The organism is Paraburkholderia elongata (genome assembly GCF_013177735.1).
GTDB classification, from domain to species: Bacteria; Pseudomonadota; Gammaproteobacteria; order Burkholderiales; family Burkholderiaceae; genus Paraburkholderia; species Paraburkholderia elongata.
The window spans coordinates 1-57,055 of the sequence record NZ_WOEZ01000211.1; the positions used below are offsets into that span (position 1 = coordinate 1).

The 57,055-nt window shown below is 62.6% G+C and carries 41 protein-coding genes and 2 pseudogenes; 21 read left to right on the plus strand and 22 right to left on the minus strand.

Going from position 1 to position 57,055, the window contains the following annotated elements; translation table 11 throughout:
* Window positions 1-234: pseudogene (locus GNZ13_RS38115) on the plus strand (Hsp70 family protein); the annotation flags it as partial.
* Window positions 231-3,010 (plus strand): annotated as a pseudogene (locus GNZ13_RS38120) (Hsp70 family protein). The pseudogenes GNZ13_RS38115 and GNZ13_RS38120, both read left to right, overlap by 4 nt.
* 108 nt (window positions 3,011-3,118) lie before the next feature.
* Here GNZ13_RS38120 and GNZ13_RS38125 read toward each other — a convergent pair.
* Together GNZ13_RS38125 and GNZ13_RS38130 are read right to left on the minus strand one after the other, a co-directional pair.
* Window positions 3,119-4,060: a DMT family transporter gene (locus GNZ13_RS38125; RefSeq protein ID WP_172174685.1), complete on the minus strand. Its 942-nt coding sequence runs from the start codon at window positions 4,058-4,060 to the stop codon at window positions 3,119-3,121.
* A gap of 247 nt (window positions 4,061-4,307) precedes the next feature.
* Entirely contained in the window at window positions 4,308-5,537 is a 1,230-nt protein-coding gene (locus tag GNZ13_RS38130) for a 2-aminoethylphosphonate--pyruvate transaminase (protein ID WP_172174688.1), read from the minus strand.
* 119 nt (window positions 5,538-5,656) lie between these two features.
* On the opposite strand from GNZ13_RS38130, the gene GNZ13_RS38135 reads away from it, so the two are divergent.
* Complete coding sequence (locus GNZ13_RS38135; protein ID WP_172174691.1) at window positions 5,657-6,535, plus strand: LysR substrate-binding domain-containing protein; 879 nt, start codon at window positions 5,657-5,659, stop codon at window positions 6,533-6,535.
* 151 nt (window positions 6,536-6,686) lie between these two features.
* On the opposite strand, the gene GNZ13_RS38140 is transcribed toward GNZ13_RS38135, so the two are convergent.
* The 3 genes from GNZ13_RS38140 to GNZ13_RS38150 all read right to left on the minus strand — a co-directional run bounded on the left by GNZ13_RS38140 (window position 6,687) and on the right by GNZ13_RS38150 (window position 9,758).
* On the minus strand, window positions 6,687-7,433 hold the full coding sequence (locus GNZ13_RS38140; RefSeq protein ID WP_172174694.1) for a glucose 1-dehydrogenase: 747 nt from the start codon (window positions 7,431-7,433) through the stop codon (window positions 6,687-6,689).
* A gap of 309 nt (window positions 7,434-7,742) precedes the next feature.
* Window positions 7,743-8,765: a histone deacetylase family protein gene (locus GNZ13_RS38145; protein ID WP_172174697.1), complete on the minus strand. Its 1,023-nt coding sequence runs from the start codon at window positions 8,763-8,765 to the stop codon at window positions 7,743-7,745.
* A gap of 60 nt (window positions 8,766-8,825) precedes the next feature.
* Window positions 8,826-9,758 carry a LysR substrate-binding domain-containing protein gene (locus tag GNZ13_RS38150; RefSeq protein WP_172174700.1) on the minus strand — a complete coding sequence of 311 codons (933 nt, stop codon included), beginning with the start codon at window positions 9,756-9,758 and terminating at the stop codon, window positions 8,826-8,828.
* A gap of 356 nt (window positions 9,759-10,114) precedes the next feature.
* Between GNZ13_RS38150 and GNZ13_RS38155 the strand changes: the two genes are divergently transcribed.
* The 3 genes from GNZ13_RS38155 to GNZ13_RS38165 all read left to right on the plus strand — a co-directional run bounded on the left by GNZ13_RS38155 (window position 10,115) and on the right by GNZ13_RS38165 (window position 14,272).
* Entirely contained in the window at window positions 10,115-11,428 is a 1,314-nt protein-coding gene (locus GNZ13_RS38155; protein ID WP_172174703.1) for an MFS transporter, read from the plus strand.
* 45 nt (window positions 11,429-11,473) lie between these two features.
* Window positions 11,474-12,937 carry an amidase gene (locus GNZ13_RS38160; protein WP_172174706.1) on the plus strand — a complete coding sequence of 488 codons (1,464 nt, stop codon included), beginning with the start codon at window positions 11,474-11,476 and terminating at the stop codon, window positions 12,935-12,937.
* A 132-nt stretch (window positions 12,938-13,069) separates the two neighbouring features.
* Complete coding sequence (locus GNZ13_RS38165) at window positions 13,070-14,272, plus strand: porin (protein WP_172174709.1); 1,203 nt, start codon at window positions 13,070-13,072, stop codon at window positions 14,270-14,272.
* 787 nt (window positions 14,273-15,059) lie between these two features.
* Here the strand turns inward: GNZ13_RS38165 and GNZ13_RS38170 are convergent.
* From GNZ13_RS38170 to GNZ13_RS38180, 3 genes are all read right to left on the minus strand, one after another.
* The gene (locus GNZ13_RS38170; RefSeq protein ID WP_172174712.1) at window positions 15,060-15,440 is read right to left on the minus strand and encodes a copper resistance CopC family protein; all 381 of its coding nucleotides are present in this window, start codon (window positions 15,438-15,440) and stop codon (window positions 15,060-15,062) included.
* 30 nt (window positions 15,441-15,470) lie between these two features.
* A complete protein-coding gene (locus tag GNZ13_RS38175; RefSeq protein ID WP_172174715.1) occupies window positions 15,471-16,367 on the minus strand; it encodes a hypothetical protein in 897 nt (298 codons plus the stop codon).
* Between the two features lie 105 nt (window positions 16,368-16,472).
* Window positions 16,473-16,907, minus strand: coding sequence for a DUF2946 domain-containing protein (locus tag GNZ13_RS38180; protein ID WP_172174718.1), 435 nt, complete (start codon window positions 16,905-16,907; stop codon window positions 16,473-16,475).
* A gap of 266 nt (window positions 16,908-17,173) precedes the next feature.
* Between GNZ13_RS38180 and GNZ13_RS38185 the strand changes: the two genes are divergently transcribed.
* Window positions 17,174-18,517 carry a TAXI family TRAP transporter solute-binding subunit gene (locus GNZ13_RS38185; RefSeq protein WP_172174721.1) on the plus strand — a complete coding sequence of 448 codons (1,344 nt, stop codon included), beginning with the start codon at window positions 17,174-17,176 and terminating at the stop codon, window positions 18,515-18,517.
* A 20-nt stretch (window positions 18,518-18,537) separates the two neighbouring features.
* On the opposite strand, the gene GNZ13_RS38190 is transcribed toward GNZ13_RS38185, so the two are convergent.
* From GNZ13_RS38190 to GNZ13_RS38200, 3 genes are all read right to left on the minus strand, one after another.
* Entirely contained in the window at window positions 18,538-19,281 is a 744-nt protein-coding gene (locus GNZ13_RS38190; RefSeq protein WP_172174724.1) for a ProQ/FinO family protein, read from the minus strand.
* Between the two features lie 96 nt (window positions 19,282-19,377).
* Entirely contained in the window at window positions 19,378-20,742 is a 1,365-nt protein-coding gene (locus tag GNZ13_RS38195) for an ATP-binding protein (protein ID WP_172174727.1), read from the minus strand.
* Complete coding sequence (locus tag GNZ13_RS38200) at window positions 20,742-21,401, minus strand: response regulator (protein WP_172174730.1); 660 nt, start codon at window positions 21,399-21,401, stop codon at window positions 20,742-20,744. Before GNZ13_RS38200 ends, GNZ13_RS38195 begins: the two co-directional genes overlap by 1 nt.
* 215 nt (window positions 21,402-21,616) lie before the next feature.
* On the opposite strand from GNZ13_RS38200, the gene GNZ13_RS38205 reads away from it, so the two are divergent.
* The 3 genes from GNZ13_RS38205 to GNZ13_RS38215 are packed head-to-tail and all read left to right on the plus strand — an operon-like array spanning window position 21,617 to window position 27,289.
* Window positions 21,617-23,116, plus strand: a complete 1,500-nt coding sequence (locus GNZ13_RS38205; protein ID WP_407945686.1) for a TolC family protein — start codon at window positions 21,617-21,619, stop codon at window positions 23,114-23,116.
* Window positions 23,106-24,242 (plus strand): efflux RND transporter periplasmic adaptor subunit, encoded by a 1,137-nt coding sequence (locus tag GNZ13_RS38210; RefSeq protein WP_172174733.1) that lies wholly within the window; start codon window positions 23,106-23,108, stop codon window positions 24,240-24,242. Before GNZ13_RS38205 ends, GNZ13_RS38210 begins: the two co-directional genes overlap by 11 nt.
* Window positions 24,239-27,289 carry an efflux RND transporter permease subunit gene (locus GNZ13_RS38215; RefSeq protein WP_172174736.1) on the plus strand — a complete coding sequence of 1,017 codons (3,051 nt, stop codon included), beginning with the start codon at window positions 24,239-24,241 and terminating at the stop codon, window positions 27,287-27,289. The genes GNZ13_RS38210 and GNZ13_RS38215 overlap by 4 nt, the downstream gene beginning before the upstream one ends.
* A 787-nt stretch (window positions 27,290-28,076) precedes the next feature.
* Here GNZ13_RS38215 and GNZ13_RS38220 read toward each other — a convergent pair.
* From GNZ13_RS38220 to GNZ13_RS38240, 5 genes are all read right to left on the minus strand, one after another.
* A complete protein-coding gene (locus tag GNZ13_RS38220; protein ID WP_172161399.1) occupies window positions 28,077-29,150 on the minus strand; it encodes a purine-nucleoside phosphorylase in 1,074 nt (357 codons plus the stop codon).
* A gap of 243 nt (window positions 29,151-29,393) precedes the next feature.
* Window positions 29,394-30,299, minus strand: a complete 906-nt coding sequence (locus GNZ13_RS38225; RefSeq protein WP_172161401.1) for a cation diffusion facilitator family transporter — start codon at window positions 30,297-30,299, stop codon at window positions 29,394-29,396.
* A 156-nt stretch (window positions 30,300-30,455) separates the two neighbouring features.
* Window positions 30,456-35,297, minus strand: a complete 4,842-nt coding sequence (locus GNZ13_RS38230; protein ID WP_172161403.1) for an NAD-glutamate dehydrogenase — start codon at window positions 35,295-35,297, stop codon at window positions 30,456-30,458.
* Window positions 35,298-35,442: 145 nt separating this feature from the next.
* The gene (locus GNZ13_RS38235) at window positions 35,443-36,219 is read right to left on the minus strand and encodes an alpha/beta fold hydrolase (protein ID WP_172161405.1); all 777 of its coding nucleotides are present in this window, start codon (window positions 36,217-36,219) and stop codon (window positions 35,443-35,445) included.
* Complete coding sequence (locus GNZ13_RS38240) at window positions 36,216-37,250, minus strand: M14 family zinc carboxypeptidase (protein ID WP_172161407.1); 1,035 nt, start codon at window positions 37,248-37,250, stop codon at window positions 36,216-36,218. The genes GNZ13_RS38235 and GNZ13_RS38240 overlap by 4 nt, the downstream gene beginning before the upstream one ends.
* Window positions 37,251-37,541: 291 nt before the next feature.
* Here GNZ13_RS38240 and phnC point away from each other — a divergent pair, with 291 nt between their 5' ends.
* From phnC to GNZ13_RS38260, 4 genes are all read left to right on the plus strand, one after another.
* Window positions 37,542-38,471 (plus strand): phosphonate ABC transporter ATP-binding protein, encoded by a 930-nt coding sequence (gene phnC / locus GNZ13_RS38245; protein WP_236001823.1) that lies wholly within the window; start codon window positions 37,542-37,544, stop codon window positions 38,469-38,471.
* 42 nt (window positions 38,472-38,513) lie between these two features.
* Window positions 38,514-39,491, plus strand: coding sequence for a phosphonate ABC transporter substrate-binding protein (gene phnD / locus GNZ13_RS38250; protein WP_172161409.1), 978 nt, complete (start codon window positions 38,514-38,516; stop codon window positions 39,489-39,491).
* The gene (gene phnE, locus GNZ13_RS38255; protein ID WP_236001824.1) at window positions 39,488-40,330 is read left to right on the plus strand and encodes a phosphonate ABC transporter, permease protein PhnE; all 843 of its coding nucleotides are present in this window, start codon (window positions 39,488-39,490) and stop codon (window positions 40,328-40,330) included. Before phnD ends, phnE begins: the two co-directional genes overlap by 4 nt.
* Window positions 40,331-40,613: 283 nt before the next feature.
* Window positions 40,614-41,450: a DMT family transporter gene (locus GNZ13_RS38260; RefSeq protein WP_172161411.1), complete on the plus strand. Its 837-nt coding sequence runs from the start codon at window positions 40,614-40,616 to the stop codon at window positions 41,448-41,450.
* A gap of 103 nt (window positions 41,451-41,553) precedes the next feature.
* Here the strand turns inward: GNZ13_RS38260 and pdxR are convergent, their stop codons facing one another.
* The gene (pdxR, locus tag GNZ13_RS38265) at window positions 41,554-43,071 is read right to left on the minus strand and encodes a MocR-like pyridoxine biosynthesis transcription factor PdxR (protein WP_172161413.1); all 1,518 of its coding nucleotides are present in this window, start codon (window positions 43,069-43,071) and stop codon (window positions 41,554-41,556) included.
* Between the two features lie 122 nt (window positions 43,072-43,193).
* On the opposite strand from pdxR, the gene GNZ13_RS38270 reads away from it, so the two are divergent.
* A complete protein-coding gene (locus tag GNZ13_RS38270) occupies window positions 43,194-44,477 on the plus strand; it encodes a 4-aminobutyrate--2-oxoglutarate transaminase (RefSeq protein WP_172161415.1) in 1,284 nt (427 codons plus the stop codon).
* Between the two features lie 801 nt (window positions 44,478-45,278).
* On the opposite strand, the gene hpnI (GNZ13_RS38275) is transcribed toward GNZ13_RS38270, so the two are convergent.
* Window positions 45,279-46,541: a bacteriohopanetetrol glucosamine biosynthesis glycosyltransferase HpnI gene (hpnI, locus tag GNZ13_RS38275; protein WP_172174739.1), complete on the minus strand. Its 1,263-nt coding sequence runs from the start codon at window positions 46,539-46,541 to the stop codon at window positions 45,279-45,281.
* Window positions 46,542-47,004: 463 nt separating this feature from the next.
* Here hpnI (GNZ13_RS38275) and GNZ13_RS38280 point away from each other — a divergent pair, with 463 nt between their 5' ends.
* A complete protein-coding gene (locus GNZ13_RS38280; protein ID WP_172174742.1) occupies window positions 47,005-47,664 on the plus strand; it encodes a response regulator in 660 nt (219 codons plus the stop codon).
* A complete protein-coding gene (locus GNZ13_RS38285) occupies window positions 47,664-49,064 on the plus strand; it encodes an ATP-binding protein (protein WP_172174745.1) in 1,401 nt (466 codons plus the stop codon). The genes GNZ13_RS38280 and GNZ13_RS38285 overlap by 1 nt, the downstream gene beginning before the upstream one ends.
* A gap of 129 nt (window positions 49,065-49,193) precedes the next feature.
* Here the strand turns inward: GNZ13_RS38285 and GNZ13_RS38290 are convergent, their stop codons facing one another.
* The 3 genes from GNZ13_RS38290 to hpnJ all read right to left on the minus strand — a co-directional run bounded on the left by GNZ13_RS38290 (window position 49,194) and on the right by hpnJ (window position 52,908).
* Window positions 49,194-50,225, minus strand: a complete 1,032-nt coding sequence (locus GNZ13_RS38290; protein WP_172174769.1) for a flippase-like domain-containing protein — start codon at window positions 50,223-50,225, stop codon at window positions 49,194-49,196.
* Between the two features lie 80 nt (window positions 50,226-50,305).
* Window positions 50,306-51,490, minus strand: a complete 1,185-nt coding sequence (hpnI, locus tag GNZ13_RS38295; RefSeq protein WP_172174748.1) for a bacteriohopanetetrol glucosamine biosynthesis glycosyltransferase HpnI — start codon at window positions 51,488-51,490, stop codon at window positions 50,306-50,308.
* Window positions 51,487-52,908 (minus strand): hopanoid biosynthesis associated radical SAM protein HpnJ, encoded by a 1,422-nt coding sequence (gene hpnJ / locus GNZ13_RS38300; RefSeq protein ID WP_172174751.1) that lies wholly within the window; start codon window positions 52,906-52,908, stop codon window positions 51,487-51,489. The genes hpnI (GNZ13_RS38295) and hpnJ overlap by 4 nt, the downstream gene beginning before the upstream one ends.
* A 415-nt stretch (window positions 52,909-53,323) precedes the next feature.
* On the opposite strand from hpnJ, the gene GNZ13_RS38305 reads away from it, so the two are divergent.
* From GNZ13_RS38305 to GNZ13_RS38315, 3 genes are read left to right on the plus strand one after another with little or no spacing between them, the layout of a single operon-like run.
* A complete protein-coding gene (locus GNZ13_RS38305; protein WP_172174754.1) occupies window positions 53,324-54,397 on the plus strand; it encodes an aliphatic sulfonate ABC transporter substrate-binding protein in 1,074 nt (357 codons plus the stop codon).
* Between the two features lie 50 nt (window positions 54,398-54,447).
* Complete coding sequence (locus tag GNZ13_RS38310) at window positions 54,448-55,350, plus strand: ABC transporter permease (RefSeq protein ID WP_172174757.1); 903 nt, start codon at window positions 54,448-54,450, stop codon at window positions 55,348-55,350.
* Window positions 55,347-56,123: an ABC transporter ATP-binding protein gene (locus tag GNZ13_RS38315; RefSeq protein WP_236002375.1), complete on the plus strand. Its 777-nt coding sequence runs from the start codon at window positions 55,347-55,349 to the stop codon at window positions 56,121-56,123. Before GNZ13_RS38310 ends, GNZ13_RS38315 begins: the two co-directional genes overlap by 4 nt.
* A gap of 110 nt (window positions 56,124-56,233) precedes the next feature.
* Here the strand turns inward: GNZ13_RS38315 and GNZ13_RS38320 are convergent, their stop codons facing one another.
* Complete coding sequence (locus GNZ13_RS38320; protein ID WP_007181784.1) at window positions 56,234-56,437, minus strand: cold-shock protein; 204 nt, start codon at window positions 56,435-56,437, stop codon at window positions 56,234-56,236.
* A 386-nt stretch (window positions 56,438-56,823) separates the two neighbouring features.
* Between GNZ13_RS38320 and GNZ13_RS38325 the strand changes: the two genes are divergently transcribed.
* A partial coding sequence (locus GNZ13_RS38325; protein WP_172174763.1) for an aldehyde dehydrogenase family protein occupies window positions 56,824-57,055 on the plus strand: 232 nt, incomplete at its 3' end.

Here is a 57,055-nt window from a genome sequence, read left to right on the forward strand (position 1 = left end):
CGTCAGGATCAGGTCGGCACGCTGCTCGACTTCTGGGGCCCCGAGGAATTGCAGGAGCTTGAAGAAATCCAGGCGACGCTGCCGTCCGCCGGCCGCACTGCCGGTGAAGTGGTGCCGGTGAAACTGCATGCACGCGTGACGGAAGCCGGCACGCTCGAACTCGAAGCCATGCCGCGCGGCACCGACGAGCGCTGGAAGGTTGAGTTCGACGTGCGCGGCAGCGCCAATGCATGACCGAGATGAAGCGCTACAGCGTCGGCATTGATCTCGGCACCAGTAACACGGTGCTGGCCTACGCCGCGGCGGGCTCGCAGGACATTCGCGTCTTCGAGATCGATCAGCTGGTGAGTCTCGGCGAAGTCGCCGCGCGGCCGCTCCTGCCTTCGGTGCGGTATCACGCGGCGCCGGGCGAGTTGAGTGCGGGCGATTTGCAGTTGCCTTGGCGCGCGGCGGATGGTTCAACCGATGGCGCGCCGGGCCAGCTGAACCAGGCGGATCAACCTGTCGTGATCGGGCGGCTCGCGCGTGCGCTCGGCGGCCAGGTGCCGGGACGGCTGGTAGCGAGCGCGAAGAGCTGGCTGTCGCACGCGTCGGTGGATCGGGTCGCGCCGATTCTGCCGTGGGGCGCCGCGGACGACGTCCGCAAAGTCTCGCCGGTCGAAGCCAGCGCGAGCTATCTGGCGCACGTCCGGGCGGCCTGGAATCAGCGTTTTCCGGACGCGCCACTCGAAGCGCAGGACATTGTGCTGACGGTGCCCGCTTCTTTCGACGAAGGCGCGCGAGCGCTGACGGTGGAAGCGGCGCGTATGGCGGGCCTGCCCACCTTAAGGCTGCTGGAAGAGCCGCAGGCCGCGTTCTACGACTGGCTGTTTCATCACCGCGAGAGCCTTGCAACTGAACTGTCAGACACGCGGCTCGTGCTGATCTGCGACGTGGGCGGCGGCACCACCGACCTCACGCTGATCGAAGTCCGCATGCGCGACGGCGAGCCGGAGCTCACGCGCATCGGCGTGGGCAACCATCTGATGCTCGGCGGCGACAACATGGATCTCGCGCTCGCGCATCGGGTCGAAGCGCGCTTGCCTCAAGCAGGCAACGAGCGCACGCGTTTGTCGGCGGCGAGCCTGTCGCAACTGGTCGAGCGTTGCCGCGGCGCGAAGGAACAACTGCTCGGCCCGCACGCGCCGGAGTCCGCTTCGATCACGCTGCTCGGCGCGGGCTCGAAGCTGATCGGCGGCGCGCGCACGGCGCAGGTCACGCGCGAGGAGGTCGAGCAGATCATCGTCGACGGATTCTTTCCGGCGGTGGCGTCGACCGAACGGCCCGGCAGGCCGCGCGGCGCGATCGTCGAGTTCGGCCTGCCCTATGCGACCGATGCAGCCGTCACGCGTCATATCGCGGCGTTTCTGGGCCGCTTCGCGGCGCAGTCGCGCAAGGCGCTGGGTTCTTCTCCCGGATCCTCTCCCGGTTCCTCTCCCGGTTCCTCCGATGCTTGCGAAGGTCCGGACGAGCCTTTGCCGATACCCGACACGCTGCTGCTGAACGGCGGCGTGTTTCGCGCTGAGGCGCTCACGCAGCGCCTGTCCAGCACCTTGAGCACATGGCGCGGCGAGCCGCTCAACGTTCTGCACAACAACAATCCTGACGTCGCCGTGGCGCGCGGCGCGGTCGCTTATGCCCTCGCCCGCGCGGCACCGAAGAAGGCCACGAGATCCGGATCGAAGACCGCACGTTCGCGCTGCGCCTCGGGCACCCCGTGCGCTTTCACCTGGCCTCTTCAAGCGCGGACACCGTCTATCAACCAGGCGAACTGACCGACCTTGCGCAAGGCGACTTCGTTCGGCTGCCACCCATCGCGACGATCGTGGAACCGCGCGGCGCGAGCACGGCGCGCGGCGAAACCGCGGTACAGATCGCAACATCCCTCACGGAAGTCGGCACGCTCGACGTGCACTGCATCGAGCTCGACAATCCGGCGCAGCGCTGGCTGCTCGAATTCCAGTTGCGCCGCGAAGACGCTCAGGTGGACCTGTCCAAGGATCCGGCACAAGCCCGGCACCCCGCGCTCGACGAAGCGATCGACCATATCGACCGATGCTTCGGCTCACGCGCGCAAAAGGTCGACCCGAAAGAAGTCAAACGCCTGCGCTCGCAACTCGAACAACTGCTCGGCCCGCGCGAGGGTTGGAACAGCGCGCTGCTGCGCGAACTGTTCGGTGCGCTGTGGGACCGCGCGCGCCGTCGGCGGCGCACGGCGGACCACGAACGCGTGTGGTTGAATCTGGCCGGCTATTGCGTACGGCCGGGCTTCGGCTATCCGCTCGACGAATGGCGCGTCGAACAACTCTGGTCGCTCTTCGACGACGGCATCCAGTACATCAACGAAAGCCAGGTCTGGTCGGAATGGTGGACGCTATGGCGCCGCGCGGCGGGCGGCCTCGACGAAAGCGCGCAACTGCGCGTGCTCGACGCAATGGCCTATCTGCAAACAGCCGCGCAATCACGCCATAAGCTGCCGTTCGACGTGTCGAAAACCGGCTTCACCGACATGGTCCGGTTAAGCGCATCGCTCGAACGCATTCCGGTCGAACGCAAGATCGAGCTAGGCGAGTCGGTGCTCACGCGGCTGAAGAAACCCGCGGAAAATCATCAGAGCTGGTGGGCGGTCGGCCGCATCGGTGCGCGGCGGCCGTTCTATGGCAGCGCGCATAGCGTCGTGCAGCCGGACATCGCAGCACTTTGGCTCAACGCAATCCTCGCGCTCGACTGGAAGAAGGTCGACCCCGCGGCATTCGCCGCCGTGCAGATCGCGCGCATGACCGGCGACCGCTCGCGCGACCTGCCCGAAGCGTTGCGCCATGCGGTGGTGCGCAGGCTCGAAGCGGCCAATGCGCCGCGCGCGTGGATCACGATGGTCAGCGAGACGGTGGAACTCGATGACGCCGACGAAGGCCGGGTGTTCGGCGAATCGCTGCCTGCGGGGCTGAAGCTGATAGCGGCAGCGCTATGATCGCGCGGCTACGATTAGACGGGAATCGCATCGTCGTCGGTGGGTTTCCGCACTGCTTACGTGGGCGTATTTAGGTGGGTACACTCATTTGGGTAAACTTAAGCAGCCCTACTCGACCCGTTCCCATTTCTGTTCGGAAGACTGAGGCCGCGGCGCAGATCGCGGCAAATTGTCCATTTGTGCCCGCCGTCTATCCAAACGCTGCGAACGCTGCCCCGCCATCGCATCGAGAATCAGACCGCCCAGTACGATCGCCGCGCCCAGACCTTGCCACGCCGTCAAATGCCTGCCGAGCCAGACGATATCGACAGCGAGTCCCACCATGGGCACCAGTAGTAACAGCATCGAAGTCCTTTGCACGCCGAGCTGCTCGATACCGCGAAACCACAAACCATATGCGACGATCGTCGCTGCCAGCACAAGATAACCGAGGGCAAAACCGTTACGTAATCCGAAATGCGCAGGTAAAGGCTCGAAACGCAACGTAGCGGCAGCGAGAAACAGACCGCCCGCCAGCAGCTGCCAGCCGGTGAACACAAGTAGCGTATCCGGTCGGTTCCACTTCTTGAACAGGACGATTCCGCATCCCATCGAGGCCGACGCGCCCAGTCCCGCCAGCACACCAATAGGATTGAGTGCAGCCGGCGACGCGCGGACCAGCAACGCCACGCCCAACACACAGAACGCGATCAACAACAAACGTTCAGCACGCACCGGCTGGCCAAGAAGCGGCCAACTCAGCAACGCCGCCCAGAACGGCGCGAGGGCCATGAAGATGGTGATCATGCCGCCGGGCAGATGCGAAGCCGAGACGAAGAACAGCCCGAACGTCAGCGAAATATTGACCGTGCCGAGGATGACAATTCGCCCGAGCCAGGCGCGCGGCGGCAGTCTGCGGAACAGCGCCAGAATCACGAGACCGGCGCCGAGACTGCGCACAGTCGCGATGAAAAGTGGATGACCGGGCGCGGTTGCTTCGCTTGCCGTCAACGGCATCGTGCCCCACAGCACAGGCGCCAGCGCCGTGATGAACCACTTGATCCTACCCATACCGCATACTCCGCTTCGCCACTGGAAGCGAATTTAGCCACGACGAGCGCGATTCGAAGCGCACGCTGCGGTATGGCGAGAATCACGGCATCAGGTTCGTAAAACGTGTTAGCGGGTCACACCTCGATGACCATGACCCGCGATTGGTCCGCGTTACGCTTTCACGCAAGCGGCAACGGTCCCTCGAACCTCCCGATATAACCCGGATCAGATCAAGGCCGCTCGCCTCGCGCCCAGGCCGCCCTGTTCACGCCGCTTCGGCCAGAATCTTGCGCTCCTCGATCGCCACCGCCGGCGGCGCGGCGTGGTCGACGCCCATCGCCTGCAACGACTGCGCACAGGCCTGCACCACGCGGCGCATCACCCGCTCATCCACCTGACCGATGCAGCCGATGCGGAAGCTGTCCACCACCGTCAGCTTGCCAGGATAGATGATGAATCCCTGCTCCTTCATCAATTCATAAAAGCGCTCGAATTTGAACGACGGATGTGCCGGCGCGAAAAACGTCACGATGATCGGTGAGCGCCAACGCGCATTCAGCAGCGGCTCGAAACCGAGTTCATGCATGCCCGCGACCAGCACGTCGCGATTGTTCGCATACCGCGCGAGACGCCCGGCCTGGCCGCCTTCCAGCTTGTGCAGACGGAGTGCCTCGATAAACGCGGCCACCGTGTGCGTCGGCGGCGTGAAGCGCCATTGACCCGTGCGGTTCATCACGTCCCACTGGTCGTACACGTCGAGGGAGAGCGAATGGCTGCGGCCCTTGGCCTCCTGCAAGGCAGTCTTGCGGGCAATCACGAACCCAAAGCCGGGCACGCCCTCGATGCATTTGTTCGCCGACGACACGAAGGCCTCGCACGAAATCTGATTCACATCGAGCGGCACCGCGCCGAATGCGCTCATCGAGTCGATCAGCAGCTTGCGGCCTTTTTTCGCGGTGGCGGCGGCGATTTCTTCGATCGGATTGAGAATCCCGGAGCTCGTTTCACAATGTACCGCGACCACGTGCGTAATGCGCGGATCGGCGTCCAGCATGCTTTCGACTTCGGCGCCGCGCGGCGGCAGATAGTCGCCCTTGTCGAGCACCGTGCAGGCGCGGCCGAGATAACCGAGCGTGGTCGCAATGCGCTTGCCGTAGGCGCCATTAGCCAGCACCAGGGCGTGGCCGTCGCGCGGAATCAGGCTGCCGAGCATCGCTTCGACGCAATAACTGCCGCTGCCCTGAAGCGGTACGCAGTCGTACTCGCCCGCGGTATCGCCGGCAATGTCCAGCAGGCTGCGGCGCACTTGGGCAGTCATCGCGCGGAAGTCGCCGTCCCACGAGCCCCAGTCGCGCAGCATCGCTTCCTTGGTCGAGAACGCCGTGGTCAGCGGTCCCGGGGTCAACAGGTACGGTTCGCCCTTGGCCGGCGCGGCACACGTTACGGTTGAAGGCATTGCGGACGCTGCTGGGGAGCTGTCGATCGCGCTTTCCATGTTTGGAATCTCCGGTATCGCTGTTTCGGTGCCTTACACAGTACAGAAAGGCTGTCCATCGGTAAAATCGATATAATCGATGCAGGTATCGCAAAAACTTATCTCTCGACGAGGCAGACGTGCAATACGCGCAATTGCGGGCGTTTCATGCGGTCGCGGAACACGGCGGGTTTTCCAAAGCGGCGCAGGCGCTGTCGCTCACGCAGCCGGCGGTGTCGGATCACGTGAAGCGGCTCGAACAGGACTACGGCGTCAAATTGTTCGAGCGCGGCCCGCGCGGCGTCGAAACCACCGAACTCGGTCTGCGCCTTTTCAGCGTGACGCGGCAGATGCTCAGTTGCGAGCGCGACGCGCGGCAACTGCTCGAATCGGCGGGTGGGCTCGAGTCCGGCTCGCTCTCGCTGGTGGCGGACGCGCCCGATCTGGCGGTCGCGTTGATCGGCGCGTTTCGCAAGCTGCATCCGGGGATCGTCGTGACGCTCTCGATCGCCAATGCCGCGGACTGCATGCAGCGCGTGCTGTCGAGCGCGGTCGATGCCGCCATTACCGCCGCCCCGCAGGTGCACAGCCGGCTCGAGTCGCGTGTGCTGCGGCGCGATCCACTGGTGGCGATGGTGCCGGCAAGCTATCCGTTGGCGAAGAAACGCAAGCTGAGCTATGCGGAACTCGTGCAACAGCCGATGCTTTTTCGCGAGCCGCAATCGGTCACGCAGCAGTTGCTGGAGATCGAACTGGTGCGCGAGTCGTTGCAGGTCGAACCGGTGATGTATGTGGACGGGCGTGAAGCCCTGGAGGAAGCGGTCGCGCAGGGTATGGGTGTGGGCGTGATCGCGCGTGCCGAATTCAACGAGTCGCGGCGGATCAGGATGATTCCGCTGCAGGATTGCCAGGTGCAGATGATCGAATCGCTCACGCGGCTCGCTGAGCGACCGGGGTCGAATCTGCTGGATGCGTTGTTTGCGGTGGAGTTGACGGGCGACGCCGCCGTGACGGGTTAATAAAACGATAAGCCGCCGGGCAAGCACTGCCCGGCGGCGCTTTCATGCGGTCTTGATGCGGTGAGCGTGTGTCGAGGCGGTGCATAGCTTCACTACGAGCCTCACCGCGCGAACGCACGGCCACACGACCACACGCTTCGCACCAATCCCGTTACCGCGAACCGCCGCTGGCGATCAGGCTCTCGCCGGTCATCCAGCGTGAGTCGTCGGAGGCGAGGAACACGGCGACGTCGGCGATATCGTCAGGCTGACCAATGCGGCCGAGCGGCGTTGTGCTGACCGCCCAGGTCTCGAAGTCCGAGCCGATGAAGCCGGCACTATGCGTGCCTTCAGTTTCTACCATGCCGGGATTCACGGAGTTGACGCGAATCTTGCGCGGGCCGAGTTCACGTGCGAGCACGCCGGTGATGGCGTCCACCGCGCCCTTGGTGGCTGTATAGACCGTGCTGCCCGGCGGCGTGATGCGGCTGACGACCGAACTGACGTTCACGATGCTGCCGCCTTCGCCCAGATGCTTCACCGCCGCTTGCGTGACCAATAGCAGACCCAGCACGTTCACATTGAAGTGCTTATGGAAGTGCGCTTCGGTGATCTCTTCAATCGGTGCCATCTCATACACGCCGGAATTGTTGACGAGAATGTCGAGGCGACCATACGTTTCGACTGCCGCATCGATGATGCCTTGCGCGTCGGCGGCCTTGGACACATCGCCTGCAACAGCCACGGCCTTACCGCCCGCCGTCGTGATTGCGGCGACCACATCGTCCGCGCCCGCCTTGCTGGACGCGTAGTTCACCACCACCGACGCGCCCTGGGCCGCCAATGCCTTCGCAATCGCGGCGCCGATGCCTTTCGATGCGCCCGTTACAACCGCAACCTTACCTGTGAGCTTGCTCATGATCGTTTCCTTTGGATGGAGTTCGCGCTGACGCGCTGCCGCGAAGATTCGCGGGGCCGACGTCGATGAAGCTGGAACTGCAGTGGCGCTGTCATGTCACTGGACACAATGTAGGCACACACGCCGCAGGGATAAAGCGGCTGAAAACGAATAGATACGTCGGGTGAGCCGAACAATCGGCAAGGCGCGGGGCGCGGAACGCACAAGCGAAGGTCGGGCGAGCGCTCGGCGCGTCGCGGCGTGCTTTTAACGCTTACGATAACTTTCCCGAACCGCGCTCTTAACTCAGAGGGGACCACTCCGCTCACTTCATCGCTTCGATGCAAATCCGCGGAAAAACGATTGCGCGTTCGCATCGAGCGTCTCGATGTGATACCCCCCTTCCTGCACGATCAGAGTCGGCAGTTTCAGCGCGCCGAGTTGGCCGCCGAGTTGGCCGAAGCCCTCCGTCGTCACCGCCACCATCGATTGCGGATCGTCCTTGTAGATGTCGAAGCCCAGTGCAACGATCAGCACATCGGGTTGAAAACGTGCGAGAACGCGCAACGCCGCGTCCAGTTGCTCGAAGAACACCGCTTCCGACGAGCCGTGCGGCATCGGCAGATTGACGTTATAGCCCTCGCCTTTCTGCGCGCCGCGCTCGTCTTCGAAACCGGCTACGACAGGATAGAAATTCGTGGGATCGCCGTGAATCGACACGTACAACACGTCGTTACGGTCGTAGAAAATCTCCTGGATGCCTTGGCCGTGATGCATGTCCGTATCGAGAATCGCCACGCGCCCATACTGTTGCCGCAGCGCTTGCGCCGCGACCGCCACGTTGTTCAGATAGCAGAAACCACCTGCTGCTTCGGCACGCGCGTGATGGCCCGGCGGCCGGCATAACGCGTACGCTTCACCGGCACCGTCGAGAATCGCATGCGCGCCGGCCAGCGCGCTTTGCGCGGACCAGTAGGCAGATTCGTAAGTATCCGCGCCGACCGGGCAACTGCCGTCGGCAAGATAACGTGCCGCTTGCGCAAGCACACCGCGCAACGGATTATTCTCGCGGATGTACACGTTCGACATCACTTCCTCGCCCCATTCCGCAGACATCTTCTTCCACTCGCGGTGCGCTTCTTCGAGGAAGCGCAGATAGTTCATGCCATGCACTTCGGCGAGCGGCGCGGCGCCGAAATCCGCCGGTTCGCGCACGTCGAAGCCGAGTTTCCTGGCGGCTTCAACGAGCCGCAACGCACGCTCGGGCACTTCTTGCGGCGTGCGCATCTGACCACGCGACAGATAGCTGCGAGGATGGTGCTTCAACTGTGCCGGATGAAAAAACGTCTGCATGATCCAGTTCCTTTGCTCCAGTCGTAGATAGGCCTGCCGGCTCACCGATTTCCGCTCCGCTTAAACCACGCCCGCGCTATCCCTATCGAACTGAAACTGCGGCACAGCCGCGACGGCCTCGACAAAGCAGTCGATCAAATAGTCGCAGGCCGACGTATTCAATGCGTCACGCCGCGAGATGATGCCGACCGACACGCGCGGCAATACCTCTCGCACCGGTACCGAAACGAGCCGCTCGCGAATCCAGTCGGTTTCCAGAAAACTCTTCGGACAACATGACAGCAAATTGCTATTCACCGACAGCGAAAAACTCGCACTGAACGAGCTGCACTCCACCACCACATGCGGCGCACTCGCCCCATGCTGCACGAAAAAGTCCTGAAGCGACTGACCGATACTTTCGGGCGTGGTATTGAGCATCCACTCCGCGCCTGCCAGTTCCGTGATCGATTCGGCATTCGCCAACGGATGCCCTTTGCGAGCGGAAATGATCAACTCGCCTTCGAGCAACGAGCGGAACACGAATTCCGCCGCCAGCTTTTTTTCATCGACGATAGCGATCACGAAGTCGAGCGAGCCATCGCGCAGCCGCGCCAACGCCGCCGTCAGAAAACCCTCCTGAACCGAGAGCCGCGTTTTCGGCATACGCTGCCGGAACGAGTGAATGGCGCGCGACAGAAACTTCAGCGACACCAGCGGCGTGACCGCACACGACACCGTACCGCCCGCCTGGCCGGATAGCTGGATCACGTCCTCTTTCGCGTGCTGCATCTCGGCCAAGATGAGCCTCGCGCGCGCACACACGGCCTGGCCGAACTGCGTGAGTTGCGCGCCACGCGCGCTGCGCGACACCAGCGGCACGCCCAATTCCTGTTCAAGCTCGCGAATCGCCTTGGTCAATGCGGGCTGGGACAAACACACCGTTTTGGCCGCGGCGCGAATGCTGCCGTGCTGGGCAATCGCCACTAAAGCGCGCAACTGGTTGTATTTCACGGGTGAGCGGTCGGATAAGCGGTTAGAGAAAGAGGCACCACGGTTGGCGTCAACCATGCGGCTGAAGCCAGCGGTTGATGGCTTGAATCGATGGTACACCGCGGGAAAAACCCCGGCCATGCTCCCAAATACCCATTGCCGTGCTGCTCGCGGCAGCCCCAACGCCCGCCTAGCCGGGCGCGATAACCCAGCGTTATCACAATAAGAAAAAGCAAATCGAGAATGCTTTTTTGACTCCCTAGACTTTTCCTGTCGTCGTCATTGAAGGCGCTCCGCTCGATCAAAGCGCTCTCGAATCGATATTGAAGCGATATCAAAGCATCACGGATTGATTCACCTCCAGAGGGATCCCGTACATGAAGTCACCTTCACTCCGTTCTTCGCTTCACGATGTCAGTCAAAGCGCGAGGCATGGCGCATCGACCCGCGGGCTGATCGTCGCAACGACGATCGGCAACGCATTCGAATTCTTCGATCTCACCGTCTACAGCTTCTTTGCCGTGCTGCTCGGCAAGCTGTTCTTCCCCCTCGCTTCATCGCAACAGCAACTCTTACTCTCGGTCGGCACGTTCGGCATCGGCTTCATCGCGCGCCCCCTTGGCGGTGTGCTGTTCGGTGTGCTGGCGGACCGCTTCGGCCGCATCGTGGCGATGAATCTCACGCTCGTGACGATGGCGGTCGGCACTGGCCTGATCGGCGTGATGCCCACCTACGCGCAAATCGGCATCGCAGCGCCGCTCGCGATCGTCGCCGCGCGTTTGCTGCAAGGCTTTTCCGCTGGCGGCGAAGTGGGCGTCGCGACCACCCTGCTCGCGGAACGCGCCTCAACGGCGCGACGCGGCTACATCACGAGCTGGCAGTTCGCGAGCCAGGGTGCAGCGGCACTCGCCGGTTCGCTGGTGGGTTTCCTGCTGTCGCACTACCTCGACAAAGCTTCGCTCGAAGCTTGGGGATGGCGCATTCCGTTTCTTGCGGGTGTACTGATCGCGCCGCTCGGCCTTTATCTGCGTTCGCGGCTAGGCGGCGAAGCTGATGCGCCTGCCGACGCCGCGCGCGATTCCGCCGGCGTCCTGAAGACTGTTCTGCAACGCGACTGGCGCCTCGTCCTGGTGGCCCTTTTTCTGGTGGTCGGCGGCACGTCGGCGCATTTCATCGTGATCTATTACATGTCGACGTATGCGATCAAGGTGCTGCATCTGCCGATGGATGCTGCGCTCTGGTGCGGGATTCTCGCGGGCGCAGTGATGCTGGTGATGTCGCCAGTGGGCGGCATCTGGTCCGACACGCTCGGCCGCAAACGCGTCGCTTTCATCTCGCGCGTGCTTCTGACCGTGCTCATTCTGCCGGGCTTCTATCTGATCCAGCATTCGCCTTCGGTCAGCACGTTATATCTGGTGGTCTGCGCACTCGCAGCGCTGCACTCCATCAACGCAGGCGCGACCGGTTCGATGCTGCCTGAGATGTTCCCGCGCAGCACGCGCGCAACGGGGCTTTCGATTGCGTACGCCGCGGGCGTGTCGATCTTCGGTGGCTTTGCGCAATTCATCGTGACGTGGATGATTCAGGCGACCGGGAATCCTGCCGCGCCCGCCTGGTACGTGATCGTCTGCGGGATGCTCTCGCTGATCGCACTGCTGTTTGTGGTCGACCGCACGCGTCAAGACATCTAGGCCGCCACGCACGCGTCATTCACTCTTCAACACCACGAAATTCTTATGTCAGACACTCTTCATGCCGATGCACCGCTCGCTGCGAACAGCGAACTCTGCGACCTGTCCGCGCGCACCCTGCTCGATCTGCAGCGAAAGAAGGAAGTGAGCGCCGTCGACATTCTGAATGCACACCTCTTACGCATCGAGGCCGTCAACCCGCAGGTCAACGCACTGGTGACGATCGCCGACGAATCCGCCTTGAAGAGCCGCGCCGCGGAAATCGACGCGCAATGGGCGCGCGGCGTCTGGCAAGGTCCGCTGCACGGCCTGCCGGTTTCGCAAAAGGACCTGACCGCGACGCGCGGCGTGCGCACCACATTCGGCTCGAAGGTCTTCGAGCATCACGTACCGCAGCACAGCGCATTGATCGGGCGCCGCTGCGATGCCGCAGGTGCGCTAATGATCGGCAAATCGAACACGCCTGAGTTCGGCGCCGGTTCGCACACCTTCAACGAAGTGTTCGGCGTGACACGTAATCCGTGGGACCTGAGCAAATCCGCCGGCGGCAGCAGCGGCGGCGCGGCGGCATCCGTTGCGTGCGGGATGAATCCACTCGCTTGCGGCAGCGACATGGGGGGCTCGCTGCGCAATCCGGCCGCGTGGAATGCGGTGGTCGGTTTGCGTCCGTCGCCCGGACGCGTGCCGCGCGCGCCGGATTCGAACGGCTGGGCGACGCTCGGCGTAGATGGCCCGATGGCGCGTGATGTCGCCGATACCGCCTTGCTGTTAAGCGCGATCTCCGGGCCCTCTGGCGAAACCGCGACCGAAATCAGCGAACCTGGATCGCGCTTCGCACAACCGTTACAACGCGACTTTCGCGGCACACGCGTCGCCATGTCGGTCCAGCTTGCCGGTCTTGCCGTCGATCCCGAGATTCAGCGGGCCGTGCGTGCCCAGGCAGCAGTGTTCGAGTCGATGGGCTGCGAAGTGGAATTCGCCGACCCCGATCTCGGCGATGCCGAAGACGTGTTCCGCATCGAGCGTGCGTGGATGATCGGCAGCTTGGTCGATCAGCTCGATGCCGATGCACGTGCACAACTGAAGCCGGAAATCGAAGCAGAGTGCCGCTTGCATCGCTCGCTATCCGCAGCGGATCTGGGCGATATGTTCGTGCGCAAGACGGCGTTGTTCGAGCGCATGCGCCGCTTCATGGACAACCACGCGTATTACGTACTGCCCGCCACGCAGATGCTGCCCTTCGATGCCGATCTGCGCTGGCCCGCTGAATTCATGGGCACGCAGTACGACTCGTACATCGACTGGATGCGCATCTGTTGGTATCTGTCCTCCACCGAATCGCCGGTGCTCGCTTTGCCGTGCGGCTTTAGCGCGTCCGGCTTGCCGATCGGCCTGCAGATCGCCGGACGTTTTCGCGACGACTGGGGGCTGCTGCAATTCGGCCACGCCTATGAGACCGCCGCGGCGCACGGCACGATGCGGCCGCCGCTTATCGCCGGGCGCCGTTAAACACCGCTAAATCCGGGGTTCTTCCGGTAGCCGGTTTCGCCGCCGGCTGCTTGCAGGCAAGCAACGCGTGGCTCGCGGGAGCGAACACGTCCGTCACTTTTCGCACTTTCTCTAACTTGCGCGTCAGACAACATGAAAAAAACGCTACTGGCAGTATGCCTTGCCTCTACCTTTCCGGCAGTGGTGCATGCACAGAGTGCCGTCACGCTATACGGCATCGTCGATGAAGGTTTGAGTTATACGAGCAATGCGGCGACGGCCAACGCCAACGGCAGCGTCTCGGGTCATAGCGCGGTTCGTCTGCTGAGCGGTGTGATGCAGCAAAGCCGCTGGGGCATGCGCGGCGCGGAAGACCTTGGCGGTGGCTTGAAAGCGATCTTCATGCTGGAGAACGGTTTCGACGCCAGCACCGGCAAGCTCGGCCAGGGCGGTTTGTTATTTGGCAAGAAGGCGTGGGTGGGTTTGTCAGGCTCGTTCGGCACGGTGACGCTCGGCCGTCAGTACGACACGAACGTTGATATCCTCGGCCCGTTCGAGGTCGGCGATCAATGGGGTGGCTATATGACGGCGCATCCTGGCGATCTCGACAACATCAACAATACTAACTCGACGAACAACGCGATCAAGTTCACCAGCAACACATACGGTGGTTTGACGGTGGAAGGTATGTATAGCCTGGGCGGCGTCGCGGGTAATTTTTCGCGCAATCGGATCTGGTCGGTGTCGGCTGGGTATGTGAATGGACCGTTGGCGCTTGGTGTGGGTTATCTCGATGTTGCCAATCCGAACACGTCGTTCTTCGGCAGTACTGGGAGTCCTGCCGCTACTGTGAATGGTGTGCCGGGCAGCAATATGGCGTCGCCGGTGTATTCCGGGTATGCGTCGGCGAAGTCACTGCATGTGATTGGTGCTGGGGCGTCTTATCTTTTCGGTGCGGCGACGTTCGGCGCGACGTATTCGAATACGAGTTTTCGTGATCTTGGGGATCTTTCTTCGGGGCCGAATCTGGCTGGCCTGAGCGGCAATGCTACGTTGAATAATGCGGAGGTGAGCTTCAAGTATCAGATTGCGCCTGATTTGCTGTGTGGCGTGGCGTATGACTATATGAAGGGAAGTTCGGTTAAGGGCATGACGGGGGCGACTTATCAGCAGGTTGCTTCGGGGATCGATTACTTCGTGTCGAAACGTACTGATGTGTATCTGATTGGGGTTTATCAGAAAGCCTCCGGGACGGATTCGACTGGCAAGCAGGCCGTAGCTGCTATTAATGGGCCTTCTGCGTCGGCCGATGATAAGCAGGCTGTTGTCAGGATTGGGATGCGGCATAAGTTTTGAAATTTTTTTTGCCTGCGGGGCGCTTGTTGTCTGTATGCCTGCGGCGTTGGCCTTTCCTTGTGTTCTTATTGGTTTATTAGCGTTGCCCCTGTGCGGGGCGGCACCTACTTCTCTTTGCTGCTGCAAAGAGAAGTAGGCAAGAGAAAGCAGCTCAAACCGCTAATTCTTAAGCGGGTCTCCTGGCTTGGAGGGGATAGTGGTGCATCTGGAATCTGTGTTTTCGCGCACTCCGCGCTTGTGACAAAGGCATCATTCTTCCGGCGGCGCTGCGCGCGCCGAAGGGTCATTCATAAAACCGCCCGCTACGCTTTCGCTCCTGCGGTATGCCCAGTTCCCTGACTCGTCATTGCATCGCCGCCGCGGGCGCAACTGCGGCTGCCTCGCTGCGAATGCGACGCATCGACATTTGATTCGAAGTGGGGTTCGCCAATGAGAGCGGGAGCGCCTCGCCGAGGCGAAGCCGATGGCCCCGCCACGCACAAAACGAAACCTTAGGTTTCCCAGGCATACCCATCCGCGACGCACGCAGTGCGGAGTGGGAGCTGATGAGCCCTTTGTCACTGGCGCTGAGTGCGCGAGGGCGCGGATTCCAGATGCACCACTGCCACCTCCAAGCCAGGGGACCCGCTTAAGAATTAGCGGTTTGAGCTGCTTTCTCTTGCCTACTTCTCTTTGCAGCAAAGAGAAGTAGGTGCCGCCCCGCACAGGGGCGACGCTAATAAACCAATAAGAAAACAAGGAAAGGCCAACGCCGCAGGCATAGAGACAACAAGCGCCGAGCAGGCAACTACTTCACATCAAACCCATAATCGCCATGCGTGCGATGCCCATCAGATGCCACAGCCACCCAGTGCACGGTGTAATGCCCAGCCGCAAGCGCCGGCAACGGCACCACCATCACCGCCGTCTGACGAGCATCGACTGCAGACTTCTCCGTATTGACCTGCTTGCCGCTTGCGTCGGTCACGGTCAGCGAACTGAACGACGGCTCAAGCGGCCCGTCGAACATCACCCGGACCTGCGCAGGCGAGGCCACCGTCGCGCCCGCACCCGGCTCCTGCTTCCGCGGAAATACATGCGCGAAAGCAGCACTCGCGAACGCGAGCCCGGCAATCACCAACGACACCTTCGCTGCGGCGTGCAGCAGGTCATGTCGATCGTTTTTCATCGCTTGCTCCTGCGTTACGGTATGACTGCGTTACTGGAAGAGAGGTTTGCCAATCGTGGTCGGCGCGACATCGTCGAAGAAAACATGGGCCTGGACCAGAATACCCACGTGCGAGCCGCTTGCATGGTTGATCGGGATTTGCGCTTCAACACCGAACTGGCCATAGCGGTTGATCCAGATGAAGCCCGGATTGACCGTGCCGGTTGTCTGCCCCTGGCTTCTCGAGAGCGGAACCTCCACCAGCGGAATGACATTCGCCAACGGTTGCGGCAGGCCGACGTCGTGCACGTGCTGCTGCAGATACGGCAAGCTGTATTGCACCGTGAAACCGTAGTTGAACGCGTTCGGCTGCCCCGCTCCCGTTGTCAGCGCCGGGCCGGCTACACCCGTGATCGCGATCGGCCGCAGATATGCCAGGGATGCGGGAAGATCGCCCATGCCCTTACCAGCATAGATCGTCGGCGAGATCGTCGAAAAGTTGGCCGCGATCGCGCGGCTTCCCGTGCCGCCAAGTTGAGCGGTCACACCGACGGAGGTCATGAACTCATGTTCATCGTTGACGTACAGCAGGTACTTCAAACCGACGCCGAAATTGTCGAAGCCGCGTGCCTTCGGATTGTTTTGCATCACGTAGGCGCCGTTTACCGACACCGCCAGCCGGGACGTGATCAGCTTGTCGTACTCGAAATTGAAGGTATTGATGCTTTGATCGCCGGTATCGCCCGGCACGCGCTGGTGCCCGTACTCGAGATTGGCTTCGTCGCCGACACCGGGATCGTCGACAGCCATCGTCGACGGAAAGACGCGGTTGCCCGCAATCGCGTGAGCACTAGCGAGCGAAGGAGCGAGGAAAAAAACGCTGGCGGCAGCCGCAACGAGCGACGCCGCGCGCAGCGGTATCGCGCTGCGCGTTGCTTGGGTTTGCATGGTTCATCCTGTTCATGGATCGTGACAATGCCAGCGCGCGCGTCTGCAGACGAACGTGTGACGGCATCGCGATGCGCTCATGGCATCGCGCCGGTGTGACTCGAATCAGGATGCGAACGGAGGGGCGCGAGGCTGCGCGAAGGTAAGCGGTTCGACGCGGCGAACGCTCTCGAAGCGGGTAGCGACGGTGTGCTGAAGCGCGCGGACGGTGACGAAGAACAGCGCCTCGACGCTGGGCACCACGGGCATGTGGGCGAGCAGACTGCAATAGCCGCAGGCATCGCCGTCGGACGTGGCAGCGTGTTGAGCGTGTTTGCTGCCGGGATTGTCCGGTGCCTGAGCCGCCATCGAGGGCATCGAGGACATGGCGTCCATCTCCGGCATGGAAGCCATCGACGGCATCGAGCAATGCTCGGCTTCCATTCCCATTTCACCGCCGTTGCGTGCGGCGAGCGAATGCGAGATCGTTGGCGCGAGCGTAGCCATCAGGATCGCAAACAATCCCAGCCAACTGCCGATCTTCCGATGGAAACGACTCAAGAGGCGCCCGGCGATACGATGAGAAGCTGTCGTGGATTATGCCATGGCGTATCGCGCATCCTGGCCGGCAAGGCGCTGCTTATGCCGGACATTTTACCTGCACGCCGCGCGCGCATCCGCTGCTGCGCTACGACACTGCAATGGCAGAACTTCACTCGCCGCTCGATGGTCCGGCGGCACCCGCGGTCAACAGAGCAAACTTCCAACGGCAAACCCGCTCCGGACAGTAGACAATGCCTTATCCCGGCTATCGGCACGGAGTGCCCATGAAAGCGCATCGCCCGCGTCCCCCGCACTTTCCCGGAGATCACTCGCATGCGGAGTGGCGCGATCACACCGTGCCTTACGTCATCGTGGCCGCGCTTTTCGTGCTGGCGATCACGCTGATCGTTTGGGTGGTCGATCCGGCGCCGCCGAAGACCATCACGATGAGCGCGGGCCCTCACGACAGTTCGTTTCTCGTCGCCGCCGATCAGTACAAGAAGATCCTCGCCCACAACGGCATCACACTGAAGGTGCTGGAATCGGATGGCTCGGTGCAGAATCTGCAGCGTCTGCTGGATCCGAAACAGCATGTCGATCTCGCACTCGTGCAAGGCGGTGTGGCCGACGGGCTCGATACGTCATCGCTGATGTCGCTCGGCAGCGTTTTCTATATTCCGGTGGTGGTGTTCTATCGCGGCACGGGTATCAGCGAGCTTTCAGAACTGGAAGGCAAACGGATTGCAATCGGCCGCGAAGGCAGCGGCACGCGCCTGCTGGCGCTCAAACTGCTGGAAGCAAACGGTATCGAACCGGGCGGCGATACGGTGCTGGTGCCGAGCGACGGCTTGCAGGCCGCCACGCAACTCGTGGCGGGCGACGTCGACGCGGCGATCCTGAACGGCGACTCGGCCACGCGCGGCCTGATGCTGCGGCTCCTGAGAGTGCCCGGCATCTCCGTGATGAATTTCGACGAAGCCAGCGCCTATACGCGCCTCTTTCCGTATCTCGACGAAATCGACCTGCCGCCCGGCGTGCTGGATCTCAAGCACAGAATTCCGCCAGACACCATCCATCTGATCAGCCCGACGGTCGAATTGGTGGCTCGGACCGGTCTGCATCCGGCCATTTCCGACTTATTGATCGAGGCCGCGCAGGAGGTGCACGGTATGCCAGGGCTGTTGCAGCACGCGGGGGAATTCCCGAGTCCGATCGCCCATGAATATCAGATCAGCGAAGACGCGCAGCGCTACTACAAGACCGGTAAGAGTTTTCTATACCGCACGCTGCCGTTCTGGCTCGCGAGCATCGGCGACCGCACGCTCGTTCTGCTGCTGCCGGTGGCGGTGCTGCTGTTTCCGGCGATGCGGCTGATCCCGGCACTGTACCGGTGGCGCGTACGCTCGCGCATCTATCGCTATTACGGTGCGCTGATTGCGATCGAACGCGGCGCACTCGCCGACTCGACCGAGGAGGAGCGCAAGCAGCTTTTCGCGGAACTCGATCATATCGAGGCCTCGCTTAGCCACTTGCGTATGCCGCTCGCATACGCCGACGCGTTCTATGTGCTGCGCGAGCACGTCGGCTTTGTGCGCGTCCGGCTGGCGGCGCAAGGCAGCCCGCCCTAGACGGAGCGGCGGACCTCTTTTTACGCTTCGGCGGTGGCCGACGGTGCTGCCGGCGGCGTAGTCGATTCAGCTGCCGGAGTGTCCGTCGAAGTAGTCTGCGGCTGGTTCTGCGCGTCAGCTTGCGAGGTCGCCTCAGCTTGCGCTGCTGCATCGGCCGAAGGGACCGCATCGGCCGCAGCGCCAGAATCAACCGAAGCGCCCGAAGCATTGGCGGACGCGTCAGCCGACGGAGCCGCTGCTTTCGCCGCGCCCCTGCCCGCACGATGCGCCTGCAGACGCTGCGCGCCGGCCGCTTCCTGCGCCGTCACCTTGCCTGCTTCGCCGCCCGTCAGATCGACGCGCGCGGCGCCTTCAACCAGGCACTTCCAGTAGCGGCTGCCACGGCACCAAGTTTTGATCGCGTCGCGCAACTCGGCTTCGCTCAGCGACAGTTCCTTCGCGTGAACCACGAGGTCCTCGAAGATGCCGACCTTCAGCGGGAGCTTGGGCGCCGGATTCTTCGGAAATACATTCGGGAAGCGCTTTTGCAATCTCCCGATCGATTTCACCACCGGATCCACCGGCCTTGCGTCGGCCGCAGGTTTGGCGTCAGCGGCTGGCTTGGCGTCGGCCGTCGGCTTGTGAGCGGGCGCGGCACGGCGCGGCGGCGACGGCTTGCGCGCGGGCTTCGCACCGGGCTTGGCGACAGGCTTGGCCGCAGGCGCAGCTTCGGCGCGTGCCGCAGCCAGTTGCTTCTTCAATTCAGCGAGTTGTTCGAAACCCATAGCGCACAATCAATCGAGAAAGACAGGATTGTAGCAGCGTGTTGAAGCACGTTCCTGACAGGCGGCGATGCACTGCGCGCGAGCTGCCGCCAACGTTCAGCTTTTAGCCGCAACAGGCACCCCAACCTCATACGCCGTCAGGCCAAAAACCGACACACACAACCCAGCCCGCCCAACATTATTCCGCAAGGAAAGTGCAAGCTGATGCCGCGTGGCAATCCGCGACACGATCGCCAACCCAAGCCCACTGCCCTCGCCCTGCGCCTCTTCCCCTCGATAAAACCGATCAAACACGCGCTCGATTTCAGCCTCCGGTATCCCGGACCCGCTATCCACCACATCAAACCCGACCCTCTCGCCAGAGCGCTTCAGAATCACATCCACGCGCCCACCCCGCGGCGTATGCCGGATCGCGTTGTTGATCAGATTCCCCAGCAACACACTCATCCCATGTGGCTCAGCCAATACCGTATAAGCATCGTAGGCCGCGCGAGCGTCTTCACACTCAAGCCCGAGATCGATCTCTTTGGTCTCCGCGAGCAGCGAAAGATCCCCCACCGCCTGCTCGCCGATGCGGCGCAAACTCACCGGCACCATCGACGTCACGGGATGCGCATCTTCACGCGCCAGCGTCAACAACTGCTGCACCAGGTGAATGATCCGGTTGACCCGCCCCTCGACGCGCTCCAGCGTTTGCCCCTCACCCTTTAACGAGCCGTCGCGGGAAGCCGCCTGCAATTGCAGCTTCAGCGCGGCAAGCGGCGAGCGCAACTCATGCGCGGCATCGGCAATAAAGATACGCTGCGCCTGCGAAGCGACGTTCAGGCGTTGCAGCAGATCGTTGAGCGCTTCCACCAGCGGCTTGATTTCGACAGGCACGGTGCCATCCAGATGCAACGGCTCCAGCGAATCGAGCGACCGGGTGGTCAGCGCGCGCGTCAGCCCGCCGATCGGCGCCAGTCCCCTCGCCACCACCAGCAGCACCAGCACGATCGTCACCGGCACCAGCACGCCGAGCGGCCACAGCGTATGCAGCGCCAGTTGCAGCGCGAGGTCTTCGCGCACGGAGATCGGCTGCGCAACCTGGATATAACGGTCGTGCTGTTCCAACCCGAACGCGCGCCAGTGATTCTCGCCGCGCTCGACCGTGCTGAAGCCCGCAGGCAAACGCGAGAATACCGGCTCCCGCATCGAGTGATAGATGAGATTGCCGGACCGGTCCCAGATCTCGATCAGGACCCGGTCGTCGGCCAGGTCGCCCAGGTCAGGATTGTGATGCTCGCCGTCGCTCGCGCCGACCAGATTCGACGGCAACGACAGCGCCACCGTGTGCAGCTCGTAGTCGAATAGTTCGCTCGCTTCTTCGCGCGCGGTGTGAAAGATGCCGAAGGCGGCCACGCCCGAGGCCGCGGCCAGACCAAAAATCAGCCAGCCCAGCAGCCAGCGGCGAATCGACGTCATCAGCACCTCTTCAGACGGTAGCCCACGCCGCGCACGGTCACCACCTGCTCCGCGCCGATCTTGCGCCGCAAACTGTGCACATGCACTTCAATGGTGTTGCTGCCCACCTCCTCGCCCCAGCCGTATAGCTTTTCTTCCAGCTCGGCCTTGGTGAACACGCGCGTGGGCTCTTCGATCAGCGCCTGCAGCAACGCGAACTCGCGCGGCACGAGCGGCAGCACTTCGCCGCCCTTGGTGACTTCGTGTGCCGCGGGGTCGAGTGTGAGCTCGCCGTGCGCATAGACGGGCTGCTTCTGGCCGGTGCGCCGGCGCAATAGCGCGCGCACCCGTGCGGCCAGCTCGTCGAGGTCGAACGGTTTGATCAGGTAATCATCGGCGCCCGCATCGAGACCGCGAATCCGATCGTCGACCGCATCGCGCGCGGTCAGGATGATCACCGGCGCAGCGCCGCCGCTCTTGCGGTAGGCATTGAGCACGTCGATGCCGTCCTTCTTCGGCAAGCCGAGATCGAGCAGCACGAGGTCGTACACGCCGTTACCCAGCGACAGTTCCGCCGCGCGGCCGTCCTCGGCCCAGTCGATCGCGTAGCCCGAGCGGCGCATCGCGCCCAATACCGTCTCCGCAATCATGTCGTCGTCTTCGACCAGTAGCAGACGCATGGCCTCTCCTCTTTTCAGTTTGCCCGCATTGTCCGGCCCGTTAGCTTAACGCTTCCTTATGCCTCCCTTAAGGGAAGCTTAGGCGACGCTGAAGGGAGGCTTATGGCATGCTTAACTTTCGGTTAAGCGTTACTTAAGCTCTTCATCAGCAGAATCGGCACCTGTTCTGCGACCTCCGCTCGCGACTGTCCCACCTTTTGTTCAGGAGCCGGATTTTGCCCGTTTTCAACGCCGCCGCAGCGGCCTTTTCCGCGGCTAGCTCAGCAGCGAGGCGACCAGCCGGCCTGGCTGCCGCGCTCGCGGCCAAATCAGCGGCCGCTCCCGCAGCACGGTTGCGCGTGCTCGTGCCCCTTTGCGCGATGCTGCTCGGCGGATGCACGTGGTATCACCGCGAACCGCTCGCGCCGCAGGATACGTCGACCTCCGCCCGCTCGCTGGAACGCATCCAGATCGATCCGTCGACCATGCCGCTGCCCGAACTGGCCGCGCATCGCTTCGATCCGTCCGACGGGTTCGACATCGACGAAGTCGCGATGCTCGCCGTCGCCAACAATCCCGATCTCAAGCTCGCCCGCGACGATCTCGGCATCGCCCGCGCGCAGGCTTATTCGGCCGGACTTCTGCCCGACCCGCAACTGAGCGTGTCGAGCGATTATCCGGGCGCCGAAGGCTTCACGCGTGCATTCAATTATGGTCTGAGCATCGACGTGATGGCGATCGTGCTGCGCAGCGCGAACAAGCAATCCGCCGATGCGACGGTGGCCAAGACCGATCTCGGCCTGCTGTGGCAGGAATGGCAGATCGTCGCCCAGGCGCGGCAATTGTTCATCAAGACGCGTTTCCAGCAGGACACGCTACCGCTGCTGCAACAGCAGCGCGACCTCGCGCGCACGCGCTACGAGCGCATGGCCGAAGCACACCGCGACGGCAATCTGACCGACGATACGCTGACCGCCGCGCTCACCGCATACAGCGACGCACGCAAGCAATACACCGACGCCGAAACGGCCGCGGAACAGACCCACCACGATCTGAACGCGCTGCTCGGTCTCTCCCCCGAGGTGCAGTTGCAACTCACCGGCAGCGAAGACACGACCGAACTGCCCGACGCGACGCTCGACGCAGCGCTCGCGAAACTCGCACAGCGCCGCCCGGACCTGATCGCGCTGCAAGCGGGCTATGAGGCGCAGGAGCAAAAATATCGCGCGGCGATTCTCAGCCAGTTCCCAAGCCTTTCCGTAGGTTTCGTGCGCGCACGAGACACCTCGAACATCTACACCAGCGGCTTCCAGATCAATCTGAGCCTGCCGATCTTCAACCGCAATCAAGGCAACGTCGCGATCGAAAAAGCGACGCGTCAGCGCCTGCGTGACGAATATCAGTCTCGCCTGAACCAGGCTTATGCCGATGTCGCCCATATGCGCGCGGACAGTGTGATTCTCACGCGGCAGTTGCAGCAGACCGAGGCCGCGCTGCCCGATGTCGACCTCGCCGCGCAACATGCGGCCGCGGCCTACGCGCAGCACAATCTCGTGCTCGGCACCTACACGGATGCGCAAAGCGCCGCGCTCACCAAACGTGTCGACGTCGCCACGCTGCGCGAATCGCTCGCCGAACAACGCGTCGGCTTGCAAGCGCTGCTCGGCAGCGCGATCCCCGACGCCTATTCCTTCGCCCCCTCCGCTCAGACCTTCACCGAAACTCATGCGAAATAGCCCACTGTCGGCGCGGCGGCCGCGCATCGCCTCTTACGCGATTTCCCTTGCCTGCGTCGCACTCATGAGCGCCGCGTTCCTCGCGGCCGGTGCGGCCGGCGCAGCCAGTGCGTCCGCTGGCGACGATGCGGCCGACCAAGCCGTCGTATCCGTGCAAACCGTACGGGTGCAGCGTGACGTCATTGCACAACCGGTACGCGCATATGGCATCGTCGCGGCGTCCGCGTCGAGCTTGACCACGGTCAATCTGCCGTACCTCGCGCGTATCGTGCAGATGCGCGTGCAGGCCGGCCAGAGCGTGACGCGCGGCACGCCGCTTTTCGTCGTGCAAGCCGACCCTGCCGCGGTGCTCGCCGCCACCCAGGCGAAAAGCGCCGTGACGCTGGCGCAAGGCGAACTCGCGCGCACGCAATCGCTGTACGACAAAGGACTCGCCACGCAATCGCAACTCGCCACCGCCCGCAAGGCCGCCGAGGACGCGCAGCAGGCGCTCGCCGCGCAGAACCAGACGGGGGTTGCGAGCGGCAACAAGGTCATCGCAGCACCGATCGACGGCGTGGTCTTGCAGCTATCGGCGGCACAGGGCGATCAGGTGCAGCCCGGCGCCGCGATCCTGCAACTGGCCGGCGGTAACGCCAAGGATGTGCGTGCGAACGTGATGCTTGGCGTCGAGCCGTCGGACGTCCCCGCTATCCATGCCGGCGACACGGTCACCTTGCACGGCCTGTCCACCTCGCTCGCGAAGGCCGCCGCGGACGGCCATGTGGTGCTGGTCGGGGCATCGGTCGATCAGCAAAGCCAGCTCGTCAACGTCGGCGCGAACGTGCCGCTCGGACAGAGCGCATTCATTCCAGGCACGCGTGTCCGCGCCGATATCGCGACTCGCAGCGGCACGCATTGGGTCGTGCCGCGTTCCGCAGTGCTGAAAGACGACAAAGGCGCGTACGTGTTCCAGATCACGCCGCAAAACAAGGCGCGCCGCGTCGCGGTGGTCATGCAGGTCGAAAACGGCGACCGCTACGGCGTGGACGGCCCGATCGACGGCGCAGAAGGCCTTGTCGTCAGCGGTAACTATGAGTTGAAGGACGGCATGGCGGTGCGGGCCGGCGGAGGCGCGCCGCGATGAATTTTGGTCAATGGATGCAGAAGCACCGGCGCTCGCTGCTGTTCGTGATCGCGTTGCTGGCGATCGCGGGCGCACTGACCGCGTTTCGCCTGCCGATCTCGCTGTTCCCGAACGTCGCCTTTCCGCGCGCCGTCGTCGCGCTCGACGCGGGCGACCGCCCCGCCGAACAGATGGCCACGCTTGTCACGATGCCGGTCGAAGAGGCGCTGCGTCGCGTGCCAAACGTACGCGATGTCGAATCGACCACGAGCCGTGGATCGGCGGAAATCTCGATCAATTTCGACTGGGGCACCGACATGGCGCAAGCCACGCTGCAGGCGCAGTCGGCGATCAGCGAGATCCTCGCGACATTGCCGCAAGGCACCTCGATGCAGGTGCGGCGCATGGACCCGACCGTGTTCCCGGTGCTCGCGTATAGCCTGACGTCGAACCAGCAGTCATTGTCGGCGCTGCGCGATCTTGCGCAGTTCCAGATGCGGCCGTTGCTGTCGTCGGTGGAAGGCGTGGCGCGCGTCGAAGTGACCGGTGGCGCGCAGGACGAATTCGAAGTCGCGATCGATCCAGCGCGCCTCGCCGCCTACAAGGTCTCCCTCTCGGATGTGTCGAAAGCGATCGGTGCGAGCAACGTGCTGATGGCCACCGGCCGCATCGAGGATCACGACAAGTTGTACCTCGTGATTGCCAACACGACGATCACGCAACTCGACGAACTGCGCAACGTGGTGGTGTCGGCCAACGGTGCGACGCAAATCCGCCTCGGCGACATCGCGACAGTCCGTCAGGGTGTCGTGCCGCAATGGATGCGCGTCACGGCCGACGGCCACGACGCCGTGTTGCTAAACGTCTTCCAGCAGCCAGGCGCGAACAGCGTGGCGATGGCCAAGACGATCCGTGCGAAGCTCGCTGACTTCCAGCATCAGATGCCGGCGGGCGTGCATCTCTCGAACTGGTACGACCAGAGCGAACTGGTGATCGCCTCGGCGACCAGCGTGCGCGACGCGATCATGATCGGCGTGGTGCTTGCCGCGTTCACGCTGTTTGCCTTCCTGCGCAACTGGAAGATCACCGCGATTGCGGTCGCGCTGGTGCCGGTCGTGATGGCCGCGACGATCCTGCTGCTCGACGTGTTCGGCATGGGTTTCAACATCATGACGCTCGGCGGGATGGCCGCCGCGGTCGGCCTCGTGATCGACGACGCCATCGTGATGATCGAACACATCGTGCGACGCATGCGCGAAGCCGGTGCGCACAAATTTCATGGCCGCGTGATGACGGCGGCGCTCGAATTCACGCGGCCGCTTGCCGGGTCGTCGGCGGCGACGCTGATTATTTTCGTGCCGCTCGCGTTTCTGTCGGGCGTGACGGGCGCGTTCTTCAAGGCGCTCTCGGTGACGATGGCAAGCGCCCTGTTCATTTCGTTTCTCGTCACGTGGCTCGCGGTGCCGATTCTGTGCGACCGCTGGCTGAAACCCAAAGACGCCGAAGAGCACAAGGAAACCCGCTTCGCTTCGTGGATGAACCGGCGCTACGGCTTTCTGATCGAACACGTGACGGCACGCCCGGTTCTCGTGCTGCTCGGCCTGCTGCCGCTAATCGTGGTGGCCGCGTTCGCGTTCACACGGGTGGGCAGCGGTTTCATGCCGAGCATGGATGAAGGCGGCTTCGTGCTCGACTATCACACCGATCCGGGCACGTCCGTGACCGAAACCGACCGGTTGATGAAGCAGATCGAGGGCATCATCCGCGCGAATCCGAACGTCGCGACTTACTCGCGCCGCACGGGCGCCGGTCTCGGCGGCGACCTGAACGAACCTAACAAGGGCGACTTCTTCGTGCGGCTGAAGTCGAGCGGCCGTGAGCCGATCGGAACGGTGATGGAAGAGATCCGTTCGAAGGTCGAGACGCAGGTGCCCGGCGTGAGCATCGAGCTCGCGCAACTGATGGAAGACCTGATCGGCGACTTGACCGCGGTGCCACAGCCGGTCCAGATCAAGATCTACTCCGACGATCAGAACACGCTCGACACCACCGCACGCAAGGTAGCGGCGCAAATCGGCAAGATTCAGGGCGTGGTGGACGTCAACGACGGCATCAACCCGGCGGGCGACGCACTCGAATTGCACATCCGGCCGGAGGCCGCGGCGGCTGAGGGCATGGACCCGCAGTCGATTGCGCAGGCCGTGTCCGACATGGTGGAAGGCAACGTTGCGACGCAATTCCAGACCGGACCAAAAACGGTCGGCGTGCGGGTGCGCGTGGCCGGCGCCCTGAAGCTAACCGATACGCAACTGGGGCAATTGCAGATTCGCGCACCGGACGGCCATCTGTTCGCGCTGAATCGCGTTGCCGATCAGGTGACGGTGACTGGCCAGCCGGAAATCAGCCGCGACAACCTCAAGCGGATGGTGGCCGTGACGGCACGAATCGATGGCCGCGATCTGGGCTCGACGATCGCGGACGTACAGAAGACGTTGAGCGACAAGAGTTTGTTGCCCACTGGCGTGTATTACGAGTTGGGTGGTTTGTACCAGCAGCAGCAGATTGCCTTCAAGGGTTTGTTGACCGTGTTCGGTGCCGCGATTGCGTTGGTGTTTGGCTTGCTGCTGTTTTTGTATGAGCGCTTCCGCGTTGCGCTGGCGGTGATGGCGATGCCGTTGCTGGCTGCGGGGGCGGTGTTTATCGGGTTGTGGCTCACCGGTATTGAGTTGAACATCTCCGCGATGATGGGGATGACGATGATTATCGGTATCGTGACCGAGGTGGCGATTTTTTATGTATCGGAGTTGCAGGGGCTGATTCGGGATGAAGGTGTCGGGTTTGAGGAGGCGCTGATCGCGGCTGGGAGGAATCGGTTGCGGCCGATTGCCATGACGACTATTGCGGCTATTTTGGCGTTGCTGCCGCTTGCGTTTGCCCTCGGGCAAGGGTCGGCTATGCAGCAGCCTTTGGCAGTTGCCATTATTTCCGGGTTGATTGTGCAGTTGCCGTTGGTGTTGTTGCTTTTGCCTGTGGTGTTGAAGTTGTTGATGAAGAAGCAGGCTATTTAAATAGGGGTTTTTGCCTGTGCGGCGCTGAGTGTCTGTGCTTTTATGGTTTTGGCCATTTCTTGATCTGGATTTCTTGGCCTTTCCTTGAATTGATATTGGATTATTAGCGTCGCCCCTGTGCGGGGCAGGCACTTACTTTCTTTGCCGCCGCAAAGAAAGTAAGCAAAGAAAGCGGCTCCAACCGCTAATTCTTAAGCGGGTCCCCTGGCTTGGAGGGGATCGTGGTGCATCTGGAATCTGTGTTCTCGCACATTCGGCGTGAGTGACAAGGCCGTCATACTTCCGGCAGCGCTGCGCGTGCCGAAAGGCACTTCATGAAACCGCCGGAGTTTTTTTGCGCTGGCGGTTTGGCTACAGCGCAGTGGTTCCTGCTAGCGCGCAGTCGCGCGCGATGTCAGCGCTGGAGCAGGGTCACATCCGAACCACGAGCGCATTGCAGCGCCTCGCCGAGGCGAGGCCGATGGCCCCCACCGAACACGAACGAAGCCTGTGTTTTCTCATGGCCCCTTCCGGCGAGCACGTAGTGCGAGGCGGGAAGCATGACTGCCTTGTCACTCATGCCGAATGTGCGAGGACACGGATTCCAGATGCACCACTACCGCAACTGTGCGAGGGACCCGCTTAGCAGGGGGTTCGAGCCGCTTTCTTTTGCCTACTTTTCTTTGCGGCGGCAAAGAAAAGTAGGTGCCTGCCCCGCACAGGGGCGACGCTAATAATCCAATATCAAATCAAGGAAAGGCCAACGCCGTAGGCACACAGAAAAGAAGCGCCGAGCAGGCAAAAAGCACTACCTTTTTGGCACCCCCTCCCGCCACTCCCCCCAATGCGCAGCAATATCCTGCACAAGCGGATTCCCCGACCGATACAGGTTCTCAATAGCAATCGTAAAACCCCCTTGCGCAGCATAGTTAAGCAAATTATCCGCACTAGTCTGCCCATCGTATGGCCGATCAAAATCCGACCCAGCCCGCAGCACCGCAACGCGATTCAAATCAACCTTATGCACAGAGGCCGCGCGCTTAAGCGCCTCATACGTAGCGTTATCCTCCTGCTGCGTTGTGCAATAGACACCGTTGCCATCCGTCAGAATCTTGGTCCAATCCCGAGCCCGCTGACCCAGCAACGTTCCGGACCACCAGGTATCGCCCGCGAGCGTATCGCATTGAATAACAGTAGGCGGCCGATTCGCAGGCGCATACGAATATTTGGCCCGCGCAGCCTGCGCCTGAGCGTTATCAGACAGCACAACGCTACGCGACAAAGCAAACGCCGTATCGGCTAGCTGGGTATTCAACTGAAACACCTCCGTCCGATAGTCGAGCGGCGGCTTGTCCGCAGAACTCTTGGTATTAATTCCAAGGTACCCGGTATTCCAGCCAGACGGAATCTCCCGCCCATCGATCTCCCACTGAATCCCGAAGTCAACCAGGTACTTCGCCCACGCGGCGGACCCGACCGTGCCTTGTTGCGGATCGATCCCGGCAATGCCGGCAACCATAAAGTACGTATGCCGCAAATCGAAGCGCGGCGAAAAGGTCAACGCCATGATCGACGCGGCAGCGTTGCTATGCCCCATGCCAGTGGTCATGACACACACGTCCTGCTTATTGCAATGAACCGTCGGGTAATCGGGCGATAGCCCGTCGACCGCAATCTCGCGCCATGGCCCAAGCCGGTCGAGCCATACCTGCCCCTCCGGCCCGAACATCGAAATGATCATTACCTTGACCGGCCGCCCGTGCGGGCCGCCGTCGTCTTGCGAGAAACCATCGTTGTCGTCCGCGCTGGCAGGGCCGGATGTGAAGGCGGCGCAAGCCGCGAGTGTAATTGCGGAGATTGCGCCAAGTGTGCGAGTCAGCATCGTGAATCTTCCTTTTTGCTTGTGATGCAGATTGGGAGAGGGCTGCGTTCAAGCCGAAGAAAGTATAGATGCGAAGAAATTATTTTCCACTACGTATCGCGGCATTTCATGCGCCGTGATTGAACCCTGGAGGAGCCTGCGCGGAGACCTAAGTGGCGGCCTAAGTGGCGGCCTGAGTGGCGGCTTGGGCCGAATCCGCCGGCCGCGGCTGGACCGGACGCCCCCCGCAAGCGGAACAACGCATCAAACCCGCGGCACGTCCGGTTCGAAAAACACCCAGCGCACTTGCGGAAACGCCGCCTGCAGGTCCGCTTCGATCACGTTGATCGCATCGACCATCGCGCGGCCGCTCGCGTAGTCGATCATTTCGGCCTGAACGGCCACCACCACGTGACGGCCCCACTGCAGCGTAATCATGTTGATGATGCTGCGAATCTCGGACCGGGCTCGCAGATGCGTCTCGATCGCGCGACGCACTTCCGGGCCCGCCGATTCGCCGACGATCATCGACTTCACTTCGCGCGCCACCAGCCAGGCAATCACCATTAGCAGCAGACCCACGCCGATGGAGCCCAATGCGTCGTAGACAGGATTTCCGGTCACCATCGTCAGCAGCACGGCGACGAAGGCCATCGCAAGACCCGCTAACGCGGCAATGTCCTCGCCGGCCACCACCAGCAGATCGGACTCGCGCGTTTCGCGAAACCAGCGCCATAGGCTTTTGTCGGGATGCGTCTTGCGGATTTCCTTAACCGCGCCCCACAACGAGAGGGCTTCGAGCACCACCGAAACGCCGAGTACGACGAGCGCCACATACGCATACTGCAAAGGCTCGCGCGCAAACAGACGATGCACGCCCTCATACACCGAAAACGCGCCGCCGACAAAAAACAGCAGCAACGCCACCAGTAGCGAATAGAAATTGATCTCGCGGCCACTGCCCATGGGATGCAACGGGCTCGCGGGCTTGCGCGCTTCACGCAAGCCGAATAACAGCAGCAACTGGTTACCGCAATCAGCGGTCGAATGAATGGCTTCGGCGAACATCGAGCCGGAACCGGTAAACGTGGCAGCAGCGAACTTGCAGATTGCGATGCCGAGGTTGGCGGCGAGCGCATAGAAAATGGCTTTCGGCGATTCTTCTTTCATCGTCGTGGAGGGGGTCCGTGAGTTTGCAGAACGCTTTCGGTTGGCAAGAGTTCGTATTGTGGACATGCCCGGCGGCATGCGTCCAACCCCGGCGCGGTTTTGCGCCGGGTTCCGTGACGCATGCAGCGCCTCGACCCTCGCTCGCGGTCCGTCGCGCTATGCCCTTTCGAGCGCAGCCATCTCCCGCACGATCACCAGCAGCATCGACAAGCTTGCGCCGCCCGTGGCCCTCAGATCGGCAAGCAGGCGCGCGTAACGCTCGAGTTGCGCGGCGCGCTTCTCGCGCCATGCCTGAACCAATACTTCCGGCGTCGACGCCTCGTCGGCGTCGGCCAGCGCGCTCGTGGTCAACGCGCGTTTCAGGCGTGCGAGTTCCGCCAGCGCCGTGGCGCGCGCCAGCATGTCCCAGTGCGTGGGCGCCGGCAGAGCGGCCGCGCGCTCGCTGATCCAGCTGTAGTTCAGCAACGTACCGAGCGCAAAGTAGACGCCCGCCACGAGTTCGAGATCGCGCCCGCAGGTCGACGACACCTCGGCGATGTCGAGCAAAGCCGCCGAGATCTCGCCGCTGGCGATTCGCACCGCCAGTTCGCTATCGACACCGGCGTCCACGAGCACGCGCTGCCGCTCGGACAGCGCTTCGAGATCGGCGCTCGGCAGCAGCGCGGGCCATTGCGGCGCGAGGCGTTGCGCCGCGTCGCGACAACGTGCGAGCAAGCCGGCGACATCGCCGTCGCTAACCGCCCCCGATTGCAACTGCCGCAGGAACCATAGCGCCGAGCGTTCGACGAGCCGCGCCACTTCGACAAACATGCGCGCCTGTAAATCATCGGCGACACGGTTATCCAGCGCGTCGATACTGCGCCACACGTCGTCGAGATCGAACACGTCGCGCGCCATGATGCAGGCCCGCACGATGTCGCCGGGCTTCGCATCGGTCTCCTCCATCAGACGATGCACGAACTCGCAGCCCACGCGATTCACCAATGCGTTGGTCAGATGCGTTGCGAGGATTTCGCGCCGCAACGGGTGACGTTGCATCGGTTCGCCAAAGCGCTGCCGCAACGGCTTCGGAAAGTATTCGATCAGCATGTCGCTGACGAGCGGATCTTCCGGCATCGACGATTCGAGCAGTGCGTCGTACAGCCACATCTTGCTATAGGCAAGCAGCACCGAACGCTCGGGCGTGGTCAGCCCTTGTTTCGCAGCCTGGCGTTCGGCGACTTCTTCATCGGACGGCAAGAACTCGATCACGCGGTTCAGGCGGCCCGCGCGTTCGAGATAACGCATCAAGCGCGCTTCGGCATCGAGCAATTCGACGCCGTAGCGGCCCGCAATCGAGAGCGCCTGGGTCTGGTAATAGTTGTCCTGCAAGACGAGCAAGCCGACTTCATCGGTCATTTCCGCGAGCAGTGCATTGCGCTGCTTCTCGGTCATTTCGCCGTCGGAGACGACCAGGCCCAGCAGAATCTTGATGTTGACCTCGTGGTCCGAACAGTCAACGCCCGCGGAGTTGTCGATCGCATCGGTATTGATGCGTCCGCCGCGCTCTGCGAATTCAATACGCCCGAGTTGCGTGAGACCTAGATTGCCGCCTTCCGCGACGACCTTGCAGTGCAGATCGGCGCCGTTGACGCGGATCGCATCATTGGCGCGGTCGCCAACCTGCAGATGCGTTTCACGGGTCGCCTTCACGTAGGTGCCGATGCCGCCGTTGTAGAGCAGATCGACGGGCGCCTGCAGAATCGCGCGCATCAATTCAGCGGGCGCGAGCGCCGGCGCGCTGATGCCAAGCACCGACTGCACGGCTGGAGACAGCGGAATGGTCTTGGCGGTACGCGGAAACACACCGCCTCCTGCCGAGATCAGCGACGGATCGTAGTCAGCCCAACTCGACCGATCCAAAACGAACAGGCGCCCACGTTCGGCAAGGCTTACCGCTGGATCGGGATTCGGATCGAGGAAGATATGCCGGTGATCGAACGCGGCCAACAGCTTGATATGCGGCGACAACAGCATGCCATTGCCGAACACATCGCCCGACATATCGCCGACGCCAACCACGGTGAAATCAGTCGTCTGCGTATCGACGCCCATTTCCCGGAAGTGCCGCTTGACCGACTCCCACGCGCCGCGCGCCGTGATCGCCATTTTCTTGTGGTCATAGCCGACCGAACCGCCCGACGCAAAGGCGTCGTCGAGCCAGAAACCATATTCCTGGGAGATCGCGTTCGCGTAGTCGGAGAAGGTGGCGGTGCCCTTGTCGGCGGCGACCACCAGATAGGGATCGTCGGGATCATGCCGCACCACATCGGGCGGCGGCACCACCGTCGTAACCTCGAGGTTGTCGGTCAAATCGAGCAGGCCGCGCAGGAACGTCTGATAGCAGGCGATGCCCTCACGCATCCACGCGTCGCGTTCGGTCTGCGGCGGCGGATTCTTCACGACGAAACCGCCTTTTGACCCGACCGGCACGATCACCACGTTCTTCACCATCTGCGCCTTCATCAAGCCGAGCACTTCCGTGCGGAAGTCCTCACGCCGATCCGACCAGCGCAGCCCGCCGCGCGCGACACGGCCGCCGCGCAAATGCACGCCTTCCACACGCGGCGAATACACCCAGATTTCGAACATCGGTTTCGGTTCGGGCAAACCGGGCACGTGCGCGGGATCGAATTTGAACGACAGATACGGCTTCGGATGGCCATCCGCATCGAAGCGATAGTAGTTCGTGCGCTGCGTCGCCTTGATGACGCCGAGGAATTGCCGGAGTATCCGGTCCTCATCGAGATTCGGCACCTGATCGAGCGCGCTGTCGATTGTCTTCAACAAGCCGTCGACGCGGGCCTCGCGCGTATCGCCGAGTACCGGATCGAAGCGCGCAATGAACAACTCCACGAGCATGCGGGCTATCGCCGGATTGCCGGTGAGCGCGCGTTCGATATAGGCGTCGCTGAAGGTCGAACCCACTTGCCTCAGGTACTTGGCATAAGCTCGCAGAATCGTCACCTCGCGCGCACTCAGTTGCGCGCGCAATACGAGGCGGTTGAAATCGTCGCTTTCGATTCCGCCCGTCCACACCTGTTCGAACGCATCTTCGAAAAGATCCTTCACGCGTTCGATATCGAACTCCGCATCGTCCGCGAGTTCAAGGCCGAAGTCGTGAATCCAGGCGGGTGTGGCATCGAGCGCTTCGATCAGATAAGGCCGTTCTTCATCGACGCGTACGCCGAGATGCTCGAGCATCGGCAAGCTGCGCGACAACGCAATGGGCAACCCTGCACGATAAACCTTGAAACGAAACGAGCGCGGCCCTGCTTCGATCGGGCGGTACAGGTTCATGGCGAGCCGCTCGCTGCCCTGCACTCGCTCGATCAGCTCGATATCGCGCACTGCGGTACGGGCCGGATAATCGTCGCGATAGCCGGGAGGAAACGAATCCGCATAGTGTTGCAGCAGACGGTTGCCCTGCTCTTCGCCGAATGCGTCAAGCAAAGCATCGGCGAGATCGTCCTGCCAGCGGCGCGTGACGTGTACGAGCCGCGCTTCGAGTTCGCGCGTATCGACACGGGGCATGCCACCCGGCTTTGCGTGCACGACGAAATGAATACGCGCGAGGGTCGACTCCGACAACAGCGGCGTGAATTCGACACTTGCGCCGTTGAATGCATCGGCCAGCAGGTTGGCGATGCGCTGCCGCAGATCGGTGTTGTACTTGTCGCGCGGGACGAACACGAGACACGACACGAAGCGGTCGAACCGGTCGCGCCGCACGAACAGCCGCGTGCGCTGATGCTCCTGCAAACGGAGCACACCCAGCGCGATATCGTAAAGCTGGTTTTCCTCGGCCTGAAAGAGTTCGTCGCGCGGATAGGTTTCGAGCACCGTCACCAGCGACTTGGCAAGGTGGCCCTTGGGCAGGAAACCGGCCCGCCGCACGATGTTCGCGCATTTGCGCCGCACGATCGGAATTTCCGAGGCCGAAACCAGATAGGCGGTAGACGTATACAGGCCGATAAAGCGCCGCTCGCCGATCACCTTGCCGTCCGCACCGCTCAGCTTGATGCCGACGTAATCCAGATAGCCCGGCCGATGCACCGTCGCGCGCGAGTTGGCCTTGGTCAGGAAAATGGGCGACGAGCCGGAGATGATATCGGCGGCCGCCGGCGGCAACGGCGTGACTTCGGGCTCGCCCGCGGGACGCTGCGCGTCGCGCAGGATGCCGAGCCCGGAGCCCGGGATCGCGCGCAGCCCAAAACCGATGTCGTGCTGCACAAGTTCGTAGTCGCGCTGGCCGAGAAACGTGAAATGATCGGCCACCATCCATTCGAGGAACGCGCGGGCCTCGACGCCTTCCGGCCCCGCCTCGCCGGCCTTCATGCCTTTGACCGTGGTGCGCGCGAGCTCGACGATCTTCGGCCAGTCTTCCACCGCCGCGCGCACGTCGCGAAGCACCTTGGCGATCTCGTCACGCAATGCGTCGAGCTTCGCTGCATCGCCGCAACGGTCGACTTCGAAGTGAATGAACGAGGCGAGCTGCGAGCGCATATCGGTGGAATCTTCAGCACCCTGACTCACTCGCACGATGCTGCCATCCGGGCCGCGCCAGATGCGAAACACCGGATGCACGACAGAATGCAGCGCGAGCCCGAGGCGGTTGACCGCCATCGAGACCGAATCGACCAGAAACGGCATGTCGTCGTTAACGATCTCGATCACCGTGTGATCGGAATGCCAGCCGTGCTGTTCGAGTATCGGGTTGTAGACGCGCAGCCGTTCGCTGCCTGGCACGAAGCGCTGCGCGGTTTGCCAGTGCGCGAGCGCTGCGCCGTAAAGATCGGCGATCGAGCGGCTCTGCAGGTCGTCGGCGTCGACGAAATCGTAGTAGTGCCGCAGGAACGGCTCGACGACTTTGAAGGTCGGCTCGGGCAAGCGCCCACGCGCAAATTCGACGACATCGTTGAGCAAGTGAGTGACGGCTTCTTCATTCTTTGCTTGCATGATCAACTCCCCCGGCGGGCGGCAATAGCGAGTATCGCTTGATTCGCATGCATCGTCTGAACGGGGATTATGCACCTGCCGCCAGGAAAGCGATGCGCGAGCTCACTTAGGTTATACCCGCTGCCGGTGAACGTGCTGCCGCTGTTTAAAGCGCGGCCTTCGGTCCCCCAGCCTCTTCTATCAGCCATGCTTGAACCTGTTCGCTGGTCCAAGCCGGGTCGTCGTGCGGCAGGTCGTGACCGGCCCATTGATGCTCGCGATGCGTTGCGCCCCACGCCGCCGCCAGCTTCGTCGAACACACCGGGTTGACCAGCTTATCGGCGCGTGACGAAAGAATCAGCAAGGGGCAATGCGGTTTCGTTGCCGCCGCACTAAAGCGCGCGGCGGCCCACAGCTGCCGTAACGCATTGCCCCGGCTCACCGGCGCACTCCGGCGAATTTCGCTCCATGCATCGAGATCCGCGCCCAGCGTGTCCACGTTATTGCACGTCAGCCGATGAATGCCGCTTTCCGCGCGCGGCGCGTCGCGCCAGTGCGCTGCGACGTCCAGAAGGCCCGGCCATGCGGATGGACGCAAGCGTTCGTGCATGCGGCTGAACGGCCGCATGCTGGTATTGATCAGCACGAGCCGCTCGATCTCGCCGGGATGCCGTTGCGCCCAGTCGGTCGCCACCATGCCGCCGAGCGACATTGCCAGCACGCGATAGGGGCCTGCTGCTCCGGTTTGCAGCGCAGCAATCCGCACGAAACCCACCATATCCTCTACCGCAGCCGGCGCGCGCAAGTTGGTGAACTCGCCGTTCCCGGGCAGATCGAGCAGCAGCAGGCGATCCGTGCCGATCGCCTCGCGCAGCAAGCCGGGCAAACGCCCCCAGTGGCGTGTTTCGCGCGTTAGTCCACGCAACAGAATCCACGTGCTCATGACGCTTCCGTTCTGGTCCAATGGTCGGTCGCGCTTTGCAGCAATTGCTCGCGACGATCGCCTTGCGGCAACCAGCGTTGCGCCGAGAACGCCGCGCGCGCGAGGAAATCGAGCAGATTCGCATGACGCCGCAGCACGCGTGCGGTGCGATGCGCCTTCACCGGATTAAACATGCCCTGGCGCGAAAACAGTTGGCGCGGATTCTTCTTGATCCACAGCCACGACCCGAGTTCGAGCGTCATCGGCAGGAAGACGTTCGGCGGCGGCGTACGGTCGTACGCGAAGTCCCACAGATCGCCGTGCAACAGATACTGGTGGCTCTGCGGTTCGAACGCGTAGCCATGATGCGGATGCGCGCGCTCGAACATGGTTTTCAGCACGTACATTTCCGGCAGATGCGGCATCAGCTTGCGCGTGCGCGCATAAGGAAACCAGATGCTATCCCGCCAGCCGTAACCCGAGTGACAGTCGAGCGCAATGCTCAGGGGCCGCGCGGCCATTTCGGTTTCGACCACCCGCAGGAGCGCCGCCGCCTCCGGCTCCATGGGGTCGCCTTGCTTGCCGCGATACCAGGGCAGCCATGCGCCCACCCGCTGGCCGCCGGCGAGCAGCGGCACGCGTTCGTCGGCATCCTGCGGCGCGTTGCGCATCAGATCGACACCGTTGGGATTGGCACGCGTGGCGGCCCACATGCCGCCCGGATTGACGATCGGCATAAAAATTAGACGAATCGACTGCAATTGCCGCACCAGCAGTTCGTCCCATTCCAGCCGGGCGAGCAGCGCGCGCATATAGTCGAGCACGAGTTGCGAGCCAATCCGCTCGAGTCCGTGAATGCCACCAAAAAACCCGATTGCCGGTGCGAGCGGATCGGTCGAACCGATACTCGCGGTGTGCACGGCGAATTGCCGGCCCCGCACCGTCGTCTCGCAGACGGTGCGAATCTCGAAGCTGGCGCTGCCCTGGTCGAGGATCGTCTTGAGATCTTCGTACTCCGCAAAACTGTCGGGCAGAAAGCTCAAAGGCTGCATGACGACGTCGAAAGGAACTGCAAGGTTATTGGGGACGGCACACCGAATGACGCAATATAGCCTGGCTGCAGGCGATCATGCGCAGCGAGCCCCACCCAATGCAAATCGTGTCATACAGGTGTCACTTTTTGTTCGAACGAATGACTTCTTCCTGCCTTTCTGGCGACGCAAAAAAGACACGTGAAGATATAGTCGTCTAGACGTTGCGATGCCTTCACTCAACCGTCACAGACGCTTCCTAGAATGGGCCCCACACATGCCGGCAATGACCGGATGCATCAAGGGGTACTTATGGAAGCAATTCGGGAAGCAATTCGGGAAGCAATTCGTATCGAACGGTTGAGCAAGACGTTCAGCAACGGCCGCAAGGCGCTGGACGAAATCGACCTGCGTGTCGAACCGGGCGAAATGGTTGCCTTGATCGGTGCCTCGGGCTCGGGCAAGTCGACGCTGCTGCGCCACATCGCGGGCTTCACGGCCTCGGATGCGCAACCGTCGCAGATCGCGATTCTCGGCCGGCCGATCCAGCAGAACGGCCGCATCGTGCGGGAAGTGCGCAGCATTCGCCGCGATATCGGCTTCGTGTTCCAGCAATTCAATCTGGTGAACCGGCTTTCCGTGGAGAGCAACGTGCTGATCGGCGCGCTCGCGCGGCTGCCTTTGTGGCGCCGCCTCACCGGGCGCTTTCCGGGCGCGGAGCGGGCGTTGTCGATGGCCGCGCTCAATGAAGTCGGCATCGGCGACCATGCGCGCGAGCGCGCCGCCAACCTCTCCGGCGGTCAGCAGCAACGCGCGGCATTGGCGCGAGCGCTGGTGCAACGCGCGCGCATCGTGCTCGCCGACGAACCGATCGCCTCGCTCGACCCCGAATCCTCTCGCCGCGTGATGGAGATGCTGCGCACGCTCAACGTCGAGCATCAACTGACCGTGCTGGTGTCGCTGCATCAGGTCGACATCGCCATGCAGTATTGCCCGCGCACCGTTGCGCTGCGTCGCGGCAAGGTGGTCTACGACGGCCCCTCCGCCGCGTTGAGCCCTGCCCTGCTCAAGAAACTCTACGGCGACGACGCCCGCGAACTGCTCGACGAGGCCAGCGCCGATAGCGCAACCGATCATGCGGACAACAACGCTAACGAGGGCGACACCGGCGCACCGGCGCAAGACACCGCCCCCACCTCGACGCGTTATGCGTTCGCCCTCAATCCGGCGCACTCGAGCTGAGCGCGCCCACTCATTCTGTTCACTCAACCGGACCTCAAAGCGATGAAATTCCTGCGTTCATTGATCACGCTGACCGTCGGCGCGGCCGCATTCGCCTGCGTCGCCACCGCACAAGCCGAGGACATCAACCTCGGCATCATCTCGACCGACTCGTCCTCCGTGCTGAAACAGCGCTGGGAACCGCTGATCGAGGATATGAACAAGCAAACCGGCCTGAACGTCAAAGCGTTCTTCGCGACCGACTACGCCGGCATCATTGAAGGAATGCGCTTTAACAAGGTACAGGTCGGCTATTTCGGCAACGCGTCGGCGATCGAAGCGGTGGACCGCTCGCAAGGCGAAGTGTTTGCGAAGGTCCTGTATTTGAATGGCGAAGCCGGTTACAACTCGGTGCTGATCACCAACGTGAACAGCCGCTTCAAGACGCTCGACGACGTGTTTAAAAATACGAAGGACGTCACACTCGGTTTCGGCGATCCGAACTCCACCTCGGGCACGCTGATCCCCGGCTATTACCTGTTCGCCAAGCACAACACGCCGGTCAACACGTCGTTCAAGGCCGTGCTGCCGTCGAGCCACGAAGCGAATCTGCTGGCTGTGGTGAACAACAAGGTCGACATCGCGACCAACAACACCGAGGAGCTCGACTCGCTGAAGAAGCAGCATCCGGACAAGTTTGCACAAGTACGCGTGTTGTGGACGTCGCCGCTGATTCCGTCGGACCCGCTGGTATGGCGCAAGGATCTGCCGCAAGCCACCAAGGACAAGATCCGCAACTTCTTCGTGAACTACGGGAAGACCGCTCCGCATGAAAAAGCGGTGATGGCGGCGATTACGGGCTACGCCGGTTTCGCGGCGTCGTCGGATGCGCAGTTGCTGCCGATCCGTCAGGTCGCGTTGTTCCAGCAGAAGCAGAAGATCGAGAGCGACACGCATCTTTCCGACGACGACCGCAAGACCCAGCTGGCGGCGCTCGATGCGAAGCTGAGCGCACTCAACACCGCCGTCGCCAAGCAATGAACACGGTTGATCTGATCACGTCGCCCACGCGTGCGAGCGAAGCGCTCGCCGCGCAGGCGGCGCGCCGTGCCGCCCCTGACGCAGGCAAGCGCAGCTGGCTGTCGCTCATCGGCTGGATCGCCGTGCTTGCCGTACTGGGTGGCGCATGGCACGGCGCCGATATGCGTCCGCTCGACCTGCTCTCCGACTCCGGCAACATGGGTCAGTTCGCCAAGGACTTCTTCCCGCCGGACTTCACCGAATGGCGGAGCTATCTTCACGAGATGTACGTGACGCTGTCGGTAGCGGTGTGGGGCACGGCCCTCTCGTTGGTATGCGCGGTGCCGTGCGGACTAATGTCCGCACACAACATGGCGCCGATGTGGATCGTGCAGCCGATGCGCCGCATGATGGACGCATGCCGCGCGATCAATGAAATGGTCTTCGCGATGCTGTTCATCGTCGCGGTGGGACTCGGTCCGTTCGCCGGCGTGCTGGCGTTGTGGGTGCACACCACCGGCGTGCTCGCCAAGCTCTTCGCCGAAGCGGTCGAGGCAATCGATCCGCTTCCGGCCGAAGGCGTGCGCGCCACCGGCGCGACCAGTCTTGACGAAATCATTTACGGCGTGCTGCCGCAAGTGCTGCCGTTGTGGATCTCGTACGCGTTATATCGCTTCGAATCGAACGTGCGCTCGGCGATGGTGGTCGGCATGGTCGGCGCGGGCGGGATCGGCGTGGTGCTGTACGAGGCGATCCGCTCGTTCAATTACGCGCAGACGGCCGCGGTGATGATCATGGTGATCGTGGTCGTGACGGTGATCGATCTGGCGTCCGCGTGGCTGCGCGAACGGGTGACGTGACCGCTCGCGATTCCTGAATGGCAAGGGGTTGGCGAGACGCGCTTCGCCAACCCTCATTCAGGTCGCTTCGATACTGCGTGCCAGCGTGTAAGTGCGCCGGCGTGCAAGCGCTGCGCCTGCGCCGAGGTTTAGCAGCGGGTTTTCGTTGCCACAAATTGCCGGTTTTCGCCACACAAAACCCCTTCACTTTAGTCGTCCACCCCTCCATTCCGGCGTTCTGCTGGAATAATCACGTGCTTGCGGCCGGCTCCCCTGGCCTTCTTTCTCCTCTCCCTGGTCTTTGATGGACACCTTTGTCGTCATGCTGGTGCTGCTCTCCGCGCTGCTTCACGCCACCTGGAACGCGTTTCTGCACCTATCCGAAGACCGTGTATGGCTGCTCGGCATGATGGCGATTCCGTATATCGCCGTCAGCTCGGTTGGCGTGATCGTGCTGCCCTTGCCTGAACTGGCGGCCTGGCCTTACATCTTCGCCTCGGTAGTACTCGAATTCGGCTACCTGCTGGCCCTGATCCGCGCTTACAAGAGCGGTGACTTCGGGCAAATTTATCCGATTGCACGCGGCCTTTCGCCGATGCTCGTATTCGTCGGCGCGCTGGTGTTCGCGCACGAAACGCTCAAACCGCTGGCGGCGATCGGCGTGGCGCTGGTGTCGCTCGGCATGGTCTCGCTGGCGTTCCGCCGCGGCATGCGGTTCTCCGGCGAAAGCGTGCCGTTCGCGCTGCTGACCGGCTTCTTCATCGCAACGTATTCGGTGGTCGACGGAATCGGCGCGCGCGTGGCGGGCAATGGCCTGAGCTACATCATGTGGGTTTATCTGATCTGGAATGTCCCGCAGTTTCTGCTTGCCTGGCATTGGCGCGGCGGCGCAAAGGGGCTGTTCATCGGCCGCACGGTGGTGCTCAAGGGCATCGCGTCCGGCGCGCTCGCACTCACCGCCTATTGCCTGATCATCGAGGCCTACCGCACTCTGCCGATTGCGATGGTTTCCGCGCTGCGTGAGCTGAGTTCGATCTTCGCGGTGCTGATCGGCTGGCTGTTCATGCAGGAGAAGCTGACGACGCGGCGTATCGTGGCGTGCGCACTGGTTACGCTAGGGGCTGTGTTGATTCGGATTTAAAGCACAGTGGCGCTATGTTGATGCCACGTTGTTGCCGCCTCGTTGCTCCGCTCTGAAACCGCTTTGAGGCCGGTTTGAAGGCGTAGAGCGCCCTCGCCCACGCTCACGCAAACTGCACAAGCGTCGCGTCGATCGCATCAGCCAGCGTATTGAAAGCAGGCGCGATCTCCTCGTCCGGCACGCACGCATAGCCGATCAGCAGACCCGACGGCGCCAGCGACGGTTGCGCGTAATACCCCGACAAAGGCCGCACGACGATATTGCGCTCCAGCGCGGCAGCCGCCACTGCGCGGTCATCGCTGCCTTCAGGCAATTGCATCACCAGATGCAACCCGGCATCGCCGCCCACAGCCGGCAGCGCATCGCCATAACGGTGCGCGGCAGCATCCAGCAGGGTCTGGCGACGCTGCCCGTAGAGGGTCCGCATCTTGCGGATATGCGACGTGAAATGCCCTTCCGCGATGAACTCCGCGAGCATCGCCTGCTGCAACAACTGCCCTTCCCGATAGAGCTCCGCGCTCGCGGTCGCAAAGCTCTCGGCGAGCGCCTCGGGCACGACCAGGTAGCCAATGCGCAAGCCCGGAAACAGCGTCTTGCCGAAGCTGCCCACGTAAATCACCTGCCCGGACCTGTCCAGACCCTGCAGCGATGCCAGAGGCCGGCTGCCGTAGCGGTATTCGCTGTCGTAGTCGTCCTCGATGATCCAACACTGGTTTTGTCTTGCGTATTCGAGCAGCATGCGGCGCCGCGCGAGGCTCATCACCATGCCGAGCGGATATTGATGCGACGGCGTGACGAGCATCAGCTTCGGCGGCTGCGCGAGATCGTCGGCGGAGGGATTGATGCCTTCTTCGTCGACGGCGATCGGGCGCGATTGCAAGCCGGACACGTGCAGCACGCTGCGCACGCCCCAGTAGCAAGGGTCTTCGGTCCAGATCACGTCGCCCGGATCGGACAGCAGACGCACAGCCAGGTCGACCGACTGGTGGATCCCGGTCGTGATAATGATCTGCTCGGGCGTACAACGCACCGAGCGCGACGTGCGCAGATAGTCGGCCAACGCATGCCGCAACGAGGCCAGCCCGCCGCCCGGCGCGTAGGTCAGCAAGTCCGGGCGCAGCCGGCGCCAATACTTGTTGTGCAGGCGGCTCCACACGCGCGCCGGAAACTTCGTGACATCCGGCACCCCGGGCATAAACGCGCCCCATTGCCGCTTCGACACGCCCGCCCCCGCAATGAGCCGCGCGCCGCGTGTCGACAACGCGCGGTTGCCCTGCAACGGCAGTGGCGGCGGCAATGACTCGAGCGGCGCGGCCGGCGTCTCGGCGTCGGGTACGCCGACGATCTCGTCCGGCGCGCTATCGGCGACGAACGTGCCGCGACCGGTTGCCGAACTCACATAGCCCTCGAGCACCAACTGCTCATACACTTGCGTGACGGTATTGCGCCCGATGCCCAATTCCTGCGCCAGCAGACGAGATGACGGCACCTTGCTGCCCGCCGGCAATTCGCGCGACAGGATCGCCTGCTGCAACAGCCGATGCAGCTGACGATAGATCGGCTGGCCATTGCCACGGTCGAGGCGCTGCGCCAGCCAGTCGGACAAAACGCTCGCGCGCATGAATGGCTCCTACATTTTTATTGAAATGGCTCTGAAATTAAGAGCCAAATCTCATTATAGTCGCTGCATGTGCTGCGCTGAGCGCGCGGTCCCCGCAAAACCGAGGAGCGAAGGAGATAACCATGAAGAATGCTGAACTGAAGAGCCGCAAAGACGCCGCCACACCGCGTGGCGTCGGGGTGATGTGCGATTTCTACGCCGAGCGCGCGGAGAACGCCGAATTGTGGGACGTCGAAGGCCGCCGTTTCATTGATTTCGCCGCGGGTATTGCCGTGTGCAACACGGGCCACCGTCACCCGAAGATTCTGGCGGCGATCCGTGACCAGCTCGATCATTTCACGCACACCGCGTATCAGATCGTGCCGTACGCGTCGTATGTCGAACTGGCTGAGAAGATCAACGCGCGTGCGCCGGGCGACTATCCGAAGAAAACCGCCTTCTTCACGACGGGCGCCGAAGCCGTTGAAAACGCGATCAAGATTGCGCGTGCCGCGACCGGCCGTCCGGGCGTGATTGCGTTCACCGGCGGCTTTCATGGCCGCACGATGATGGGCATGGCGCTGACCGGCAAGGTTGCGCCGTACAAGATCGGCTTTGGTCCGTTCCCCGCGGACGTGTTCCATGCCCCGTTCCCGAATCCGCTGCACGGCGTGACGACGGCTGATTCGCTGAAGGCGATCGAGTTTCTGTTCAAGGCCGACATCGATCCGAAGCGCGTCGCGGCGATTATTTTCGAACCGGTTCAGGGCGAAGGCGGTTTCTATCCGGCGCCGGCCGAGTTCGTGCGCGCCTTGCGCAAGCTGTGCAATGAGCATGGCATTTTGCTGATTGCCGATGAGGTGCAAACGGGTTTTGCTCGTACCGGCAAGTTGTTTGCGATGCATCACTATGACGTGGTGCCTGATCTGATGACGATGGCCAAGAGCCTGGCCGGTGGCATGCCGTTATCGGGTGTGGTTGGGCGTGCTGATTTGATGGATGCGGCGGCTCCTGGTGGCCTGGGTGGCACGTATGCGGGTAACCCGCTGGCGGTTGCTTCCGCGCATGCTGTGCTCGATATCATCGATGAAGAGAAGCTCTGCGAGCGGGCTACTGTTTTGGGTGATCGTGTTAAGGCGAAGCTGATCGCGCTTCAGAGTGAAGTTCCGCAGATCGCCGATGTGCGTGGGCCGGGCGGAATGGTTGCTGTTGAGTTCTGCAAGGCGGGTGGGACGGAGCCGGATGCTGACTTCACCAAGCGGGTGCAGGCAAGAGCGCTTGAGCGCGGGTTGTTGTTGCTCGTTTGTGGTGTTTATTCGAATGTGGTTCGGTTTCTTTTTCCTCTTACGATTCAGGATTCTGTCTTTGATGAGGCAATGGGGATTCTTGAAGCTGTGCTTAAGGAAAGTGTTGCTGTAGCTGTTTGATTGTTTTTTTGGCCTGCGCGGCGCTTGGTTATATGCCTGCCGCGTTGGCCTTTCCTTGTTTTCTTATTGGTCTATTAGCGTCGCCCCTGTGCGGGGCAGGCACTTACTTTCTTTGCCGCCGCAAAGAAAGTAAGCAAAGAAAGCGGCTCCAACCGCTAATTCTTAAGCGGGTCCCCTGGCTTGGAGGGGGTAGTGGTGCATCTGGAATCCGTGCCCTTGCGCATTCGGCGTTAGTGACAAAGGGCTCATCAGCTCCCACTCCGCACTGCGTGCGTCGCGGATGGGTCTGCCAGGGAAACCATGCGGCTTCGTTCGTGTGCGGTGGGGGCCATCGGCTTCGCCTCGGCAATGCGCCGCTGCTCTCGTGGGCGCCCCCCCACTTCGAATGAAGTGTCGGTGTGTTGCCCCGGCGGCGGCGGTGGCGATGACGAGCCGGGGTTCTAAGCAAGACGCGAGCGCTAAAACACAGCGAACGGTTTTAAGAGGTACTCTTCGGCGCGCGCAGCGTCGCCGGAAGTATGACGGCTTTGTCACTCACGCCGAATGTGCGAGAACACGGATTCCAGATGCACCACTACCCCCTCCAAGCCAGGGGACCCGCTTAAGAATTAGCGGTGTGAAGCCGCTTTCTTTGCTTACTTTCTTTGCGGCGGCAAAGAAAGTAAGTGCCTGCCCCGCACAGGGGCGACACTAATAAACCAATATCAATTCAAGGAAAGGCCAAGAAGCGAGATCAAGGAAAGGCCAACGCCGCAGGCATACAGACAGAAATCGCCGGCACTGACGATCAGCCCAAGCGGCCTAGCCACCATCCGAAGTCTCCATAACATCCATCACCCGCAACGCCGCACCATGCGTGATCGACGCAGAACCCTCAACCGGCACGCGTGCACCACGCCAAACCACATGCGAGCCGAACGCGCCCGTGAGCCATTGGAACGCCAGCAAAGTATCGCGCAACGGCACGAGCAGCAAATCGCGCCAGAAAGTGCGCTCATGACGCGCGGCACGCAGATGCAGCAGCATGCGCGCGGCAAAAAGCGCCGCCGTGCTGGCGCCGCTCGCCAACGCCGCCCACAGGTGCACGCCGTCGAACGGACCGTTCGCAAGGCCGCTGGTGAGCCATGCGCCGGCAAGGAGCCACGGCGTCGGGAACGTGATGAACAGAAACGCAAAGCCAAGCGGGTTCACCGAGCGGATCGTGCGCAGCCAGCGCGTCTCACGCTGCCACAAGGCTGAAAAAGTCGGCTCGATGACGTCGGTGGCCACCATCACGCGCGAAAGCACCGTGCTAAGCCCAAGCGCGCGCACGTGTTCGGCGAGCCAGTAATCGTCCGCGAGACAGTTTTTCAGCGCGTCGAAACCGCCGATGCGCTCGAGCGTCGCTCGGCGTAAAGCGAGCGTCGCACCGAAACCGAAGCGGCGCGACCCCGCCGCATGCGCGACCCGCACCGACGGAGCGAACCACTCGTTGATGAATAGCGCGCCAACCCGCGGCCAGAAACCGCCGACGCCTTGTGCCACGTAGAGACAGGTCACCACTCCCACGCGCGGATCGGCGAGCGGCGCCGCCACCGTGTCGAGATAATCGGCTTCGACCGCGATATCGCTATCCGCAATCACGATCACGTCATGACGCGCCCGCTCCGCCATGTTGATCAGGTTGCTGACCTTGAGATTGCTGCCGTGTACGCGCGTGTCGATCGCGAGGTCGATGTCGTGCATCGGATAAGCAGCCTGCAAACGGCGCACCACGGCGATGGCGGGATCGTCCGGCGACGATACACCGAGCACCAGCTGGAAATGCTCGTGGCGCTGGTCGCAGAAGGTTCTGAGATTCTCGTAGAGACGCGGCTCGGCGCCGCACAGCGGCTTGAGCACGCTGACGCCGACTTTCGCAAAAGGAGGCAGAGGATCCGACGCCCGGGCGGCAACACTCGCGCGCGCCCCGCGGCGCGCCGCGAAGAACGGCATCGCCACCGCTGCCAGCATCGCATAGAGCGAAGCCGACACGCAGCCGGATAACAGGACCCATTGGCATGCTGTCAATGCGTGCGCCGCCATAGCCCGCGTCCGTTAGTGCCCGGCCAGCAATGCGAGCACTTCGGTACCCATGGCCGTGAGCGAAGCCGCCATCAGATGGGCTCGCAGCATGTCGATAGTGACTGGCTTCATGGCGTGATCTCGTGGCCTGAAGAAACGCACGTCGACCTGGAGCGGCGCGATTCGCCGGCAAAAAGCGCTGGCAAAAACGCCGACAGAAGCGCCGGCCGTACATTCGAATGATGTGCTTACGATTAAGTTGCGATGCTCTGACAACTCGACGTAGTGTCGCGCGCTCATGTCCGCCACGCGACAGTAACCAATTCACGGGCGATAGTAGCGATTCTAGCTGAAGGAAACCTTAAGGAAGAAAGAGGTATAAAGCGTGTCATGAACATGATCGTTAAACTTCGAATATTCGGCGTGGCGCTTACTTAAAAGCTGTCACCGCTATGCAATTGACATCGAACGGAATCTCTCCCCCATGCGCGTACTCCTCGTAGAAGACGACGACCTGATCGGCTGCGGCATCGAAGCGGGACTGCGTCAAGCCGGTTTCACAGTCGATTGGGCACGCGACGGCCACAAGGCCAGCCTCGCGCTCGATACTACCGCCTATGCGATGGTCCTGCTCGATCTCGGCTTACCCAGGGTATCGGGTATGGAACTGCTGAAACGGTTGCGCGACGCCGGCAAAGACGTGCCGGTGCTGGTGCTGACCGCGAGAGGCACGGTGGTGGACCGCGTCGACGGCCTCGAAGCCGGCGCCGACGACTACCTCGGCAAGCCCTTCGACCTGACCGAGCTGATTGCCCGCTGCCGGGCCCTGCTGCGCCGCGCGCAAGGGCGCAGCGTCGAGGTGATCCGCTATCAGGATCTGACGGTCAATCCCGCCGCGCAAACCGTCGAAGTCGGCAATACGCGCGTGCCGCTCACCTCGCGTGAATGGGCGATCCTGATGCAGTTGCTGACCAATCAGGGCATTCCTCAGTCGCGCTCGCGCCTCGAAGAGAGTTTGTATGGTTGGCAGGAAGAAATCGAAAGCAATGCGATCGAGGTCCATGTGTCCAACCTGCGCAAAAAGCTCGGCGCCAAGCTGATCAGAACCGTGCGCAATATCGGCTACGTGGTGGAGAAAGCGTAATGTCGGCATCGATACGGCGCCGCCTGATGCTGCTGGTCCTGACCAGCATCGCGCTGATCTGGGGCATCGCGCTGATATCGAGCTATCGGCAGGCCACGCGCGAAGTCAGCGAATGGGAAGAGGCGCGCCTTGCGGAACTCGCGCAAATCTTCGCGCAACTCGACCAGCGCAATCTGACCGCGCTGGCCAATGCGCGCATCGACGTGCGCGAGGAAGAAAAAGGCGGCGCCCCCGGCGCGAACAATAGCGACGACGACGATTCCTTGCCGCGCGACGCGCTATTCCAGGTGCGCAGCGCGAACGGCGACGTGCTGGCGGGCAGCCCGCAATTGCGCGCGCTAGAAGCGTGGGATCTACCCGTGCCGCCCGCCAGCGGCGCGCAAAACATGACGCTGGGTGGTCGGGAATGGCATACGTTCACCTTGCGCGACACCGCGCTCGGCCACACGGTGCGCGTATTCGAGCCGGCCAATACGCGCAGCGACCTGGTGAGCGGCGTCGCGAACCGGATCGCCCGCCCCACGCTCATCGCGCTGCCCGCGCTGGCGCTGCTGGTGTGGTTCAGCATCGGCTGGAGCCTGGCGCCGCTCAAGGTCCTCTCCGGCGCCATCCGCGCGCGCGACATCAACCGGCTGGAACCGGTCGACATCGGCCGGGCTCCGACCGAGGTGCGGCCGCTCGTCGACGCGATCAATCTGGTGCTGTCGCGCTTGCGGCACTCCATCGAACGCGAACGCGCGTTCACCGCCGACGCCGCCCATGAACTGAAAACGCCGCTTGCCGCTATCAAGGTGCAGGCGCAGGTCGCCCTGGCCGAACCGAACACGGCGTTACAGCGTGTGGCAATGGTACGCGTGGTGCAGGGCGTCGATCGCAGCGCTCGGCTCGCGGAGCAGTTGTTGCTGCTCGCACGTCTGGATGCGCACGAAAAACTCTCTTCCGCGCGAGTCAGGCCCGCGGCGGTGGCGAAAGACACGATGCTTGCCAACGAACGCAATGCGCAGCAGAAGAACATTCGTGTCACGCTCACCGGCGACATGCGCGCCGAGATCAACGCGGAGCCCGTCCTGATCGGCATCCTGCTCGACAATCTGCTCGATAACGCCATCAAGTACGGACGCACCGGCGGCAGCGTCGAAGTGGCCGTGCAGCATGAAGTCGGCCGGGTGCAGCTTACCGTACGCGACGACGGCCCCGGCGTCGCGCCCAGCGACCTCCCGCGCCTCACGCATCGTTTTTTCCGCGCGACCGGCAATCAGGCCACCGGCAGCGGGTTGGGCCTCTCGATCGTCGCGCGAATCGCCGAGCATTTCGGGGCGAGTCTGCATCTCGGCGCGGGCATCGGCGAGCGCGGGCTCGCGGTGGAAGTGTCGTTTCCTGCTTATGCGGGAGCGGACTGAGGGTGTTGTCGAGGGTGTTGTTGAGGATGCTGCAGAGGGGGCGCTGAGCGCGCCGAGCGTATTGACGAAGTTGCCGCACAGACCATCGCCAGGCCTGCGGGATAAAGGAAATCTGTCGTTCCTGGCGGCCTAGCGCTGGCTTGCCTCGCTCACGGCCGTCCGCACTGCCCGTTCCGCCCGTTCCGCCCCCTCCGGCTCGCGATTCGACGACTCGGCAAACTGCCACGCAATGAGTCCGGGCACGAACATCAGCAGATCACGAATGCGCCGCGCGCCGGCGAGCGCGAGGCAGGTGGAAGGATCGAGGCCCAGCGCGCCGCCAATCAGAATGAAACCGCCCTCCTGCACACCCAGACCGCCCGGCACGAAGAACGCCGCGCTGCTGATCGCCTGGATCAGCGATTCGATCACCACCGCTTCGACCAGCGTGACGTGAACGCCGAGAAAGTACAGCGCGAGCCAGATTTCGAGCGACGTCAGGAAGCACTGCAGCGGCTGCCAGAAAAACAGATAGCGCAGCACCACGCCGCGGCGGCGCCAGATCAGCTTGATGGTCTGGTCGATCTGCGCCGATTGTCCGACGAGCACGGCGAGCTTGCCGCTCGTCATACGATTGAGGGTGCGCGTGATGCGCTCGAACGGGCTGGCATGCTGCACGAGTGCGAACAGCACCAGCAGCGGCGTCAGCACCACCACGCCCCACGCCAGTTGCCCGGCGAGCCGCAGCGTGTCGGAATGCGCATGCGCGAACAGAAACCCGATGCCGACCATCGTGAACAGCAATTGGCTGATCACCGTGAGCTGCATATCGACGATGATGCTGCCGACCGCCGTAGACGGCCGCACGCCCCAGCGCTTGAGCATCCGGAACGACACCACCTCGCCGCCGATACGCGCCACCGGCAACATGCTATTGACGGATTCGCGCACCCAGACTAGGTGCAGCATATTGGCAATGCTAGGCCGGTTCGCGCCGCGAATCAGCGAGCGCCAGTCGCAGGCATTGGCGATCATCGGCAACACGTGCGCAATCGCCGCCAGGAAGAGGCCGACGCCCGCGGCACGCAGTGCGTCGAGCACGGCGCCGGGATTGTCGTGCCAGACCAGCCACAGCGACACCAGCAAGCCGGCAAGCGCGGCGATGCGGCCGAGATGCTTCATCACGCGGCCACCTCTGGCGCACGCTTCAAGCCCGCTGCATTGTCCTCGCCACCCTCTTCCAGATACCCGCGCATCATTGCTTACCCAACCTGCTGTTCATCCGTCATTCCGTCCTGCACGGCCGACAACAGGCCGTCGCCATCCACCTTGAAACTGAAGCCGCGCCATATCACGCGCGAGGACCAGAAGCTTGCCACAAAAATCGAAAACGAAACGATATCCCATAACGGCAACAGCCACAGGTCGCGATGGGCCTGTCGCAACGCGCGATCGGACAGCAGTTTCAGTGCGAGCCGGGCGCACACGGCAACCAGCGCGAGCGGCCACGACCACAGCGCGCCACCCGAGAAGAGGATGGCGAGCAGTGCGAAGGCGAGCGGATGAATCAGCGCCGAGCCGAGATGGCCGAGCGGATCGATGCTGCGAATCGTGCGGCTCCAGCGCAGTTCGTGCGCGATCAGTTGCGTCGCGCTCGATTCCACGCAGGCATGCGAGATCGTGAACGGCGGAATCACAACCTTCTCGCCGATCATGCGCACGGCTTCACCGATTGCATGGTCCTCGGCCAGATGCTTCACGAACGGTGTGAATCCGCCGATTTTTTCCAGAGTATCGCGCCGCATCGCGATGGTCTGCCCAAAGCAAGGGCGCGCGAGACCGAGCGCGAGTCCCATCACCACGCCAGGCAGGAATTGGTAGTTGGTGGCCTTGGCCGACATGCGCGGCCAGAAGCCGGGATCGGGCGTGCCGCGATACACGCAGGTGACGAGACCGACACCGGGTTTCTGCAATTCGCCAATCACATTGCGCAGATAATCCGGCCCGACGCTCACGTCGCTGTCGGCGAAAACCAGCACGTCGTGCTGGGCTTGCGGCAGCATATTGAGGATGTTGCTGATCTTGCGGTTCGGACCGTACAGGCGTGCATCCGCGACCACCGTGATGTCCGCTTCTGGATGCAGCCGTCGCAGATCGTCGACGGTTTGCAAGGCGGGGTCGGCCGAATCGTGCACGCCGAACAGAAATTGCACGGGACCCGGATAGTCCTGCTGACAGAAGCTCGACAGATTAGCGAGCAACGCCCACTCATTGCCATGTAACGGTTTGACGATCGTGACTGGCGGAAAACTGGTCGGCTCGGACACCGGTCTCGCGAAGAACCGGCCGATCAGGGCACCCGCCAACACCGTGTAGGCGACGCCGAAAACAGCACCCGCCGCGCACGCATAGGCAAGCGTGACGGCGAGCAGATGCATGGCGCTCACGCTTGGTGCGCGCGCAGGAAGCGGAAGAATTCGACGCCTTCACGCAGACGCCGTTTCATCATGTCCCAGCTCGTGAGCATCTCACGCAGAATTTCCCAGATCTTCGACGGACGGAAATAGAAACGCTTGTAGAAGTTTTCGAGCTGGTGGTAAATCTCGTCGCGCGACAGATGCGGATAGCCGATCGCCGCGAGCTGCACCCCTGACTTGCTGACGAGGTTGATCACCTTGTTCTCTTCCAGCCAGCCATTCTCGATCGCCTGGTTGTAGAGCGTCGTGCCGGGATAGGGAGCGGCGAGCGACACCTGGATCGTATGCGGATTGATTTCCTTCGCGTACTCGATGGTCTTCTTGATCGTGTCCTGCGTCTCGCCGGGCAGCCCAAGAATGAAGGTGCCGTGGATCTTGATGCCGAGCTTGCGGCAATCTTCGCTGAAACGGCGCGCGATGTCGGTGCGCAGGCCCTTCTTGATGTTCAGCAGAATCTGGTCGTCGCCGGACTCGTAGCCCACCAGCAGCAGGCGCAGGCCGTTTTCCTTCATGATCTTCAGCGTCGCGTACGGCACGTTTGCCTTCGCGTTGCATGACCATGTCACGCCCAGCTTGCCGAGACCGCGGGCGATCTCTTCGACGCGCGGCTTGAAATCGGTGAAGGTGTCGTCGTCGAACATGATCTCCTTGACTTCAGGCATGTTGTCGCGAATCCACTTCACTTCTTCCAGCACGTTCTCCACCGAACGCGTGCGGTAGCGATGCCCGCCCACCGTTTGCGGCCACAGGCAGAACGTGCATTTCGAGCGGCAGCCGCGGCCTGTGTAGATCGACACGTACGGGTGCTTCAGGTAGCCGATGAAGTAGTTGTCGATCGTCAGATCGCGCTTGTACACCGGCGCCACGAACGGCAGTTCGTCCATGTTCTCCAGGATCGGGCGCGCTTCGTTGTGCTCGATCGAGCCGTCGGCGGCGCGATAGCTCAGGCCCTTGATCCCGGCAAACGGCTTGCCTTCGGCGACTTCCTGGCAGGTGAAGTCGAATTCTTCACGGCAGACGAAATCGATCGCCTCGCTGGCGGTCAGCGAATTGTGCGGATCGACCGCGACCTTCGCGCCGACCATGCCGATCAGCACCGAAGGCTTGCGCTTCTTCAGGTCTTCGGCAAACAGGGCGTCGGTGGGAAAGGACGGCGTGCTGGTGTGGATGATCACCAGGTCGTATTGCTGGGCGATATCGAGCGATGCGTCGACGGACAGGCCGTCGGCAGGGGCGTCGAGTACGCGGCTATCGGGGATGAGCGCGGCGGGCTGCGCGAGCCACGTCGGATACCAGAACGAGCGCACTTCACGCTTGGCCTGATAGCGCGAACCCGCGCCACCGTCGAAGCCGTCGTACGACGGCGCCTGCAAGAACAGGGTCTTCATGGATGCTCCAGCAAGCCTTTGATCGGCGCTTTCAGTTTTCTGTCGGAAAACTATCGGAACTATTGCCCGCGGGGATGCACGCGGGCACAGGGAATCGCGCAAATACTACGGAGCAAAGCTGAAGGAAACCTTAAGAAAAATAGCCACAGCCCACATTGTTCTAAGTGGTTAATACCGGGCTCCGCCCCGCATGCGCTTCCGTATGTTATAGGCGAAACACATTAATTGCAGTGCCGCTGCCTGTCAGCGCGCAACCTGTCTCGCCCAGTCGAACCAGCCGAGGACGAAGAATGAGCGGCCCACGTCCGCCATAGCGGCCGTTCTGCTTTGATTGTGAGTTTTTATTCGTTCAGTTCAGCGCACGCATTGACTACATTGACCGGTCACAACTAAACGACCATCACAGGACCAGTCAATGAAAATCCCGCGGGGCACGGCGCGCGTATCGTTTTCTTCGCTTTCTTCGATTTCCTCCTCACACCCGCAGCCTGCGAAACGCCTGCAAGCCGGCCTGAGTGCGTTGCTGGTCGCGGCAACGGCCACACTCGCCCTCCTCACACCGGGTATCGCACGGGCCGCGCCGCCTGCCGAACTGAAACTCGACTACGCCTACTACTCGCCCGAAAGCCTCGTCATCAAGCGTAACGGCTGGCTCGAACAGGAACTCGCACCGCAGCACACCCAGGTCAAATGGGTGCTGAGCCTCGGCAGCAATCGCGCGCTCGAATATCTGAACAGCGGCGCGATCGACATTGGCTCGACGGCGGGTCTGGCCGCCGTGCTCGCCAAAGCCAACGGCAATCCGATTCGCGCGGTGTACGTTTTCTCGCGCCCCGAATGGACCGCGCTCGTGGTACGCAAGGACTCGCCGATCAAAACCCTCGCGGACCTGAAGGGCAAGAAGATCGCCGCCACCAAGGGCACAGACCCGTTCCTCTTCGCATTGCGCGCCCTGCACACCGCGGGCCTTTCGCGCGACGACGTGGAAATCGTCAATCTTCAGCACCCGGACGGGCGCACCGCGCTCGCCAACGGCCAGGTGGACGCCTGGGCCGGCCTCGATCCGCACATGGCGGCCGCGCAAATCGACGACGGCGCGAAGCTGCTGTATCGCAACGTCGACTTCAATACGTGGGGCTTGCTCGACGCCCGCGAGGATTTCGTCCGCGACCATCCCGAGACGCTCGCGCAGCTGCTCAAGGTGTACGAAAAAGCGCGCCTGTGGATCGCCGCGCATCCGGACGAAACCGCGAAGATCGTCGCGGAAGAATCGAAGCTGTCGCTGCCGGTCGCCAGACTGCAACTGAGCCGCAACGATTTCAGCCATCCGCAGCCGGGCGCGCAGCAACTCGCCGCGCTCAAGGCGGCCGCGCCGATTCTAGTGCAGGAGCAACTGGTGAAACTGGGCACGGATTTGAATCAGGTCATCGACGCCCTGATCGACGTGAAGACGGCGCAGCCTGTTATCGCCGCGAACAGCGGCCAGTGAGCCACCGCGCTCGCTGCGCCCACTGCTTGAAGAGTATGTGACCGACTCCCATGGCTACCGACGAATCGCTCGCGCTTCATCACCGTTCGCATGTAACGGATGACCTCGTGCTTTATCGCGCGCCGCAAGCTGCCGATGCATCGTCGCGCGTCGCGTCGCGGCCGCGTGACCCGCTCAAACGCTGGCGCATCGCCGGGTTGATCCTGCCGCTTGCCTTCCTTGCCGTGATCGAAGCGTTGGTGCGTGCTTCGGTGTTGCCGGAGCACCTCGTGCCGGCGCCAAGCACGATCGCTGAAACGCTGTGGCAACTGGGCGGCGAGCGTCTGGGCCGCCACATCGGTGCAAGCTCGATACGCGTACTCGCGGGTTTCGGCATCGGCTCCGCACTCGCCCTTCTGCTCGGTGCGGCAATGGGCTTGAGCCACCGCCTCGACGCACTTCTCGACCCCGCGTTTCAGGCGCTGCGCGCGATTCCGTCACTCGCCTGGGTGCCGATTCTGCTGCTGTGGTTGGGCATTGACGAAGCGCCGAAAATCACGCTCGTCGCCATCGGCGCGTTTTTTCCGGCGCAATTGAGCGTCGTGGCCGGCATTCGCGGCGTCGACAGAAAGCTGATCGAACTCGGCGAAGTCAACCGTTTGAGCCCGCGGGCGCTATTCACGCGCATCCTGTTGCCCGCGTCCTTGCCACACATCTTCACTGGACTGCGCACGGGCCTGAGTCTCGCGTGGATGTTCATGGTCGCTGCCGAGCTGATTGCCGCCACCCGCGGCCTCGGTTATCTACTGAGCGACGGCCGCGAAACCGGCCGCCCCGATCTCGTGTTCGGCGCGATTCTGTTGCTCGCACTGCTCGGCAAGCTCAGCGACAGCATCCTTAAAACGATCGAAGCGCGCGTGCTGTCATGGCGCGATGCGGCGAACGACCGGTCTTCCTCACGAGGTGCGCGTTGAACGCGGCAGATCTTTTAAATCAGCCGACGCTGCTCCAGGTTCGTGCCGTGAGCAAGCGCTACGAAGCGCGCGCGGTGCTCGAACGCGTGACGTTTGGTATCCGACGCGGAGAGATCGTGAGTCTGGTCGGCCCGAGCGGGTGCGGCAAGAGCACGCTGCTGCGCGTGCTGGCCGGCCTTGATCGCGACTTCGAGGGGGAGATTTTGCTCGACGGGCTGGCGCAACACGGCCCGTCGCCGCGCCTCGGCGTGATTTTTCAGGAGCCCCGCTTGCTGCCATGGCTGAGCGTGGCCGACAACGTCGCGTTTTCCGCCGGTCCACGGCGAGGCGCGGACCCGCATGTGGGGCAACTGCTCGATGAGGTCGGTCTGGTCGGCACCGGCGCGGCGCTGCCCAAGCAGCTTTCAGGTGGCATGGCGCAACGCGTGGCGCTCGCGCGTGGCCTGTTCTCCCAGCCCGATCTGTTGCTGCTCGACGAGCCGTTCAGCGCCGTCGACGCCATGACCCGCATACGTCTGCAGGACCTGTTGTTATCGCTGACGCGCGCGCACGCCACGGCGGCGCTGATCGTCACGCATGACCTGGATGAGGCGCTCTATCTGTCCGATCGCGTCCTGCTGCTCAACACGGCGGGCCAGCATGGCGCCGGACGGCTGGTGCGCGACCTCGATGTGGCCGCGCCGCATCCGCGCGACCGGCGCGACGCCACGCTCGCCGGTGTGCGAAACGAATTGCTCGATGGGATTGGTGCGGTGCGAAACGCCTGCGCGTAACCAACTCGCGTTTTGTGCGAATTTGAGTGAAGAGCGCGAGCGAATCGCCCTCGCCCCCCTTAAAAATTCTGCTGGTCCGCACACCTGCGCGTGCGGACCAGCCACTGCTTTCACACCGGCTTGATATCCGCCGCCTGCTTGCCCTTCGGTCCCTGCTTGATTTCAAAGCTGACCTTCTGGTTTTCCTGCAGCGATTTGAAACCTTCGCTGCGAATTTCCGAGAAATGGGCAAACAGATCCTCGCCACCGTCGTCTGGTGTGATAAAGCCAAAGCCCTTCGCGTCATTGAACCACTTCACTGTACCGGTCGGCATGTCGATTCCTCATTTGCACCTTGGTTGATCGGGTTGCATTCGCCGTCTTTCGCCTGCTGCTTTCGACCGTTGCATCGAGTGCTGCTTTTGCCCACTCGTCGCACCATCCTCATGCTGCTGGTTCCCGCCGGTTATTGCGACCACTGCTTGACTTTACGCCTGTTTGCGCGGCGCCGCTCAGGCAGGCGTTTGTCCGCCGCGACAACGGGAGGAGCAAGGCCCGTGCCGCACACCTCCCGTGGGCACAGCGCGCGGGCGCAGCGCCGATGTGATCGCCCGCAATCAGATAAGATGGTTGCTATCGGCAGTCCATCCTTGGCCGCGCAGGTTCAGCCCAGTACCCCCGACCGCGCGACCTATCGTCTTCCCACTTACAGGAACCCAGCATGGCCACCTCGAGCTATACCGATACCCGACTTCTGATTAACGGCGAGTGGTGCGACGCCGCCAGCGGCAAAACCCTCGACGTCATCAATCCTGCCACCGGCAACGCCATCGGCAAGGTGGCTCACGCCGGCATCGCGGATCTGGACCGCGCCTTGGCCGCCGCACAGCGCGGCTTCGAAGCCTGGCGCAAGATTCCGGCCAACGAACGCGCCACCACCATGCGCAAAGCCG

What these genes read in the sequence shown, in the direction of transcription:
- GNZ13_RS38125 (WP_172174685.1), bottom strand. Translation starts at nt 4,060, where the DNA reads ATGGGTAGGATCAAGTGGTTCATCACGGCGCTGGCGCCTGTGCTGTGG.
- GNZ13_RS38130 (WP_172174688.1), bottom strand. Translation starts at nt 5,537, where the DNA reads ATGGAAAGCGCGATCGACAGCTCCCCAGCAGCGTCCGCAATGCCTTCA.
- GNZ13_RS38140 (WP_172174694.1), bottom strand. Translation starts at nt 7,433, where the DNA reads ATGAGCAAGCTCACAGGTAAGGTTGCGGTTGTAACGGGCGCATCGAAA.
- GNZ13_RS38145 (WP_172174697.1), bottom strand. Translation starts at nt 8,765, where the DNA reads ATGCAGACGTTTTTTCATCCGGCACAGTTGAAGCACCATCCTCGCAGC.
- GNZ13_RS38155 (WP_172174703.1), top strand. Translation starts at nt 10,115, where the DNA reads ATGAAGTCACCTTCACTCCGTTCTTCGCTTCACGATGTCAGTCAAAGC.
- GNZ13_RS38160 (WP_172174706.1), top strand. Translation starts at nt 11,474, where the DNA reads ATGTCAGACACTCTTCATGCCGATGCACCGCTCGCTGCGAACAGCGAA.
- GNZ13_RS38165 (WP_172174709.1), top strand. Translation starts at nt 13,070, where the DNA reads ATGAAAAAAACGCTACTGGCAGTATGCCTTGCCTCTACCTTTCCGGCA.
- GNZ13_RS38170 (WP_172174712.1), bottom strand. Translation starts at nt 15,440, where the DNA reads ATGAAAAACGATCGACATGACCTGCTGCACGCCGCAGCGAAGGTGTCG.
- GNZ13_RS38175 (WP_172174715.1), bottom strand. Translation starts at nt 16,367, where the DNA reads ATGCAAACCCAAGCAACGCGCAGCGCGATACCGCTGCGCGCGGCGTCG.
- GNZ13_RS38185 (WP_172174721.1), top strand. Translation starts at nt 17,174, where the DNA reads ATGAAAGCGCATCGCCCGCGTCCCCCGCACTTTCCCGGAGATCACTCG.
- GNZ13_RS38190 (WP_172174724.1), bottom strand. Translation starts at nt 19,281, where the DNA reads ATGGGTTTCGAACAACTCGCTGAATTGAAGAAGCAACTGGCTGCGGCA.
- GNZ13_RS38195 (WP_172174727.1), bottom strand. Translation starts at nt 20,742, where the DNA reads ATGACGTCGATTCGCCGCTGGCTGCTGGGCTGGCTGATTTTTGGTCTG.
- GNZ13_RS38200 (WP_172174730.1), bottom strand. Translation starts at nt 21,401, where the DNA reads ATGCGTCTGCTACTGGTCGAAGACGACGACATGATTGCGGAGACGGTA.
- GNZ13_RS38210 (WP_172174733.1), top strand. Translation starts at nt 23,106, where the DNA reads ATGCGAAATAGCCCACTGTCGGCGCGGCGGCCGCGCATCGCCTCTTAC.
- GNZ13_RS38215 (WP_172174736.1), top strand. Translation starts at nt 24,239, where the DNA reads ATGAATTTTGGTCAATGGATGCAGAAGCACCGGCGCTCGCTGCTGTTC.
- GNZ13_RS38220 (WP_172161399.1), bottom strand. Translation starts at nt 29,150, where the DNA reads ATGCTGACTCGCACACTTGGCGCAATCTCCGCAATTACACTCGCGGCT.
- GNZ13_RS38225 (WP_172161401.1), bottom strand. Translation starts at nt 30,299, where the DNA reads ATGAAAGAAGAATCGCCGAAAGCCATTTTCTATGCGCTCGCCGCCAAC.
- GNZ13_RS38230 (WP_172161403.1), bottom strand. Translation starts at nt 35,297, where the DNA reads ATGCAAGCAAAGAATGAAGAAGCCGTCACTCACTTGCTCAACGATGTC.
- GNZ13_RS38235 (WP_172161405.1), bottom strand. Translation starts at nt 36,219, where the DNA reads ATGAGCACGTGGATTCTGTTGCGTGGACTAACGCGCGAAACACGCCAC.
- GNZ13_RS38240 (WP_172161407.1), bottom strand. Translation starts at nt 37,250, where the DNA reads ATGCAGCCTTTGAGCTTTCTGCCCGACAGTTTTGCGGAGTACGAAGAT.
- phnC (WP_236001823.1), top strand. Translation starts at nt 37,542, where the DNA reads ATGGAAGCAATTCGGGAAGCAATTCGGGAAGCAATTCGTATCGAACGG.
- phnD (WP_172161409.1), top strand. Translation starts at nt 38,514, where the DNA reads ATGAAATTCCTGCGTTCATTGATCACGCTGACCGTCGGCGCGGCCGCA.
- phnE (WP_236001824.1), top strand. Translation starts at nt 39,488, where the DNA reads ATGAACACGGTTGATCTGATCACGTCGCCCACGCGTGCGAGCGAAGCG.
- GNZ13_RS38260 (WP_172161411.1), top strand. Translation starts at nt 40,614, where the DNA reads ATGGACACCTTTGTCGTCATGCTGGTGCTGCTCTCCGCGCTGCTTCAC.
- pdxR (WP_172161413.1), bottom strand. Translation starts at nt 43,071, where the DNA reads ATGCGCGCGAGCGTTTTGTCCGACTGGCTGGCGCAGCGCCTCGACCGT.
- GNZ13_RS38270 (WP_172161415.1), top strand. Translation starts at nt 43,194, where the DNA reads ATGAAGAATGCTGAACTGAAGAGCCGCAAAGACGCCGCCACACCGCGT.
- hpnI (WP_172174739.1), bottom strand. Translation starts at nt 46,541, where the DNA reads ATGGCGGCGCACGCATTGACAGCATGCCAATGGGTCCTGTTATCCGGC.
- GNZ13_RS38280 (WP_172174742.1), top strand. Translation starts at nt 47,005, where the DNA reads ATGCGCGTACTCCTCGTAGAAGACGACGACCTGATCGGCTGCGGCATC.
- GNZ13_RS38285 (WP_172174745.1), top strand. Translation starts at nt 47,664, where the DNA reads ATGTCGGCATCGATACGGCGCCGCCTGATGCTGCTGGTCCTGACCAGC.
- GNZ13_RS38290 (WP_172174769.1), bottom strand. Translation starts at nt 50,225, where the DNA reads ATGAAGCATCTCGGCCGCATCGCCGCGCTTGCCGGCTTGCTGGTGTCG.
- hpnJ (WP_172174751.1), bottom strand. Translation starts at nt 52,908, where the DNA reads ATGAAGACCCTGTTCTTGCAGGCGCCGTCGTACGACGGCTTCGACGGT.
- GNZ13_RS38305 (WP_172174754.1), top strand. Translation starts at nt 53,324, where the DNA reads ATGAAAATCCCGCGGGGCACGGCGCGCGTATCGTTTTCTTCGCTTTCT.
- GNZ13_RS38310 (WP_172174757.1), top strand. Translation starts at nt 54,448, where the DNA reads ATGGCTACCGACGAATCGCTCGCGCTTCATCACCGTTCGCATGTAACG.
- GNZ13_RS38320 (WP_007181784.1), bottom strand. Translation starts at nt 56,437, where the DNA reads ATGCCGACCGGTACAGTGAAGTGGTTCAATGACGCGAAGGGCTTTGGC.